The organism is Agrobacterium genomosp. 13 str. CFBP 6927 (assembly GCA_900012615.1).
Lineage (GTDB): Bacteria > Pseudomonadota > Alphaproteobacteria > Rhizobiales > Rhizobiaceae > Agrobacterium.
In genome coordinates, this window is record LT009757.1 from 318,044 (window position 1) to 375,714 (window position 57,671).

Here is a 57,671-nt window from a genome sequence, read left to right on the forward strand (position 1 = left end):
GACGTTTGAGATAGACCGCACCCTCGCCCCCTCATCCCGCTGCCGCGACCTTCTCCCCCTCGGGGAGAAGAAGCTCGCGGCACCCGCTCGTTCCACATGCAGTCGTTACTTAGTCAGGCCAGCGCAGCATGCCGTCGAAGCGGTGGCGGCTGCGGTCTTCGAACGGTGTTGCAATCACCTCGTTGGAGGCGCGCGCCTTGTCCAGCTCCTCGGCCAGACGGGCAGCCACGATGGTTTCCTGGCCGGGATGCAGGTTGCAGGGATCGAGATAGAAATAACGGTGTTCCACCTCGTGATCGCGGGCAATGATCGGTGGGCTGCCTTTGGCGAGCGCCGTCGTCAGGTCCCAGGCGGTGATATGGGCTTCTTCGGCATCGATGATGACGCGCAGCCGGTCGAGCGGGTTGTTGGTCGGGTCGGGCTCGATCAGCGCCGTCACGCCGGGGCGTCCGTCCAGCGTCTTTTTCCAGAGATTAAGATAGCCGGTTTCGCGCTCGCGAATGCCGGCATGATCGCGCTTTTCCCAGGCTTCCAGCGCCGCCATGACGCCATAGATGCTTTCCTTGCCGACCTTCATGCCGCGGCCGATACCCATGTTCTGCAGGAAGGCGTTGCGCACCAGTTCCTTCTTGCCGGCGACGATGCCGGAGGTCGGGCCGCCGAGGAACTTGTGACCGGAATAGAGGACAACGTCCGCGCCCGTCGCCAGAAACAGCTCCAGATCATATTCGGACGCCGCATCGACGATGACGGGCACGCCCCTGGCATGGGCAATCTCGACAAATTCGGAAAGATGCAGCAAACCGTAATTCACCACATGATGCGAGACGACATAGACCGCTGCCGCCGTCTTTTCGGTGATGGCGTTTTCCATGTGGAAACGGTGGGTCGATGTCGCCTGCCCGATCAGCACCACCTTGCCGCCGCCGAGGCGGATCGCCTGATCCACCGGCGCGCCATAGCTCACCACATGCCCCATCTGCACCAGCACTTCGTTCTTTTCAGGCGCGACATCGGGCAGCTTTTCGATGGCCAGCAGATTATTGCCGGTAATGGCCCCCGCCACTGCAAGGCTGATGCCGGAGGAGCAGGACGCCGTGACGAAACCGGCCTCGCCGCCCGTCAGTCTTGCAATGATCGCGCTCGCCTTGCGTTGCAGATCATTGATCTCGACGAATTGCGGCAGGATGGACGCCATGGCCTGAACGGCCTCGGGAACGACAATCGACGCGCCGAGCGAGGTCATGGTGCCCGAGACGTTGATGACCGGGCGAAGGCCGATCCTGCTTCTGATATCCTCGGTCATGTCTTTCTCCTGTCTTTGCGATGCGATGGGCATCGACATATATGCCATAATAATGTAATAGCTTCTCAAAACCCGTGAGGAGCCAAAATTGGACGCCCATAAACTGGACGAAACGTCTTCAACCGCCCTGTCCGAGGCCGTCGAAAACGCAGACGCGAAGGCGGCCAAGCGCTCGCGCGTCAGCGGCATCGACCGCGCCCTTCAGGTGATTGATTACCTTTACGAAACCGGATCGCCGGCCGGCGCTTACGCGATTGCCAAGGCGATCAAGGCGCCGCTTTCCACCGTCTATGTGATCGTCGACGATCTCGTCGAAAAGAACATGCTGGCACGCAATGCCGATGGCAATATCTGGCTCGGCGCGCGGCTTTACCATTATGGCCTCGCCTATGCCCGCTCGCTGGACTTCATGGGTGTCGCCACCCACGAAATGCACGATCTGTGCCGCCATGCGGGCGAGACCGTGCAGCTTTGCGGCCGCGATGGCGACCATATGCTTGTTCTGGCCATGGCCGATGGTCCGAGCCATTTTCAGGTCGCGTCGCGTGTCGGCACCCGTGTTCCCCTGAACTGGACGGCCTCCGGCCGCCTGCTCGTTGGCCATTTGCCGGAGGCTGAACGTGTCGAGCTTTTCCGGCGCTGCGCCCGCACCTCGCCGACCGGCCGCGCGGAAATCAACCCGGAGACCCTGTCGCAATCGGCAGGTGCGGCCTTCCATGACAGGCTGTCGATACAGGTCGCCGAATCCGATTACGCCGTCGCCTGCATCGCCTCGCCGATCTGCGACAACAGGGGCGAATGCGTGGCGACGATTTCCATCGTGCTGCCGGAACAGAAGGTGCTGGCGGACGAGAACCATTATACCGAACAGGTCAGGGTTTCGGCGGAACGGATCGAAAAGCTGATGGGCTGGCGCAACCATTGAACGGCCTCAATCCTTGAGCGCGACGATGGCTTCTATCTCAACGGTGATGTTACCCGGCAGCGAGCCGAAACCGACGGCGGAGCGGGCATGTTGTCCCGCATCGCCGAACACATCGATGAAGAGATCGGAGCAGCCATTGATGACGCTCGGGTGATCGCGGAAATCGCTCACCGCATTGACCATGCCGAGCAGCTTGACCACTTTTTTCACCCGCGACAGATCACCCAGCGCCTCATGCATGACGGCGAGGAGATTGATGCCGGTGAGACGCGCATGGTTATAGGCCTCTTCCAGCCCGATTTCCGCTCCCACCTTGCCGGCATAGAGATGGCCGTTTTCCTCCCGCGGCCCCTGCCCCGAAAGATAAAGCATGTTGCCTTCCACCACATGCGTGACGAAATTGGCAATCGGCGGCGGCGGCGGCGGCAGGGAGATGCCGAGCGCGGCGAGCCGGTCATAGGGCGAATGGCGCCCCTCTGCCTCAAGCGAAGACTGTTTCACGCGAATTCCTCATAATACAGGGACGGGTATCCCTTAATCTCTGCGGAAGACGGAGGGGTTGCCCTCCTCCGCCTTGTCCATTTGGGTTCAGCGCCAGGAATAACCATGGCTGTGGCGTACCAGCTTGCGCGCTCTTGGAATATAACGGCTGGCAGCAATCGCTTCCGCGCCGATGACCGCGTAACGCGGCTCGAACAGACGCGTCAGACGCGCCACATCGCCGTTGGAATCGGTCGCTTCCAGATCGGAATCCACTAGATCGAAAATGGTGAAATCGGCGCGTTGGCCAACATCGAGACGGTTTTCCATATCGAGGCGGATGACGGAGGCCGGATTGCGGGTGACGGCCTCGACGACATTTTCGAAGGGCATATCAACCGACAGCAGCTTCGACATGGTCGTCGCCAGATCCCAGACCGGGAAATTCATCGAGTGGCCATGCAAATCCGTCGAAATCGAGAACGGTAATAAGCCGCGTGCAATCGCCGCTTCCGCCACCTTGAAGGAGAAGGAGGCGCCGCCATGGCCGATATCCAGCCGGATGCCTTCGCCCGCGCAGCGTTCGGCAAGATTGAACAGGTCCTCGTCTTCCATGATGCTGGAACCCGATTTGCCGTTGAAACAATGGGTCACGACATCACCGGGGCCGAGGATTTCCAGCACCTCGTCATAAAGTGCGGGCGGTTCGCCCACATGCACCATCATCGGCACTTTCAGGATCTTGGCGATCTTCTTGCCGAGCTTGACCGGCGTCACACCCCAGGAGCCGGTGATGACATGGCTCGCCCGCACCTTGAGGCCGACGATATGTTCGCTGTTTTCGGCGTAACATTCGATGATACGATCGAGATCGATATCCTTGATGTCGCGCAGTTCCGGCACGCGGTTGCAGGCGACGAGCCCGATCGAGCCGAGATTGAGGAAGGCCTTGATGCGCTCCCTCGAGGGTTCGATGATATATTCGCGGAAACCGTGGAAATTCGCCTCGCCCGCCGAACCGGCATCCACCAGCGTCGTCACGCCGCGTTCCGCCCCGCATTCGGAGGGGCGGATGGAGATATCGGTGCCGCCGTGCCAGATATGCACATGCAGATCCACCCAGCCGGGCGAAATGAAGGCACCCTTGGCATCAATGCGCTGCGCATCCGCAGGCGCCTGAATGGCAGGCCCAACCGCGGCGATCTTGCCATCGCCGCCGATCAGAATATCGGTCGAAGCCTGTGATGCGCCCTTTCCGAAACCGACGGGTTTCACATTGGAAAGAAGAATGGGAGCTTGAAGAGGCGTTTTCGCCTGTTCACCGGACGTCATATTACAAATCCCTTCGCAGTCTTGGATCGAGCATGTCCCGCAACCCGTCGCCGACCATTTGCAGCGACAGCACGGAAAGAATGATGGCAAAGCCGGGGAAATAGGTCATCCAGTCCGCCTGGCCGATATATTGGCGGCCGGCGGAGATCATGGTTCCCCAGGTGGGTATTTCGGGGCTGACACCGAGCCCCAGAAACGACAGGCCGGCCTCGGCCAGCATGGCGCTGGCGAAAAGGAAGGTGCATTGCACGAGGATCGGCGAGACCAGATTGCGCAGCACATGCCGCGTCATGATGTGGAAGGTGGAGATGCCGAGCGCCTTCGCCGCCTCCACATAGGGCAATTCACGGATCACCAGCGTCGAGGCGCGCACGATGCGGGCAAGGCGCGGCGAATAAACGACGGCAAGTGCAATGATGACAGTCGTCAGCGACGGGCCGAGTGCCGCCACCAGCGCAATCGCCAGCAGAATATCCGGAAAGGCCATCATCGCATCGATCAGGCGGGCAATCGGCGTATCCAGCTTCTGGAAGAAACCAGCGAGCAGGCCGAGCGTGATGCCTATCAGCGCCGAAAGCGCGACCACGGCGGCCCCGACCAGAAGCGACAGCCTTCCGGCATAGATGGTGCGCGAGAAGACGTCACGACCGAACTCGTCGGTGCCGAACCAGTAAAGCTCGCTTGGCGGCTTCAGGCGGTTCACAATCGACAGTTTCGATGGCGAATAGGGCGCAATCATCGGCGCGAAAACCGCGAGAAGCACGAAGACCAGCAACACGATGAGACCGGCAGCGACCGTCTTGCGTTTCAGGAGACGCCGAATGAACAGGACGGTCGGGTTGCGTGCCGGCGGGACGGTGGAAACAATATCGGCCATCAGTAACGAACCCTCGGATCGACCAGCAGATAGAGCATGTCGATTGCAAAATTGATGAGCACGTAAAGCCCGGCGATGATGAGAAGCGCGCCCTGAATGACCGGATAATCGCGCCGGAGAACGGCCGAGACGACGAGATTGCCGACACCCGGCAGGCCGAAAACGGTTTCCGTGACGACCGCGCCGGAAATCAGGACGGCGGCGGTGAGTCCGAGCACGGTCAGGATGGGAATAAGAGCGTTTTTCAGCGCATGTTTCATCACCACGCGGCGCTCCTTGACGCCCTTGGCACGGGCGGTGCGGACATAGTCGTCACCTAAAACATCCAGCATCGAGGCGCGGGTGAAGCGCAGGATGAGGGCGGAGGAAACGAGGCCGAGCGCAACTGCCGGCAGGGTCAGGTGATACATGCGCTCAAGAAAGCTAGCACCCGGACCGCCATAACCCGATACCGGGAACATATCGAGCCGGACGGCGAAGACCTGCATGAGAATGAGGCCAAGCCAGAAGCTCGGAATGCTTGCCGCCAGCATCGCCACCGTGGTCGCTGCCTGATCGACAAAAGAGCCACGCCGGTAAGCGGCATAAATGCCGATGGGAAGCGCGATGACGCTGGCGATCAGCAGCGAAAAGATCGTCAGGAAGAAGGTCGGTTCGGCCCGGTCCAGCAGCGCTGCACCGACCGGCATGTTGAGAAAGATCGACTGGCCGAGATCGCCCTTCAGCAATTGCCCGATATAATAGACATATTGCACGCCGAGCGACTGATCGAGGCCGAGCCGGCTGCGCAACTCCGCAATGTCCTGCGCCGAGGCATCCGGCCCGAGCATCACGGCCGCCGGATCCCCGGGTGTTACGCGCAGGATGACGAAGACGATGGTGACGACGAGGAACATCACCACGATCATCCCGGCAAGTCTCTGGAAAATATACCGTATCACGTATGTATGCTCCGAAGCGCGTGATGGGCCGCTATCAGGCGACGGTTGAAACGAGTAGTCGATGGGTGCCGATAATTCCGGCACTCACGGTCGGAAAACACTTGCCTCCGTCATGCCGGACTTGATCCGGCATCCAGCCACCACGCGTCTGCGTGGTGAAAGGTTCTCTGCGACCAGGAACCTGATCGCGCTGGACCCCGGCTCAAGGCCGGGGTGACGGCGTGCGGAGCCGGCCTTACTTCGTGACCGAAGCGTTCCAGAAATACGGCCAGGGAGCCGGATCGACGCCCTCCAGCTTGTTGGACTTGGCCGCCACGGCGTTGAAGTCACCGATCTTGATGAGCGGCAGCTCGGCATAGATCGTCTTCTGCACATTGGCCCAGAGCGTGACACGCTTCTCCGGATCGGCTTCGGAGGTGAAGGCATCAACCGCCGCCTTGCGCGCCGGCGTATCCCACCAGCCCGGTGAACCGGTGGAAAGCGCACCGATCAGCGCCGGCTCCGGCAGGAAGGGGCTGTGGGTGATATAGACATCCCAGAGCTTCGGGTCAGCGCGGCGCTGTGTCAGCGTCGCCCAGTCCACCACCTGCATATCCACCTTGAAACCGGCAAGTTTCAGATATTCCGCAGCAACCTGCGCCATCTTGTAGTGAAACTCATACTGCCGGCTGGTGAGGATGCGCAGCGGCTCGCCATTATAACCGGCAGCCTTCAGCTTTTCGGCGGCGGCTTCCGGGTTGCCGACGTTGTAAGTGCCGTTGACGCCCTCTTCCGAATGCCAGGAGAAATTGGACGGATAATAAGCGCCGTCAAGCGCATAGAAATCCGTGCTGCCAAAGGCAGCCGCCAGCATATCCTCCATGTTCAGCGCTTCGGTCACCGCCTTGCGGACCTCCAGCTTGGAAGAAAGCCCCTCCTTGGTGTTGAACACGAAGACCGGATAACCAAAAGGCTTCAGCATCAGCGGCTGCGAGGCCGACGACGACTTCACCTTGTCGAAGGATTCGACCGGAATGGAATCGACATAATCATACTGGCCGGAAACGGCGGCCTCGACACGGGTATTCGGATCAGGCACCGGAACGAAACGGATTTCATCGAGATATTGATGGCGTGCGCCACCATATCCGTCGCTTTCGCCATCACGGGACTTGTAGCCATCGAAACGGACGAGCTGGATATATTGATCCGCCTTGCGTTCCTTCAGCATATAGGGGCCGGTGCCGATAAATTCGGCCATTGGTTCGGCCTGCTTCTCGGCCGGCAGAATGATGGCTGCCGAATTGTTGAAGGCAAGCAGCGAGGTCAGCGGCGCATAGGGCTGCTTGAGGGTAATCGTGACCGTTCCGGCATCCGGTGCGGAGATCTTGTCGATGAAACCGGCGGCCTGCTTGCCGCGCGAGGCGATCTTCATCCAGCGGCCCAGCGAAGCGACGACATCTTCCGAGGTCATGTCGCTGCCGTCATGGAACTTGATGCCCTGCCGCAGCTTGATCGTATAGGTTTTGCCGTTAGCACTGATCTCGGGCAGGCTTTCCGCCAGAAGCGGCGTAACCTTCCAGCCCTTGTCGAAGGTGTAGAGCGTTTCAAAAATATGCTGCGTGACGATACCGACGAGATCGGCAGTCGACGCCATCGCATCAAGCGTCGGCGGCTCGCCGATCGTGGCGACATTGATGACGCCGCCCTTTTCCTGAGCCATCATCACACCCGGCGCAAGCAGCAAAGCAGCGGTGGCGAGAAATGCAAGTTTACGTCTCATTGTTAAGCTCCCAGCTCTTAGTTCCAACCTTATGTGTTCCACTATTATGTTATATGCATCTTTATAACAGAATATCTCGATAAGACGCCTTGTCAATGACCTTGCCGCGAGATGGCTGGATTCATTGATTTGGCAAAATAGGAGAGAGATTTGGGGGGAGATGAGAACGGAAGACTTGAAGCGCAGGCTTCAGCCACCAGGGCAGACATGGATTCGGCCGGCATCTGAGACTCGCAGATGGAGACCGGGTTTTAAGAAGGTTGGATATTTCGCATTTGCGAACAAAGTGCTATTGAGGTTCTGACCAAGACCAGATTACGACACGCACAACTTCGCATTTCTATTAATCGTTACCTTATTTGCCCCCACCAGCCGTGTTTTTAAAGGCTGCCGACAGACTGATATTCCAGGCCGCCGGGCTTTATTCCAGGGCGGATTATAAATTTTTATTACGTTGAAATTATTGAGGAAATTATGAAGACGGCAATCGTGCATGACTGGCTCACCGACAGAGGTGGGGCCGAAAAAGTGCTTCACAACCTTCTTGAAATTTATCCTCACGCGGATCTCTATTGCCTCGTCGATTTCATGAGCGAGCGCGACCGGGGTTTTCTCGGCGGGCGACCGGTCAACACGTCCTTCATTCAGAAGATGCCCTTCGCGCGAAAAAAATACCGTTCCTATCTGCCGCTCATGCCGCTCGCCATCGAGCAATTCGATCTCAGCAGCTACGATCTGGTGATTTCCTCAAGCTATGCTGTCGCCAAGGGCGTCATCACCGGCCCCGGCCAGTTTCATGTATCCTATATTCACAGTCCGATCCGTTACGCCTGGGATCTCCAGCACCAGTATCTCAAGGAAACCAAGCTCACTCGCGGGTTTGCCTCTTGGATCGCGCGCGCCATTCTCCATTATATCCGCATGTGGGACATCCGCACCTCTCACGGCGTCGACCTGATGACGGTCAATTCCAAATTCATCCGCAGCCGCGTGCGCAAATGTTACGGGCGTGATTCCACCGTGATCTACCCGCCGGTGGACACATCACATCTGTCGCCCTCCGAATGGAAAGGCGACTATTTCGTAACCGCATCACGGCTGGTGCCCTACAAGAAAGTGCACCTGATCGTCGAAGCCTTTGCGAAAATGCCCGACAAACGGCTGGTCGTCATCGGTGATGGACCGGACATGAAACGCATCCGTGAGATCGCCACGCCCAACGTCGAAATCCTCGGCTTTGTCGGAAATGAAGAGCTTCATAAATATATGGCGGAGGCCAAGGCTTTCGTCTTCGCCGCAGAAGACGATTTCGGAATCGTGCCGGTCGAATCCCAGGCGCTCGGCACACCGGTCATCGCCTATGGCAAAGGCGGAGTACTGGAAACCGTCATCCCCCTCGGCGCTTCAAACCAGCCGACCGGCCTCTATTTCGGCGAACAGACCTCGGAAGCCATCTGCGCCGCCGTCCAGGAATTCGTCGATAATTCCGACCGTTTCGACAAGAACGCCTGCATTGACAATGCCGCCCGTTTTTCCCGCGAACGCTTCCTGCGGGAATTCGCCGATACCGTGAATTTCGCGCTGGCGGAGCGGGCCTGAGGAGAATGGTGCGCTATAAAATATTATTTAATAACAATAGACTAGACAATCTCTCGCATCGACCACGAAAGAAACCCTGCAAGCGTGACAAAACTGCACTAGCGCAATGCAGCAATCGAAGAGAATATGGCCGCGACTGAATATTGAAGAGTAGCAATACTGACAGCATTCGGGCACGCGAATATTGCGAATGGCGCGGGTTTCTCCGGCGCAGTTACGCGTTGAATGAACTTGAAGCATCGCCTGAAATTGGGCATATGCCTGATACGAGCGTTAATATTGCGGAATTCGATTCTGTATTGCCGATTAGGGTTTCCTTTGTCGGTGTTTTTATGAAGTGCCCATTTAAAAAAATTATACGATGTCCGGCCCATCTGCTTTTTCGGACGAAATTCATTTTGAGGACCAAATGCGTTTATTGAATGTTTCGATTCTGCTTGCCTCTGCTGCACTGGCGGGCTGCACGGTCACTGCGGCGTCTGGGCCGGATGCGGCGACAATCGAATCCAACGCTTCCGTAAAGTTCGGTACCAAGGACAAGAAGAAGACCGCAGGCGTCGACTACGCGCTCATTGATATAAACAGTTCCGTTCTGAACTATGTTGGCGACACCACCAGCAGCACGCTGCTTGGCAGCTTCGGCGGCGGTAAGGGTGGTGTTCCGGCTTTGCCGATGGGTGTTGGCGACGTGGTGCAGGTCGCGATCTTCGAAAGCCAGGCGGGTGGCCTCTTCATCCCCGCCGACGCAGGCAGCCGTCCCGGCAACTATATCAGCCTGCCGAACCAGACGGTGGACCGGGAAGGCAATATCAGCGTTCCCTATGCCGGCAAGATTCGCGCGACCGGTCGCAATGTCGAGGACGTTCAGAGCGAAATCGAAGAACGGCTGGCCAACCGCGCCATCGAGCCGCAGGTCCTCATCACCAAGATTTCCAGCCGCTCCGCGCAGGCTTCCGTGCTTGGCGACGTCAAGGAGCCAACGAAGGTTCAGCTTTCGGAAGCGGGTGATCGCGTTCTCGACGTCATCTCCTACGCCAAGGGTCTCAGCGCCCCGAACATCGAATCCTACGTCACCCTGATCCGCCGCGGAAAGACCGCGCGTGTCAATTACAACCACCTCGTCAGCACGCCCACCGAAAACATCTATGTGGTTCCGGGCGACACCATCATGGTGGAGCGTGAGCGCCGCACCTATCTGGCCTTCGGCGCTTCCGGCCTCAATGGGCGTTTCGAGTTCGAGGATGCGGATCTCAAGCTGTCGGATGCACTCGGCAAGGCCGGCGGATTGCTGGATTCCCGTGCGGATCCCGCTCAGGTCTATATCTATCGTATCGTCAAGCGCGATCTTCTCGTGAAGCTCGGTATCGACACCTCCAAGTTCCCGGACCAGGAAATTCCGGTCATCTTCCGCGCCAATCTGCGCGATCCCTCAACTTTCTTCGCCAGCACGAAGTTCCCGATGCAGGATCGCGATATCATCTACGTCACGAATTCGCAGGCAACCGAACTTTACAAGTTCCTGGATCTCGTCGGTTCCGTTCCCGCAACAACGGGCAATGTCGCCGAGGACGTGCTCGCGACGCGCAACGCCATACGGGCCTTCTAATCCACGATATCTTACCGCTCACATCAAAGCCGCCCCGGAAACGTGGCGGCTTTTTCTTTGGACGGAACCATAAGCTGCGAGCGAGCCGGGCCCGATTCAGATGCGGCTATAGGTCGGGCATGGGCTTGAGACCTGGTCTGCGGTTCAGATGGACATCACACGGCCTGTTTTCTTCCAGCGCTCTGTCGCGGCCTACCAAAATCGATACCGCTTTCGATATCGAGACCGGGCGCGCAGACCGTTAGCGGCCATACCCTGAACCCGGCGGCCAATATGTATGGAAAGCGCCATCTGCTTTGCATCGCAGGGCGATAGGCCAGCGAACGTTGTCGCCGCCATTACAAAAGTTTAAGGTGATTTCGCAGCGCATTGGGTGTCTTGTGGGGGAGAGCTGCTCCCAAGGCTTGCCGCACATGTTCGGTAAACATGTATCGCTCTCATAAGCGGAATCGTCAGATGAAACGTTTCTGGATCGCCCTCAGCGTCCTTGCCATCGCAGCCGTCGGCGCGTGGTATTTCAAGGACCGCCTGCCGCTCGACCAAATTCCCTATCTCAAACAATTTGCCAGCCTTTCACCGCAGACGCAGACCGAAACGGCTAAAGTGCACGGCGGAACAGCGGCGCAGACCTCACAAAACGGCCAGCCTGCGCCGCAGCAAGGGCAAAGGCAGGGCGGCGGACGGCGCAATGGCGGGCCGCCCACCGTCAGCACCATCGCCGTCAGCAAGGCAACGCTGCCGATGGACGCAACGGCGACGGGTTGGGCGGTTGCGGCCGACATTACCAATATTGCACCGCTTCAGGCGGGCCTCGTCACGGAAATCTCGGCCAAGGACGGCCAGCATATCAAGGCAGGCGATCTTATCCTCAAGATGGATGACCGCATCGCCCGCGCCGCCGTTGATAAGGACAAGGCCAATATCGCCGCCGATCAGGCAACGCTGGAGCAGACAGAAGCCGCTTTCCAGCGCGCTGCCAATCTCGTCAAGCAGAGCGCTGAGTCCCAGCAGGTGCTGGATCAGGCAAGGGCGGCACGGGACAGTGCCAGCGCCAAGGTCGACGCGGACCGCGCAACGCTCGCTTCCGATCAGGTGACGCTCGAACATATGGAAATTCGCGCACCCTTCGATGGGCGGCTGGGCGACATCAGCGTCAGCCCCGGCGCCTATCTCAGCGCCGGCGTCAATATTGTCACGATCACGAAATACGATCCGATCTCGGTCAGTTTCCGACTGTCCCAGCGTTACCTGCCGCAATTGCGCGAAGGCGTGCAGAAGGACACGCTGGTGGATGTCGATCCAGCAGCGACGGGCGGCGAGACCATGCAAGGCATGCTGCGCTTTTATGACAATATCGTGGACCAGACATCCGGCACCGTCCTTGCCAAAGCGGAATTCAAAAATGATCGCGGTCTTTTATGGCCCGGCCAGTCCGTCAATGTCACTGCCCACTTCGTCTCGGACGAGGAGATGATCGTTGTGCCGACGGTTGCCGTCCGGCCAGGGCCGAAGGGCAGCTTCGTCTATACTGTCGATGACAACCACCGGGTTCATATGACACCCGTGGAAATCGCCCGCTCGAACGGCGATCTCACCGCCATTGCAAGCGGTCTCACCGGCGGCGAGCACGTTATCGTCGAAGGCCAGTCCGAACTGACTGACGGTCAGCAGATCGTGGAGCAGTTTTCCGAGAAGGGCGGCGCGGCCGGTAATCTGGCCGCCAATGTCACGCCGGAAAAGGTTGGCACCCCATGATCGCGAATTTCTGCATCAACCGTCCCGTCGCAACCACCCTCCTCGCAATCGGCCTTGTGCTGGCGGGGCTTGCGGGTTTCAGCCTGCTCCCTGTCGCCGCGCTGCCGAAGGTCGATTTTCCCACGATCAGCGTTTCGTCGTCCCTGTCGGGCGCCTCACCGCAAACCATGGCAACCTCGGTCACAACGCCGCTGGTGAAGCAGTTCGAAACCATTCCGGGCGTCAGCGAAATCAGCGCCACCAATACGCTCGGCAACAGCTCGATCGTGCTGCAATTCGATCTCAACCGCGATATTGACGCCGCCGCCGCCGACGTTCAGGCGGCAATTTCGCGCGCGCAGCGGCAATTGCCGAGCAATATGACGACGACGCCGAGCTATCGTAAGACCAACCCCGCCGATGCGCCGGTGTTGCTGCTTGCCGTCAACAGCAAGGAAATGCCGACCAGCAAGGTGGACGAAATCGCCGAGAATATCATCTCGCCGCTTCTTTCCACCATTTCTGGCGTCGCACAGGTCAGCATCTATGGCGCACAGACCTATGCGGTGCGCATCGGCCTCGATCCGGCGCAGCTTCAGGCAAGGGGGCTCGGGGTCGATACCGTCACCACCGCCATCGCGCAGGCGAACAACCAGGTCCCCGTCGGCGCGTTGCAAAATGACAATCAGCGCCTGACGATCGAAGCGGATACCCAGCGCACCGATGCGGCGGCCTTCCGCTCACTGGTCGTGTCCACGAATAACGGCGCGCCCATCCACCTCGGCGATATCGCCAATGTCACCGACAGTATTGACAACACCAATGCCGGCAGCTGGTTCGATGGCCAGCAGGCCATCGTTCTTGCCGTACAACGTCAGCCGGACGCCAACACCGTGGATGTGGTGGATGCCATCAGGGCCAAGCTGCCGGCGCTTCACCAGCAATTGCCGCCCTCGGTCAACATCAACGTCATGAACGACGCATCGACCGCGATCAAGGACGCGATCTCCGACGTACAGTTCACACTGTTCCTCACAATCGGCCTGGTGGTTGCGGTCATCTATCTTTTCACCGGCCACCTGACGGCAACCATTATTCCGGGCCTTGCCGTGCCGCTGTCGCTCATCACGGCTTTCGGCGCGATGTATGTTCTGGGCTATAGCATCGACAATATCTCACTGCTCGGATTGACCCTGTCTGTGGGACTTGTGGTGGACGATGCGATCGTCATGCTGGAAAACATCCTTCGCCTGCACGAAAAAGGCCTGACAATGCGGGAGGCGGCGCTTCAGGGCGCGGCGGAAGTCAGCAATACCATTCTGTCCATGTCCGTTTCGCTGGTGGCTGTTTTCATTCCCATTCTGTTGATGGGCGGGGTGATCGGCCGGCTCTTCAACGAATTCGGCATGGTCGTCACGCTCGCGATCATGGCGTCTGCACTCGTATCGCTGACAGTCACACCGATGCTCGCCTCGCGCCTTTCCGGCCAGTCTTCCAGACCTCCGGCCATCATTCGCTGGTTCGACGCCGGTTTCGAGCGCACGCTTCGTGGTTATGGCAAGGCCGTTGGCTGGTGCCTCTCACACCGCCGCGTCGTTCTCGCCTCGTTTCTGGCGTCCATCGCCGCCTCGCTCTATTTGTTCGAAACGCTGCCCTCCAGCTTCTTCCCGCAGGAAGATATTGGCCGCCTTTCCGTATCCACGCAGGCGCGCGAGGATATTTCATACACGGCCATGCGCGATCTCCAGGCGCAGGTCGCCGACCAGATCCGCAAGAACCCGGCTGTGGTGCATGTCACCTCCATCGTTGGCGGCAATTCCCGCAATCCGCTGAACAACGGCTCGATGTTCGTTGAACTGAAACCCAAGGAAGAACGCGCGCCGCTGAGCCAGGTGCTGAGCGAACTGGGGCAGGCCACATCGAAAGTGGCGGGCATCCGCACCTATATCAATCCGCAGCAGAGCCTGCGTTTCGGCGGGCGCAGCTCCGCCAGCCAGTACCAGCTTGTCGTTCAGGGCCTGAATGCCGACACCACCAATGAATGGTCAAACAAGCTGATGGAGGCGATGCGCCGGGACCGGACATTCACCTCCGTCACCTCCGATGCCCAGAACGGTGCGATCGCCGCGACGATCTCGGTCGATCCGGAGAAGGCCGCAGCATTCGGTATCACCAACGATCAATTGCGCAAGACGCTGGAAATGTCCTTCGGCGGTTATACGGCGGCGCAGATCCAGTCGACAGGCGACAGCTATGACGTGATCGTGGAGTTTGACAGCTCCAAACAGTGGGACGACAATTTCCTGAGCGATATCAATATCCTCTCCGCAAAGTCTGGCGCTCTTGTTCCACTTTCAAACTTCGCCGCCCTCACCCGGACCCAAGCGCCAGTCACCATCAACCAGACGGGCCAGCTCGTCTCCACAACGATCTCCTTCAACCTGCCGGATGGCGTGGCGCTTTCCGATGCGACGGGCCGGATCAACGACATCAAAAGCACGATAGGCCTGCCACAGGACGTGTTCACCAGTTATGGCGGCACGGCGGCGATCTTCCAGCAGAGCCAGGGCAACACCGGCATCCTCATTCTGGCGGCAGTGTTGACCATCTATGTGGTTCTGGGCGTGCTTTATGAAAGCTTCATCCACCCGCTGACCATCCTGTCCGGCCTGCCGGCGGCGGCCTTCGGCGCACTGGTGGCGCTGAAGGTCATGGGCATGGATTTCTCGATCATTGCGCTTATCGGCCTGTTGATGCTGATCGGCATCGTCAAGAAAAACGCCATCATGATGATCGACGTGGCGGTGGAGTTGATCCGCGAACAGGCGGAGCCGCCCGCCCGCGCCATTCACGAAGCCTGCGTACGCCGGTTCAGGCCGATCATGATGACGACATTCTGCGCTCTGCTCGGCGCCCTGCCCATCGCGCTTGGCTCGGGCGCAAGCTCCGAACTGCGCCAGCCGCTCGGCGTTGCAGTCGTCGGCGGGCTCATCGTCTCACAATTGCTGACGCTGTTCATCACGCCTGTCATCTTCGTGGAAATGGACCGGTTCGGCAGCTTCCTCACAGGGCTGTTTTCCCGCAAAAAACCGGCTGGAAAACATGCCGAACCACAAAAGCCGGAAAGCACGAATGAACCCGATTCCGTCGCGGCCTAACGCAGGCTTTCGAGGCGCTTCAGCGCCTCGGAAAAACCGCCCGACTGCAGCTGGAACGAGACAGTTCGGCCTTGCAGGTCGGGCGCCTCTATTGTCAGGCTCTTGCCTTCCTTCAGCGCTGAGACAAGCTCGATGAAGGGCGTAAAAGAAACGATGCAGCCCACCGGCAGGCAGGTGCTGACCTGCACTTCCTGCAGGCGCACATTGCCGGATTTCACCGAAAACAGCTTTGTGACGGCGAGGCCGAAGGGCAGAACCATGGTTCCGGAAAGCTTGTCCGGCGTCCCGGCATCGTCAAACCGAAATTCGACGGAGACGACGAGCTTGCGCGTTTTCTCCTCAAGCTGGACCTGCGCGATGGCGCATGGCGGCTTTACCTCCTTCACCGCGGGCGTCTCTGCGGCGGTATCGTTCCTTGGAACAGGTGCCGCGCAAGCAAGCTGCCAGCTTCCGTGAACCTCCCGCAAAGGCGCCGCCGTCTTCTCCGTCTCCTGCGCGCGCGCTGCGCCCGCCACCGCGGCAGCGACAAGGAGAATGGCAAAAGCCGATTTCCAGAGCCCGTTGTGACTGTTCTTCATCAGAAACGGACCCCTAGTTCAGCAAAAGCGGATTGATCCAGCACACCGCCCCCAAAAACCGCGCCATAACGGAATGTCAAAGTGGCAGAAGGAGCAAGATCGTAGCTCAATCCCAGACCGAGCAACGCCACATCGCGTGCCGTTGCGGCACTTGCGACGGAAAATGCGCCGCCGCCTTCATAAAACAAAGCACTCTCCACTGTTGGATCACCATAGGCGTGACGCCAGCCCATATCGAAGGTCGCACGGCCGGGCATAGACTCAAGGGAAATATCACGGCTGATGCGCGCACCCAGCGTCGAATAGAGCTGATCGTGACTGGCAGAGCCGGAAGAAACGGCTGCAATGCCACCCTTTTCATTGAAGGCGTCCGTGTTTGTCTTCACGTAGCTAACATTGGCATAGGGTTCTATGCGGGTGAGTTCGAAATCGAAAAGCCAGGCGGCTTCGGCAAAGACCTGCGTGGTGGAGGCGTCGTAGCCGGCAGTGAGTTCGTCCTTCAACGTCGAAAGGGAAATTTTCCGGCGGGTTTCTATATCCTGAAAGGCGTGGATTGCACCAAGGCGCAGGGATGCCGGACCGATCGAGCCGCCCGCATAGGCCGCCGCATAATAGCTATCCACATCCGCCTTCGCGGCCAGCGCAGGCTGGCTGACAGCGTCGCGACCGTAACCGGCCGCAAGACCTGTGCGCCATCCATTGCCCCAGTCACCTTCAAGACCGAAAAGAATGCCCCCGCCCCTGGTCTCCGCCGATGAACCATTGCCACCGGTGTGGCCGCGCGAGCCGAAACCGCTGGACCAGAAAGTGAGGGTACCTTCGTCGATGTTGAACGGTTCCTTTCCACCCGAAGCTCCGGCGACGGGCAGGATAGAGCCCGCATCGACACTCCTGAAAGCACTGCGCAGCCTGTCGAGAATAACATCGCGGGTCAGCTGGCTGCGGTTTATCAGCGCCATGGCGAGCGACGGGTGAGTTTCACCGGAAAGCTGCGAGAAGGCGGTTTGGGTTTCGCCGGACTGGAGAAACAGGGCTGCCCGATAAAGCGGCAATGCTTCCCCCAGCGCTTCGACTGCATTGGCGGCCGCACGCGCATTCTCCGTCGAAGTTTCAGCGGCAAAAAGCCCCGCCGCTTGGGATGCCCGCGCGAAGGAGAGATAGGCGGTGTTGCTATCGGTGCTTTTCGTAACGCGGGCGGACAAGTAAGCGAAATTCTCGCTTATGCCGGAAAATGTGCCAGTGACTCCGCCCGTCGCCGTCAGGATCGTATATCGGGTGTCGAGACTATAGGCGCCGCCACTCGCAAGCGGGGTGACGACGAGGGCCACATTGTTGTCGATGGTAATCGTGCCGTTCACCGCAAGCCTGTCGGAATCACCGGAAGCATCGACTTCAACCGCATAGGTCGAGCCGCTGGCAAATACCACGTCGCCGGTGGAGGTGAGCGTGCCGATGGAATTGCCGGGCGAAAGCGTGCCGCCGGAACCGACGGTCAGGCCGCCAATGGTGCCGGAACCGCCAAGCGCCGCGCCGCTGCTGACGGAAACGGCGCTGGCGAACGAGCCGTTGACGCTGAGCTTGCCGGACGAAACCGCGGTAATGCCGGTATAGGTGCTGTTGCCGCTGAGGATCAGATTGCCATCGCCCGCCTTTTCAAAGGTGCCGGTGCCGCTGATGACATTCGAAAGCGTACCCGCCCCCTCGACAGCGAGTATCGCATTGTTGACGATCTCGCCCGAACCGAAGCTTTTGGCGGTTCCTGTCAGTGCACCACCCGAAATCGTCGTGCCACCCGAATAGCTGCTATTGCCGGCAAGGACGAGATTGCCGCTGCCGGTCTTCTCGAAGGTCCCGGTGCCGCTGATGACATTCGAAAGCGTGCCGGCCCCATCCACAACGAGTTCCGCATTATTGACAATCTCACCCGAACCAAAACCCGTGACGGTTCCTTTCAGCGTTCCGCCTGAAATCGTCGTGCCGCCGGAATAATCGTTGTAGCCGCTGAGGATCGTAACACCGTTTTCCGCATCGACATGACCTGCCCCGGAAATATCGGCGGACAAGATATAGGCCGTCTCGGAATGGTTGAAAACGATGCGGCCATTGCCCGCGCCGAAGAGGATTGCTTCCGCCTCCACTGTTCCGGCGGAATAGGCCGTTTGCCCGGCGGCAGCACCGATATTCAACACACCGGTCGAGCCTGCCCTGGAAGCGATGAATATGGTCGTTGCGGCCAGAGAGGCGCCACCCGACACATCAACGACACCGCTGCCGCCATAGCCGATCGTGAGAGCATTGCCGATCTCAACGCGCGACCCCGTGCCGGTCACGTACAATGTGCCGTCTGATCTCGCCTCGGTGCCCAGGTAAAGCTTATAGGCGTCAAGCGAAGCGCCGTTGGAGACCGCCACGCTGCCGGAACCGTCATAACCGATATCCATATAGCCGGAATAGGCAATATTGTTGTCGACTTGCACGCTCACATTCGAGCCAGTCCCGTCGATCGTCATCGCTCCGGAGGAGCCGGCGAGATTACCCAGAGTGACCTGCCCCGCCTGGATGCCACCGCCGGTGATCACCGAAACGTCTCCATAGGTGCCGTTCTGATAGCCGACGACCAGGGCTCTCGCCAGCGTCCAGTTCGACCCGCCGCCTGAGACGATAACGGAAGATGTCGAACCGGTGAGCCTCGCCACATATCCAGAATCGCTGGTGACAGAGCCGTCCGCCTCGATATTAAGCGCTGCGTCGCCGGCACCACCCACATAGAGGTTGCCGGCGTTGCGCAAGGTGCTTCCGGAACCGGAAACAGTGGCGGTGCCGCTGCTGCCAGTGTTTGCCCCAAGAACCGTATTGCTGGAATCGACGACCGCCCCGCCGGTCACGGTCAATGAGCCGGTTCCATCAATGCCCACGCCAAGGCCGCCGCTTCCGACCGTCCAGCCAGAACCGCCGCCATCTACGGTGGCTTCGCCCACAGCACCCGCCACGATGCCGAGACGGGCGGAGACGCTTTCCACTTTGCCGCCCGTAGTGACATTCAGCGTGCCGTTACCGGCGGGGCTGGCAGGATCGGAAGCATCGCCGCCGATCAGCAACGCGCCCGTGGTCCATTTGGTGCCGCCACCTGCTATAGAGACAATACTCGCCGAATGGCGGCCGATAACGACGGTCCCGCTGGCAACAGCCGCCCCCGCGCCGATCGACATGGTTGCGGCCCCCATATCGCCGACGACCAGTGCACCTTCCGTTTCCAGCAGGGAACCGGCACCATTTATGTTTAGCGCACTTGCATCTGCTGATTCGAGATTACCGATCACCGTGTTGCCCCGGATCGTGACCGTGCCGCCGGCGGCGATTGTGAAAATCCCCTGACCACCGTTGCCGACAACCATGTCACCGGAAGCGGTCAGACTACTGTCCTGACCCTCCACAGACACAGTTCCTGTCGTGCCGACCCCGTCGGCTACGACCAAGCTGCCGGTTTCCAGACGGCTTGCGCCCAGCACCTCCAAATCGCCTATGCCGCCTGTCAGAAAAGTGGCTTTGGCACCATAACCCACGAAAACCGTACCGCTGTTCGCAAAGCTGGACGAATTATCCAGGAAGAAGATGCCCTGTCCCGTATCTTTCTCACCAATAAAGACATTTCCGCCGGAAACCGCAGCACTTCCACTGAGACGGAGTTCGCCGATACCACTTTCACCCACCGACACATCGCGGGCGTTCGACCATGTCCCTCCGGAAAAATTTAACCTGCCCGAAACGCCATTCAAGAGCCCAATACTGGTGTAAACAGTCGACAGGCCGCCTTCGACCGTCATCGTGCTGCCGGCGTTGACCCCGACGACAAGCCTATAGGCTTCGGCCTCCCTGCCGTTAGGGATCCTCGGGCCGTCGCCGTCTATCATGGCTGCATCATCAGGTCCCGGTACCCGCTGATATGAGATCCAGCTTAAAGGGAAAAACCATTCATCCGTGGCGGAGCCTCCCCAGACTATGGTCTCGGCCAGCGCGGGAGGAGCGATAACGGCGGAAAACATCAGGGCGAAAAGGCGCGTCGATCCTCTCCGAAAACGACCGAACAAGACGTCTGCGCCCGAGCCGATCTTCTGCGGTTTGCACCGGTCGCGGCGGAAACAATCGGACATCCAATCTCCCTTACCGGCGCCTTGTTCCGCCTTCTCTCGATCCGGCGAATCGTTTTGGCAATCAACTTAATTAGCCCACTTTTAAAGATGATCGTCAGTATAAATAGATAAAACCGTATTTTTTCCGGCGCAAAAAAGATAAAACGGAGTGCGAAAGGCGCACTCCGTAATAAAAATTAGATATTTCTGTAAAATAAAATTCTTAATCAGCAGGCGGCAGCCCGCTGACATTGACCTATTGCCTCGAAAACCGGCCGAAGGCTCCGCCCGAAAAGCACAGGGGATCTCCGTCGCGATGGGCTGCGCGCAGCACTTCGCCAACGATGATGGTGTGGTCACCCGCATCATGGGCGGCAGCCTGCCGGCATTCGAAACGGGCGAGCGTGCCGGGAATGACCGGAACGCCCTCGTCATTCATCTCCCAGTCCAGGTCATCAAAGGCGCGGCCGTTCCGCGTAAACCGGGCACTCAGCACATCCTGATCCGCGCTCAGCACGTGGATGGCGAAATGGGTTGCACCGCTGAAGGCCGGATATCGCGATGAATTTTTGGCGGGCGACCACAATACCAGCGGCGGATCGAGCGACACCGAGGCGAAGCTGTTGACCGTCATGCCGATCGGCCCTTCCGGCGTCGTTGCCGTCACCACCGTGACACCGGTGGTGAAAGCGCCAAGCGCATTGCGAAAGCTGCGGCTGTTTTCGCCGCCGGGAACAAAAACATGCTCATTGGGCATTTTGATCGCCTCTGCGATTGTCATCACGGCACCTCGCTTCCGATTGCAAGTGTGTAAAGTTCAAACCACGTCTGGCGGTCGATCGTGACGCTGAGGGCGTCAGCCGCCGTCTTAATGCGCTGAATATTGTTGGTGCCAAGCACCGGTACGATCTTTGCCGGATGCCGCAGCAGCCAGGCGATTGCCACGGCCGTCGCATCGACGCCCTGTTCCTTGCCGATGCGCTGCAGGGCAGCCATGGTGGCTCCATGAGCGCCGGAGAACAGCGAGCCGCCGCCAAGCGGCGACCATGCCATCGGCGAAACGCGCTTTTCCTGCAGAAAGGCGAGATCACCATTGGTGAAGCTATCCGTGGCGAGAAGGCTCATTTCGATCTGGTTCGTGACGAGCCTGCTATTCATGGCCGATTGCAGCAGGGAGAAATCCCACGGGCGGAAGTTGGACACGCCAACGGCCTTGACCTTGCCTGCCGCGACCAGCGCGTCGAGCGCCCTGCCTGTTTCCTCAGCATCGATCAGCGGATCGGGGCGGTGAATGAGGAGGAGATCAACATGGTCCGTTCCCATATCGCGAAGCGATGCCTCGACGGAAGCGTTGATGTGACCAGCCGTCGTGTCATAGTGCTTGACGCGGGCGGCGGAGTGACGGCCGGCCGGTGCGACGATGCCGCATTTCGTGACGATCTCGATCTTGTCGCGCAGACCAGGTGCTGCCTTCAGGCCCGCCCCCAGAATGGCCTCCGCCGTGTATCCGCCGTAAATGTCGGCCTGATCCATGGTGGTAATGCCCTGTGCGAGGCAGGCTTCGATCTTTGCCTGCACATGGGCGGGCGAGGTGTCCGTGTCATCGCCGATGCGCCACATGCCATAGACGATGCGGCTGAGTTCCAGGTTTTCAGAAAGAGCGATACGTTCCATCAGTGGCGTTCCCCATTGCCGAGCGGCGTGGCAGGTGTTTCAGAAGGCACCCGGCCGTAAGCATGCGGCAGGGAGCAGGTTTTCATCTGCGGCAGAACCTTGGTGCCGAAGTGCTCCGCCTCATCCAGATGCGGATAACCGGAAAGAATGAAGGCACGAATGCCCATCTTCTGGTACTCCTCCAGCGCCGAAAGAACCCTGTCGGTCGAACCGACCAGCGCAGCACCACAGCCCGAGCGTGCCCGGCCGATGCCGGTCCACAGATTGGGTTCGACATAACCGAACTTGTCGGCGAGTTCGCGGGCACGCGCCTGATGCGACACGCCGAGCGAGCCGCTGTCATGCGCGCGGTTGCGGATCAGTTGCCCATATTCGTCATCGAGCTTCGAAACAAGATGCTCGGCATATTCTCGCGCTTCCTTTTCGGTATCGCGCACCACCATATGCACACGCAGGCCGTAATCCAGCGTGCGGCCATGGGCGGCGGCGCGTTCATTGGCGGCACGCATGCGCTCGGCCAATTGATCCCTGGTCTCCGGCCACATCAGATAGACGTCGCATTGCGCGCCACAGAGTTCCAGCGCATCCGGCGAATAACCGCCGAAATAAAGCAGCGGCCCGCCATTCTGCTGGTAAGGCCGCGCCGGCTCGGTCGATACACCCTTGAACTGGTAAATCTCGCCGTCATGGTCGATCGTGTCGCGCGTCCAGGCCTGGCGCAATATCTGCACAACCTCATGGCTCCGCTTGTAACGAAACGCACTATCGGCCACTTCACCGGGAAAATCGGAACTGATGACGTTGAGCGTCAGGCGGCCCTTCAGCATGTGGTCGAGCGTCGCCACCGTGCGCGCCAGCATGATCGGCTGCATCTCGCCGCAGCGGATGGCGGCGAGGAAATTGATGCGGTCACTGATCGGCGCGCAACCGGCGACAAAGCTCAGCGTATCCTGCCCGACCTGATAGGATGAGGGGCAGAGGATGTTGCGGAAACCGAGTTCCTCGGCCTTTTTGACGATGTCGGAGCAATGGTCGAAACTGGAGCGCAGGGCGCCATCCGGCACGCCAAGATAGGCGTAATCATCGGAGCACAAAGCGGAAAACCAGGAGACCTCGGCAGCATCGAGATCAGCGGATGTAACGGGTACGACGGTCATGCAATTCCTCCTCAGGGCCGCTCTCGTTTTTCTTGCATAACATCAAGAAATATGTAAATCAATGATGTATCAATTTTTGTTTCGGGGAGGAAATAGCATCATGAAACACACTGGCGGCAGCCTGCCCATGTATCTGCAGATCGCCGAAATGCTGGTGCGCGAGGTGGCGGCGGGCCGGCTGATCGACGGCGAAAAGCTGGCGCCGGAGCGGGATATGGCCGCCGAGCTCGGCATTGCCGTCGGCACGCTTCGCAAGTCACTTGCGGAATTGCAGGAGCGTGGCCTGCTGGAGCGCGTGCAGGGTTCGGGCAATTACATCCGTGCCGTCAGCGACCCGCAAAGCGTTTACGCCTTTTTCCGCCTTGAAATGATCGAGGGCGGCGGCCTGCCGACGGCGGAGGTTCTGGATGTGGCGCGGCTTACCAAACCTGCCAACCTGCCCGCTTTCGGCACATCGGCTGAAGGACATCGCATTCGCCGCCTGCGACGTATTGCCGGAAAACCGGCGGCCATCGAGGAAATCTGGCTCGACGGCTCCTATGTCGACACGATCGCCATCGAGAACATGTCGGAATCCCTTTATCTTTATTATCGCACCCGTCTCAACCTCTGGATATCGAAGGCGGAAGACCGCATCGATCTGGGTGAAGTGCCCGAATGGACGCCCGAGGTCTTCGGCCAGAAACCCGGCGCGCCGGTGCCGCGGGTGCTCCGCCTCAGCCAGGCGCAGGATGGCGCTGTGGCCGAAGTCTCATGGACCTGGTTCGACCATACGGTCGCCCGATATGTTTCGCGTATACGTTGAGATCGACCAGATTTCGCGTGATCCACATGGATGGACGAATTTGACCGGAGACAAGGAAGCGACGACCTGCGCAACCGGGGATTTCGCGGTTATATTTCTTTGAATCAATGGCTTAGTAGTTTTTGATTTCTGTCAGAAATAAAATTGATACACTATTGATTTCCTTTTTGTGAAAGGTAATATCACGAAACTAGGGAGACAGGCGTGAGCCATCCCACGGTATCGCCGGACAATCGGAATAGATTTTCGAAGATGCGATGCGTGGAACTTGAAGGTTGGTGCCGGCTTTTGCGTCCATCCAAATTCTGGACGTGCCGGTCGTGAGGAGGAAAATATGGCTTCGGTCAGCCTGCGCAAGCTGGACAAGAGTTACGGTGCCCTGCGCATCGTCAAGGGCATAGACCTTGAAATCAACGACGGCGAATTCGTGGTGTTCGTCGGCCCTTCCGGCTGCGGCAAATCCACGACGCTGCGCATGGTCGCCGGGCTTGAAAGCATTACCGGCGGCGAAGTGTGGATCGGTGACCGCGTCGTCAACCGGCTGCCGCCGCGTGAGCGTGACATCGCCATGGTGTTTCAGGACTATGCGCTTTATCCGCACAAAACCGTGCGTGAAAACATGGGTTTCAGCCTGAAGGTGCGTGGCGTGAGCGCCTCGCAGGCCAATGCCAGCATCGATGAGGCGGCAAAGATGCTCGGCATCGAGCATCTGCTCGACCGACGGCCCGGCCAGCTTTCCGGCGGCCAGCGCCAGCGTGTGGCCATGGGCCGCGCCATCGTGCGCCGCCCGCAGGTGTTCCTGTTCGACGAGCCGCTTTCCAACCTCGACGCCAAACTCCGCGGACAGGTGCGCACGGAAATCAAGCGGCTGCACCAGCAGCTCGGCACGACCATCATCTACGTTACCCATGACCAGGTGGAGGCCATGACACTGGCCGACCGCATCGTCATCCTGCGTGGCGGCGATATCGAGCAGGTCGGCACGCCGGACGAGGTCTATAACCGTCCGGAAAGCGTCTTTGTCGGCGGCTTCGTCGGTGCACCCGCCATGAATTTCGCCCGCGCAAAGGTAAACGGCGACCGGCTGACATTTTCCGATGGCAATTCCCTGCCGATGGCGGCCATCCGGCCAGCCCGCGAAACGGGCCTCGAAGGGCGCGACGTCATTGTCGGCATTCGCCCGGAACATTTCGGCCCCGCCGAGGGCTTCGATACGCAGCTTGCGGTCAAGGTGCAGGTGGTGGAACCGCTCGGCTCGGATACGCTCGTCCATTTCAGCCTCGGCGATGCGGCGTTGACTGCGAGAATGCCGCCGCAACTGCGGCCGGCGCCGAACGAGGAGCTGAAGATCGGTCTCGATCCGTCCAAGGTCCATCTTTTCGACGCCGCGACGGAGCGCTCTATCCACTGATTGCCGGGCGAAGAAACGCTGCGGCCAACAGGTTTAATAACGGGAGGAACACATGACATTTAAAACCATCAGGGGCAAAGCCCTCATGGGTGCTGCGCTCTGCGCAACCATGCTCACCTTTTCGGGACAGGCCTTTGCCGATGCCGAACTGAAAATCTTCGTTTCCAGCCAGCATCAGCCGGACGTCTGGCGCAAGGCGCTCGATCAATATGAGGCGAAGACGCCGGGCGTGAAGGTTGTCATCGAGACCGGCGGCAACACCTCGGAAATGCAGGCGCAATATCTCAATACCGTGATGTCGGCGAAGGATTCCAGCCTCGACGTGCTGATGCTCGACGTCATCCGTCCGGCGCAATTCGCCACCGCCGGCTGGACCAGCGATTTCTCCGGCAAGGACATGTCCGCCTATCTGCCGACCTATGCCGAAGCCAACACCGTTGACGGCAAGATCGTGGCATTGCCTGCCTTCGCCGACTCCATGTTCCTTTATTACCGCAAGGACCTGCTGGACAAATACGGCATTCAGCCGCCAACCACCTGGGACGAGCTGAAGGAAGCATCCAAGAAGGTGATGGAGGGTGAAAAGAACCCGGAGCTTCAGGGCCTGTCCTTCCAGGGCAAGGCGATCGAAGGCGCGGTCTGCACCTTCCTCCTGCCCTATTGGAGCGAAGGCAAGTCGCTGGTTGAGAACGGCAAGCTGAATTTCGATAATCAGGCGGCCGTGGATTCGCTGAAGCTCTGGAAGAGCTTTGTCGATGAAGGTATTTCCAAAAAGAACATTTCCGAAGTCGCGACCGACGATACCCGCAAGGAATTCCAGGCCGGCAAGGTTCTCTTCGCCGTCAACTGGTCCTACGCCTGGACGCATTTCCAGGGCAAGGAATCGCAGGTGAACGACAAGGTCGGCGTCGCCCGCCTGCCGGCCGTCAAGGGCGGCGAGCAGACAACCTGCCTCGGCGGCTGGGAATTCGGCGTTTCCGCCTATTCCAAGCAGCAGGATGAAGCCAAGAAGCTGGTGGAATATCTCTCCGGTCAGGATGTCTCGAAGTTCATGGCCATCAACGCCACGCTGCTGCCGACCTATGCCGCGCTTTACAAGGATGCCGACGTGACCAAGGCAATCCCCTGGTTCGCCGATGCCCTGCCCGTGGTTGAAACCGCCAAGGCCCGTCCCGTGACGCCGCGTTACAACGAGGTCAGCGAGACGATCCGCACCACCGTCAACGGCGTACTTGCCGGCGTCATGACGCCGGAGGACGGCGCAAAGCAGATGGAAAGCCGTCTGCGGCGCGTTTTGCGCTAAGTTTCCAGGCCGGAAAGCGACATGGTTTCATGCCCTTTCCGGCTGCTTCGACGGACAGGAATAAACGCGCCCGAACGGCGCGACAGACGGACCGGATAAGAACCGGCCCGATCGGGAGACGATGACGTGAATCCAGTTGCGGGAGTGGCAGACGTGACAATGCCGGAAAGAACCATGGTTCGGGTGGACGAAAAGCAGCTACCGCGCTGGACGCGGTGGCTCGATCTCGGCGACCGGTCGCTTGCCGTGCTTCTGCTGGCGCCTGCCGCCATTCTTCTGTCGCTCATCATCGTCTATCCGGTGGCGCGGCTCGTTTATACCTCGTTTTTTAGCCTGTCGCTGACCTCTGGCCTGCCGGCGGAATTCATCGGGTTTGAAAACTACACGGCGATGTTCGATGACCCGATCTTCTGGGAAACGACCTGGAACACGGTTCTGATAACGCTGATTACCGTGCCTGGCGCGCTGTTCATGGGTCTCGGCCTCGCGCTGCTCGCCAACATGCCCTTTTCCATGCAATGGCCGATGCGCCTGTCGCTGCTCATCCCCTGGGCGCTGCCGCTCTCCTTTGCCGGCCTGATCTTTGCGTGGTTCTTCCATTACGAGTATGGCGTGGTCAACGATGTGCTGAACCGGCTGGGCTTTGAAGGCGTCATCTGGTTCAACTCTCCCAACTGGGCGTTTGCGGCCATCTGCCTGACGATCATCTGGAAGACATCCTCCTTCATGGCGCTGATGATCCTTGCCGGCCTGCAGACCATTCCCCGCTCGCTCTACGAGGCGGCGGATGTGGATGGCGCCGGTAAAATCCGGCAGTTCTTCGAAATCACCCTGCCGCTTCTCAAGCCCTCGATCGTCGTCGCGCTCATCTTCCGCACGATCACGGCACTGCAGACCTTTGATATTCCTTACATGATGACCGGCGGCGGCCCCGGCACATCCACCACGACGCTTGCCATGTATATCCACCAGAACACCGTTTCCTTCCTCGATCTCGGTTACGGTTCGGCGCTCGCTGTCATGATGTTTGCGCTCTCCATGTGCGTTACCGCCGTTTATCTCCGCATCATCAGAACGAAGGACTGATCCCATGAGCACCGTTGCAAATTCCGGTCTGTCCTCGTTCTTTTCCGGCAAACCGCTGCGCTTCATCGCGGCCTCCATCCTTCTGGTCAACGGCCTGTTTCCGGCAATCTGGATCCTCTTTACCTCGCTGAAGACCGAAGCGGAACTGACGGCGAAGCCGATCACCTGGTTTCCGCACGCGCCGACGCTGGCCAATTACATGCAGGCCTTTTCCGACCAGCCGCTGCACCTCTTCCTGTTCAACAGCTTCATGGTGGCGCTGCTTTCCACCGCGCTCACCATCCTGATTTCGGTGCTGGCGGCTTACGCGCTGGCGCGGCTGAACCTGAAGTACCGGGCGCTGATCCTCTCGCTGATCATCGCCGTCTCCACCTTCCCGCTGGTGACGCTTCTGGTGCCGCTGTTCGAAATCATGCGGGCGCTGAACCTGCTCAACAGCTGGACGGCGCTTATCCTGCCTTACACTGTGCTTTCGCTACCGGTCTGCACCTTGATGCTGGTCTCCTTCTTCGAAAGCATCCCGCGCGATCTCGAAAACGCCGCCATGATCGATGGCTGCACCCGCATCGGCGCGCTGTTCAAGGTGGTCGTGCCGCTCTGCGCGCCGGGCGTTTTCACCGCCGGTATTCTCGCCTTCGTGAATGCCTGGGATGAATTCCTGCTGGCGCTTTCCTTCAATTCCAATCCGGCCCTTCGCACCCTGCCCGTCGGCATCCAGTTGTATCAGGGCGAGTTCGCCTTTCCCTGGCCGGTCATTTCGGCGGCACTGGTGGTTGGTATCGTGCCGGTCGCGATCCTGATCGTCATCTTTCAGGAACGGGTTGTCTCCGGCCTCACCGCCGGCGGTCTCAAGGGCTAAACAGGTACAGTCATGCATTTCGAAAAGACCAGAGACGGCTTCACGCTCGCCATCGGCGGCCGCACCATCCTTTCCCATTCCCCAGAAAACCCGGCCTTCTTCGCCGGTTTCGGCAAGGAGCGGATGGACATGTATCGCGGCAATTTCGATATCGAAGACTATGTCATCGAGCGAACTGCCCTGCGCCATGCCGAGTTGAATGGCAGCAGCGTTACGCTGTCTTCCCGACCCGGACAGGCCCCGCGCCTTCGCCTGACGCTTGACGGCAATGCGATCCGGCTCACCGCGCTGGATGAGACCATCAACCGCCTCTGGCTGCGCGTTGTCGCGGAAACGGATGAGCACGTCTGGGGCGGCGGCGAGCAGATGTCCTATTTCGACATGCGCGGCCGGCATTTCCCGCTCTGGACCTCCGAGCCGGGGGTCGGTCGCGACAAGACCACCGAGATCACCTTCAAATCCGATGTCGGCGGCAAGGCAGGCGGTGATTATTACAACACCAACTATCCGCAGCCGACCTATCTATCGTCGCGCAGATATGCGCTGCATGTGGAAACGACCGCCTATTCCGTCTTCGATTTCCGCAACGGCGATTTCCACGAAATCGAGACATGGGCGATCCCCGAAAGGATCGAGTTTTTCACCGGCAACGCTTTTACCGACATCGTTTCCGCCCTCTCCCTGCGCTTCGGGCGTCAGCCGGAACTGCCGGATTGGATCTATAATGGCGCGATCATCGGATTAAAGGACGGCGTCAACTCCTTTGCCCGGCTGGAGAAAATTCGCGCAGCCGGCACGAAGGTTTCCGGCCTGTGGTGCGAAGACTGGGTCGGCCTTCGCCAGACATCCTTCGGCGCACGCCTGTTCTGGGACTGGCAGGCCAATGAAACGCGCTATCCGCATCTGCGCCAAAAGATCGCCGAACTTGCCGATCAGGGCATTCGCTTTCTGGGTTACGTCAACCCCTATCTCTGCGTCGACGGCCCACTCTTTCCGGTTGCCGAAGAAGCCGGCTATTTCGCCACCGGTGCGGACGGCAAGACGGCGCTGGTGGATTTCGGCGAATTCGACTGCGGCGTGGTCGACTTCACCAATCCGGCCGCCGCCGACTGGTTTGCCGAAGAGATCATCGGCAAAAACATGCTGGATTTCGGCCTTTCCGGCTGGATGGCGGATTTCGGCGAATATCTGCCGATCGACATCAACCTCTCCAACGGTGTCGATGCCAAGCTGATGCACAATGCCTGGCCCACACTCTGGGCGGAAGTCAATGCGAAGGGTGTCGAAAGCCGGGGCAAGACGGGCGAAGCACTGTTCTTCATGCGGGCGGGCTTTACCGGTGTACAGGCCCATTGCCCACTGATCTGGGGCGGTGACCAGTCGGTCGATTTTTCCCGCCATGATGGCCTCGTCACCGTCATCTGCGGTGCACTCTCCTCCGGCCTCATGGGCAATGCCTATCACCATTCCGATATTGGCGGTTACACCAGCCTGTTCGGCAATGTGAGAACCGCGGAACTCATCATGCGCTGGGCAGAAATGGCGGCCTTCACCCCCGTCATGCGCACGCATGAGGGCAACCGCCCGCGCGACAATCTCCAGATCGATCAGGATGAGGCGGTTCTTGCCCATTTCGCCCGCATGACGAGGATCTATACAGCACTTGCTCCCTATCTGAAATCGCTCTCCACCGAGGCGGCCAGGACCGGTCTGCCGGTGCAGCGGCCTCTCTTCCTGCATTTCGAGGATGACCGGCAGACCTACGCCATTCAGGACAGCTATCTCTATGGAGCGGACCTGCTCGTCGCACCGATCTGGAAAGCAGAGGAAACGCAACGCACGCTCCACCTTCCAGGCGATGTGGAATGGGTTCACCTGTGGAGCGGCGCCGTTCATTCTGGCGGGCGCGAGATTACCGTGGAAGCACCGCTTGGCCAGCCGGCAGTCTTTTACCGCGCCGATAGCAGCCATCGTCAGCTATTTGAACAGCTTCGCGCCATCTGAGTCGTTGACAACCAGCTATGAATTCATTGAGTCTTGAGCGTTGTTATGTGTGACGCGGCTCAATCTGGATTGCAAAATGATTGATGCGCATAAAGAGGCATGCAGACCCTGATCGGGCAGCGTTAAAATTATCCGGCTGCGCCGCCATTTCTTTCCCCCACTATTAAGCAAATCATCGAATTGATCACAATCCCAGATTGACGGAATCGAAGTGTTCAGCAACTCTACTTTGATTATAGCTCGGCAGGGGGGAATAGATGAGCACGATAGAAGAGAGCTTGCGCGCAATCGCTGAGCGCGTGAAATCACATTCCAGCACCATGGCAACCGAGGAGGCTGTCAAAACGGCGGTCGTCCTCCCATTCCTGCGTTCACTCGGCTACGACGTGTTCGATCCTTCCGAAGTCGTTCCGGAGTTCACTGCCGACGCTGTTGGCAAAAAAGGAGAAAAGGTCGATTACGCGATCAAGATAGAAAACGAAGTTCGTATCCTGATAGAGTGTAAGCCAATTTCAGTGGCTTTGGATAAGAAGCATCTCGATCAGCTTTATCGCTACTTCAGCGTAACGAACGCAAAGTTTGCCATCCTGACCAATGGTCGAACTTTCAACTTCTATACCGATCTCGAGGCACCCAACAAACTGGATGCGCGTCCGTTTTTTGTGTTCGATGTGACGGATTTCAATTCCGGCATCGTAAATGAATTGCGTAAGTTCGAGAAATCGTCATTCGACGTGGAGGCAATTCTCGCCACAGCTGAGCGCCTTAAATACACGTCCGGCATAAAGCAGGTCATTTCGAAGCTTATCGAAGAACCGACGGAGGAATTTGTACGCATTGCCTCTACGGGCGTCTACGATGGCCGTATGACCGCGCAGGTTCGTGAAATGCTGACGGGCGTCGTTCGAACTGCTTTTCGTGAAGTTATAATGGACACAGTCAAAAGCCGTCTTTCAAGCGCCTTAGCAGACACCGAAGAGGTGATTGAAAAGATTGACGCTCCCGTGGAAGACGAGCCCGAAATCGTCACGACAGAGGAAGAGCGGGAGGGCTACATGATCGTCAAGGCGATTGTGAGGGATACAATCAGCCCCGCGCGGGTGGTTATGCGAGACCAGAAATCATATTGCGGTGTCCTTATAGATAACAACAATCGCAAACCGCTGACGCGCCTACATTTTAACCGGTCCATCAAATACATCGGTCTCTTCGATGGTGAGACCGAGGAGAGGCTGATCATCGACAGTCTGGATCAGATTTACGAGCACTCCGACAGGTTAAGAGCCACTGCGAAACGCTATGTCGATTGAGCCCACTCCGCTTCTAACCAGGCGAAACGCCATTTGAACGTTTTGGTAACACAGGAAATTGGTGATCTAGATTTGAATATTCGAATCTAGATCATTTCCGCGCGGCGATTTTGGTGTGTTTTAGTCTTCTCCAGATTCCCTCTGTTTAAAGTCTCTTTGAATTAACGTTGTGATGCGCGGAACCCCAAATGAAATCAGCAACTTTGGAGAAGGATTAAATGCGCGCAGTTATTAGCAGCCACATTGAAAATCCTAGTATATTCGGCTGAATTGGTGGCGTTTGTGCAGAATCGATTGACATCCTCCGAAAATACGCCTTAAAAATCAGCCTCTTCCGAGGGGAGCACCGAACGGTGCTGAGATGGCGATGAGCCGGACCCTTGAACCTGATCCGGGTCATGCCGGCGTAGGAACGGAACTGTCGCGCCGAGAGGCGCTGCCCTTTCTCTTCTCCGCTTTGCCTGATCTCCGAGATTGTCACATCTGGAGACGAATGATGATGCTGAAACCTTCCGCCCTTCGCACACGGTGCGTCTGCGTCTGAGGTCCGGCTCATGCGTGCTACCCATGCGCTGAACGGTGTCGGTCTTCTGCTGGTTTTCTGGCAGGCGGGTACGTGGCTGTTTTCACCGCCCCGCTATATCCTGCCATCGCCCGCCGATGTTGCCGGCGCTTTCTGGCGCCAGCCCGGCTTCCTGTTCGGACAGGCACTGGTAACGCTCGGCGAAATGGCGCTCGGGCTTACGGCGGGCATCGCCGCCGGCATTCTCGTTGCCTTCACGATTGCCGCCATCCCGCGCCTCGGCCGCCTTGTCTGGCCGATGGTTCTGGTGTTGCAGGCCTTCCCGGTCTTCGTGCTCGCCCCCATCCTCGTCCTCTGGTTCGGTTTCGGCATGGCTTCGAAAGTGGTCATGACGGCAATCATCATCTTCTTCCCCGTTGCCTCCGCTTTCACTGACGGCCTCAACCGCACCGATCGCGCCATCCTCGACGCCGCCTCGCTGACTGAGGCGAGCCACTGGCAGATCCTCACCCGGTTGCGCGTGCCGCTGGCGCTGCCATCGCTCATTTCCGGCCTGAGGGTGGCGGCGCCGCTCGCCCCGCTTGGCGCCGTCATCGGCGAATGGGTGGGCGCATCGGCCGGTCTCGGGTTTGTGATGATCCAGTCCAATGCCCGCATGCAGACCGACACCATGTTCGCCGCCATGGCCATTCTCGCCATCTTGGCGGTGCTGCTGCGGCTCATCGTCGACCGGGCGACCGCCAATCTGGCCCCCTGGGCCAAGGAAACAGAACACACCATTCCTTTCAGATCTTTACGGAGACTTTCGGCACCATGAAACGAACTTTTCTTTCCCTCGTCGTCGCGGCAGCAAGCGTGCTTTCACCCATGCAATCGCATGCGGCAGACAAGCTGACCGTGTTGCTCGAATGGTTCGTGAACCCCGATCATGCGCCGATGGTGATCGCCAAGGAACGCGGCCTGTTTGCCGATGCGGGGCTCGAGGTGGAACTGGTTCCGCCCGCAGACCCCTCCGCCGTGCCGCGCCTCGTCTCGGCCAAACAGGCCGATATCGGTGTGCATTACCAACCGAACCTCTATCTCGATCACGATGCCGGCCTGCCGCTCGTGCGTTTCGGCACGCTGGTCGAGACGCCCCTCAACACCGTCACCGTTCTGGCCGATGGGCCGATCAAGAGCCTGAAGGACCTGAAGGGCAAGAAGGTCGGCTTTTCCGTTTCCGGCTTCGAGGATGCGATGCTGAAACGCATGCTGGAAAAGGACGGGCTGACGAAGGACGATGTCGAACTCATCAACGTCAACTTCTCGCTCTCGCCGTCGCTGATCGCCGGCAAGGTAGATGCCACGCTTGGCGGCTTCCGCAATTTCGAGCTGACGCAGATGAAGCTCGAGGGACATGAGGGCCGCTCCTTCTTTCCGGAGGAACACGGCGTGCCGGCTTATGACGAGCTGATCTTCGTCACCCATCGCGATCTCGCAAAAGACAGCCGCCTGCCGCGTTTCCTCTCCGCCGTGGAGCAGGCTGCGATCTTCATCACCAACCATCCGCAGGAATCCTGGCAGCTTTTCATCAAGGCCTATCCGAATCTTGACGACGCGCTGAACAAGCAGGCCTTCTTCGACACGCTGCCGCGTTTCGCCAAACGCCCGGCCGCACTCGACCGCGCGCGCTATGCCCGTTTCGGCGCTTTCATGCAGGAGATGCAGCTCATCAAGCAGGCGCCGGCGGCGGACGACATCGCCGTGGAGCTGCAGCAGCCATGACGACGATTTTCCCGACAGCGGCAAAGGCCGCCGAGATTCTGGAGCGGGTGCGGCACACGCGCCCGCGCGTGCATTGCCTGATGAACACCGTGGTGCAGAAATTCACCGCAGACGGCATCACCGTCGTTGGCGGTATCCCTTCCATGACCACCTCGCTCGAGGAAATCGAGAGCTTCGTCACCAAGGCGGATGCGCTCACCGTCAATCTCGGCACACTGGATGCCGAGCGGCGCAAGGTCATCCGGCTGGCGATCGAAATTGCCAATGCATCCGGCAAGCCATGGATCGTCGACCCCGTGCATTGCGATTATTCGCCGTCGCGCCTGGAATTCGCGCGCGAACTTATCGCACTTTCCCCGACGATCGTGCGTGGCAATCACGCCGAAATGAGCCTGATCGGCGATGTGCCTGGCGTGGTGAGGATCGAGACCGGGCCGGTCGATCATCTGCGCGATGCCACCCGCAGCGTCAGAATCGTCAACGGTCATCCGTGGATGGCGAAGGTGACCGGAACGGGGTGCCTTTCGGGCGGCGTCATCGCCGCCTTCATGGCGGTGGAAAAGGACGCACTGACGGCGGCGGCCTCTGCCCTTGCCGTCACCGGCGTTTCCGCCGAACTTGCGGCCAAGCACGCCAGAGGCCCCGGCACCTTCGAACCGGCATTTCTGGATGCGCTTTCCGAAATTTCCGGTGAGGACATCACACATCACGCGAGGATAGAGCATGAACAAGGTTGATTACCGCCTCAACGCGCTGGTCGATGCGAGCCTTGGCGATGTCGCGCCGCTGCCGGAGCTTGCTCTCGCCGCCGCGCTGAACGGCGCGACCATTTTGCAGTATCGCGACAAGCACGGCTCGACGCGCGAGATGATCGAAAACGCCCGCGCCATTCACGAGGCCATCGCCGGCACCGGCGTGCCGCTGGTCATCAACGACCGGGTGGATGTGGCGCTTGCCTCGGGCGCGGACGGGGTGCATCTCGGTGCCGACGACATGGACGCCAAAACCGCAAGGCGCATTCTCGGCGAGAAGGCGATCATCGGCCTCACCGTCAAGAACCGCCCCGATGCAGAACGGGCGGCCTCCATGCCCGTCGACTATGCCTGCATCGGCGGCGTGTTCGAAACCGTTTCCAAGGTCAATCCGGACAAGCCGGTGGGTATCGACGGTTTTACCACGCTGCGCGCCCTGCTGAAGGAGTGGAAGCCGGATATGCCGGTCGGCGCTATCGCCGGCATCGATCTTGCCCGCGTACCTTCAGTCATTGCCGCCGGCGCGAATGGTGTGGCGGTCATTTCCGCCATTTTCCGCGCGGGGGATATTGCCAGCGCGACCAAGGACTTCCGCTCCAAGATTGACGCGGCGCTGAAAGCGAGACAGCCATGACATCAATTGCATTGACCATTGCCGGTTCCGACAGCGGCGGCGGCGCGGGCATCCAGGCGGACATCAAGACCTTCTCCGCGCTTGGCGCCTATGCCGCCAGCGTCATCACCGCCATCACCGCGCAGAACACCAAAGGCGTGACGGCGGTGGAGGATATTTCAGTCGCCACCATTATCGCGCAGATGGATGCGGTTTTTTCCGATCTTACCGTCAATGCGGTGAAGATCGGCATGGTCTCGCGGATCGAAACCATCGCCGCCATCGCGGAACGGCTTCGGCGGCAATCGCAGCCGGTGGTGCTGGACCCGGTCATGGTCGCGACCTCCGGTGACAGGCTGCTGCATGAAGACGCCATCGAGACATTGCGGCGCGATTTGCTGCCGCTCGCCACCATCGTTACGCCGAACCTGCCGGAAGCGGCGCTACTGACCGGGACTTCGATGGCGAAAACGGAGACGGAGATCGCCCGCCAGGCTGAGGCGATCCTGAAGGCGGGCGCAAAAGCCGTGCTCATCAAGGGCGGCCATGGCGATGGGCCTGAGAGCACGGATTATCTGTTTGCGGACGGCGCCATGCAGGCGCTTTCCGCGGCACGTGTGGAGACGAAGAACGACCACGGCACCGGCTGCACGCTGGCGGCGGCGATTACGGCTCACCTTGCAAAGGGTCGTGAGTTGCGGGAGGCGGTTGGGCTTGCAAAGGAGTATCTGAATGGGGCGCTCGATGCCGGGCGAGGCCTTGCCGTCGGGCATGGGCGGGGCCCGGTGCATCATTTTTATCGGTGGTGGGGGTGACATCAATGCGTTGAGTGTGGGGTTTACCCCCCTCTGTCCTGCCGGACATCTCCCCCTCAAGGGGGGAGATCGACAAGTGGCTTGCTCACCGCATTGAGTAAGCCACTGTATCGATAGCAAGGCAGTTGCGAGGGAACGAGCGGTCGCCCCATCCGATCTCCCCCTTGTGGGGGAGATGTCCGGCAGGACAGAGGGGGTAGCGGCGAACTCCGATGCTACCGCGCCTTCGGCGTCGCCAACACATTCCGGATCGCAAAACTCGAATGAATGCGCGAAACCCCCGGCAGCTTCGACAGTATCTCCTTATGAATCCGCTCGAAATCCCCAGCACTTTCCGCCTCGCAGCGCAGGAAATAATCCGAACCACCCGTCATCAGATAACATTCGCGGATTTCCGGATAGCGTCGCACCGCATTTTCGAAACGGTTGAGAAAATCTTCCGTCTGGCGGTCAAGCGTGATCTGGACGATAACCGAAATCACCTCGCCGCCGGCAAGGCCGCTGGTCAGTGCCGTGTAACCGCGAATGATCCCTTCCCGTTCGAGAATATCGACCCGGCGAAGGCAGGCGGATGCGGAAAGCCCGACTTCTGCTGCCAGTTTCGCATTGCTGATGCGGGCATTGAGCCGAAGCAGGCGAATGATATGGCGGTCGGTCGCATCAAGTGACGACATAGAAGATTCCAATTGGCAAAAGAAAATTGCGTGACTGCCAATTCTATCGCATTTTCTTCGAACAATCGCCAAGAAATTCGACAATCGTTGCAATACCCTCATGGGATAAAAATGAGGGTGAACGACCATGGACATGCAGATCAGCCGCCAGCAGGCCGCCGGTGGTGCAAGCGGCCATTTGACCATAGATCTCGGCGCATTGCGCGACAATTATCTGACCCTTGCCGCCATGGCGCCCGCATCGCAGACGGCAGCGGTCGTCAAGGCCGATGCATACGGTCTCGGCGCCGATATCGTCTCACAGGTCCTGTTCGAGGCGGGTTGCCGCAATTTCTTCGTTGCCCATATCGATGAAGCCTTGGCGTTGCGACTGCGGCTTTCGGCAGAAGCGCGGATTTTCGTCCTTAACGGTCTTCAGCCCGGCAATGAGACCTCCTGCGCCGCCATGGCCATCACCCCGGTTCTGAATTCGCTGGAGCAGATCGCCCAATGGTCGGGCCACGCCAAAAAGCTTGGCAAGACGCTGACCGCCGCCGTGCAGATCGATACCGGCATGTGCCGTCTCGGCCTTTCCCCTGAAGAGCTTGAAATCCTCGCCTCCCAGCCACAATTGCTCGATGGTATCGACATCGCCTTCGTCATGAGCCACCTCGCCTGCGCCGACGAACCGGACCATGTCTCCAATGCCGCGCAGCTTGCGGTAATGCGCAAAGCCGCCATTGCCTTTCCTGAAGCGCCCGTCTGCTTTTCGAATTCCGGCGGCATCTTTCTGGGCAATGATTATCACAACCACCTGCTGCGCCCTGGCATCGCGCTTTATGGCGGCGCGCCCTCCGTTACACGCCCCAACCCGATGAAGCCGGTCGTTCGCCTCGATCTCGCCGTCATCCAGACCCGCACCGTTCCCGCCGGTTCGCTGGTCGGTTACGGCGGTTCCTTCGAAGCGGCCGGGCCCACGCGTCTGGCAACCATCGCCGCCGGTTACGCTGACGGCCTGCCGCGCTCGCTCAGCAATCGCGGCGCGGCATGGTATAACGGCGTCCGCCTGCCGATTGCGGGCCGCGTTTCGATGGACAGCATCATTCTCGATATATCCGCCCTGCCCGAGGGAACATTGACCCAGGGCAGCCTTGTGCAGATGATCGGTCCGGACCAGACGCTGGAAGACATTGCCGACGATGCCGGCACGATCGCCTACGAAATCCTGACAGGCCTCGGACGCCGCTATCGCCGTAGTTATATTCAGCCGGGAGAAACCCCGGCAGCCGCTTCAACATCAGTCAATCACAAGTGAGACGATCATGAACGTCACTATCCTCGGAGCCGGCGTTGTCGGCGTGACATCCGCCTGGTATCTGGCCAAAGCCGGACACAAGGTGACGGTGATCGACCGCCAGCCGGCGGCAGCCCTCGAAACCAGCTTCGCCAATGCCGGCGAAGTATCCCCCGGCTATTCGTCGCCATGGGCTGCCCCCGGCATTCCGGTCAAGGCGATGAAATGGCTGTTCATGAAACACGCGCCGCTGATCATACGCCCCACTGCCGATCCCGCCGCATGGCGCTGGATGAGCCAGATGCTGCGCAACTGCACCTCGGCGCGTTACGCCGTCAACAAGAGCCGCATGGTGCGCGTTGCCGAATATAGCCGCGATTGCCTGATGGCGCTTCGTGAAGAAACCGGCATCGAATATGACCAGCGCATGCAGGGCACGCTGGAGGTGTTCCGCACCCAGAAGCAGTTCGATGCCATCGGCAAGGATGTCGACGTGCTGACGGCGGGCGGCGTGCCCTTTGAAATTCTCGACCGCGACGGCTGTGCCGCCATCGAACCCGGTCTTTCTCCTTCGAAGGAAAAGATCGTCGGCGGCCTGCGCCTGCCCGGCGACGAGACCGGCGACTGCTTCATGTTCACGACAGAGCTTGCCCGCATGGCCGAAGAGGCGGGCGTTACCTTCCTTTACGATACCGGCATCATGCGCCCCATCGTCGAGGCAGGACGCGTCAAGGCTGTGGAGACCACCCGTGGGCTGGTGGAGGCCGATATTTTCGTGGCGGCGCTGGGCAGCTATTCGCCGCAATTCGTGCGCCAGCTTGGCCTTACCCTGCCGGTTTACCCGGTCAAGGGTTACTCCATCACGGTTCCGATCGTGAAAGAGGAGCGCGCACCCGTTTCCACGGTCATGGACGAAACGTTCAAGGTGGCGATTACCCGCCTCGGCTCACGCATTCGCGCCGGCGGCATGGCGGAAATCGCCGGTTTTAGCAAGGATTTGCCGGCCGCTCGCCAGGAAACGCTGGCCCACTCGGTGGAAGACCTGTTCGGCGGCGCGGGCGACCAGACCCAGGCGAAATTCTGGTGCGGCCTGCGCCCGATGACGCCGGATGGCACGCCTGTCATCGGCGCCACCCGCTACAGCAATCTTTATCTCAATACCGGCCACGGCACGCTTGGCTGGACCATGTCCTGCGGCTCCGCCCGGGTGCTTGCCGATCTCATCAGCGGCAGCAAGCCGGAGATCGACACGCACGATCTGGCGATCAGCCGTTACGCCGCCTGAGATCCGACAGGTCGCCTATCCCCGTCTGGACGGCGGGGATGGCAGCCGCTCAAAGCGCGAGCGCATCCTTCAGCGCCAGACCTTCCTTCATGCGAAGATCGAGATCGGCCTCGATGTGATCGAGGTGCTGCAGCATCAATGCACGGGCCTTTGCCGCATCCTTCGCCTCCAGAGCATCCAGCAGATCGGCATGGTCATTGTGGCCGCAGCTTGAAACACCCGAGCGGCCATAGAGCGCGATCACCAGGGACGAGCGGGCAACCAGCTCATCCATGAATTTCTCGAGGATAGCATTGCCGGCAAGCGCGGCCAGCATCAGGTGGAAATCGCCGGATGCCTTGATTTCCGCGCGTCTGGCAGTCGGGCCGCGCTCATGCTGGTGGCGGCTTTCCTGAACCAGATGCTCTCTTAGCTGCTTTGCCGCCGCAGGCGTGATCTTTTCGATTGCGGCATCAAGAACGCCCGGCTCGATCAGCCGGCGCGAAGCAAAAACCTGCCGCGCTTCGTCCGGTGTGGGATTGGAGACGAAAGCGCCGCGGTTGCGCTCGGCCTTGACCAGCCCTTCGTAAGCCAGCATCTGCAATGCCGCCCGCACCACGGTGCGGCTGACATCGAACAGCGTTCCCACTTCCGATTCCGACAGCTTCGTTCCCGGTGCAAGCCGTCTGTCGACTATAGCGTCGCGCAGCGTATCTCGAATGGCCTGAGCACGGTCTTCGTGGGATGAATCGGAATTGACGGTTATATGGGCAAGGCTCATGGACGTGTCCTGTTTGAACTTGAGTTCTAGCGCGAAGCGCGGCCTGCGCAAACAGGAATTGCGAGCTGCCCCCAGCCCGCCACAATTCATTCAGCGCCCGTTCAGCAGACGGGCTATATTTCTTTAACCATCGAATTTGCAACTGGCAGCGCCCTGCCACCTGGATGGAAGAACACACCATGTCGTCCTTTGCAGCTAAAACCGTTCTGGCTGTCGCCGTCGCCGCCGCCACCATTGTGCCCTTCAACAGCGCCTCCGCCGGCGACTGGGACCGTCGCGATGCCGCCATTCTGGGTGGCGTGCTCGGTCTTGCCGCCGGTGTCGCCGTCGGTTCCGCCATGTCCCGCCCGGCGCCGGCCTACGATGAGCGCGTCTATGTCGATGAGCCGAGCTATGTCGATGAAGAGCCGGATTACCGTTATTACCGCGCAGCACCGCAGCCGGTTTACCGCCCCGCTCCCGTCTATCGCGCCCAACCGGTTTACGACAGCCGCCCGGTCTACAACCAGCGCCGCACCTATCGCACCATCGAGCCCTGGACCAACGCCTGGTACGATTATTGCTCGCAGCGTTACCGCAGCTTCAACACCCGCACCGGCACCTATACGGATTATGACGGCCAGCGCCATTTCTGCGTAGCGGGTTGATCCGCCAGCCATTGAGCAAACTTGTAGCTGTTATTGTCAGGCCGCAGACGGAAAAGTCTGCGGCTTTTCAGTGAGAGCCGCCCCGAACTCTGCGTCATCCTCGGCCCTGTGCCGAGGATCCACTCACGTCTCATAAAATCAGAAGGTTGCAGATGCTCGGGACAGGCCCGAGCATAACGATCAAGAGGCTAGGCCGTCGCCGCAGGTCTCGCCCTGCACCATTTCACGCCACACCGTTCTTTACATAATCCGCCCGATTGATGCCATGGCGCTGCAGCTTGTCGTAAAAAGTCTTGCGGGCAATGCCGAGCGTCGCGATCGTTTCCGACACGTCGCCATTCGATTGTTCCAGCGTTTCGCGGATGATGCGCGCCTCGATCTCGTCCATGCGCTCCGGCAGGGTTCCGGAGGCGGGGATTGTGGATTGTAACACAGGCGCGGTCGCCGGTTCGGTCTCCAGCCCCAAAACCACCCTCTCGGCGAAATGCCCGAGTTCGCGCACATTGCCCGGCCAGTCGTGGTCGTTAAGGCGGCGGGAAATGCCGGCGCTGATCTGCGGCACGGGCATGTTGAAACGGTTGGCCGCCTTGGTGACGAAATGGGAAAACAAGAGCGGAATATCCGCCTTGCGTTCGCGCAGCGGCGGAATGGACAGCGTCACCACATTCAGCCGGTAATAGAGGTCCTCGCGAAACGTGCCGCGTTCGGCAGGATCGCCAAGATCGATCTTGGCCGCCGCGACCACGCGAATATCGACCGGCCGCTCCTCATTCGACCCGAGCGGCGAGACCTCGCGCATTTCCAGAACGCGTAGCATCTTTACCTGTACGGCAAGCGGCATGCTCTCGATTTCGTCCAGAAACAGTGTGCCGCCGCTGGAATGTTCGATGCGGCCCACGCGCTTTTTCTGTGCGCCGGTGAAAGCCCCCGGCTCATGGCCGAAAAGTTCGCTTTCGATCACCGTTTCCGGCAGCGCCCCGCAATTCAGCGCCACGAAATTGCCCTTTGAGCGTTTTTTGCTCCAGCGATGAAGGGCCGTCGCCACCACTTCCTTGCCGCTGCCCGTCTCGCCCGCCACCAGCACATCCACATCCGTATCGGCAATGTGCCGCAGCGTAGTGCGCAGGCGCTCCATGGCGGGCGTCTGGCCGATCAGTGGTAAATCATCCTCCGCCTGCCCCGCCGCCCGACGAAGCGCCCGATTTTCCAGCACGAGGCGGCGCTTTTCCAACGCCCGGCGGGCGCTTTCCACCATGCGTTCAGCGGGAAATGGCTTGGCGATGAAATCATAAGCGCCATTGTGAAGCGCATCGACCGCCATCGGCACATCGCCATGGCCGGTGATGAGAATGACAGGAAGATCGGCATCGATCTTGCGGACATGGTCGAAAAATTCGAGCCCGGTCATACCGGGCATGCGCACATCGGTGATGACGACGCCATCGAAATCCTCGTTCAGGGCCGCCAGCGCCTGCTCGGCACGGGAAAAGGAGGTGACCGGCAGTCCGTCGAGTTCCAGCGTCTGCACCATCGCCTTGCGCAGCTGGGAGTCGTCGTCCACCAGGAATATGGTTCCATCCACCATCATGTCATGCTCGCTTCAGATATACGGAAAAACACGTGCCCGCCGGGCCGCTCGCCACCTCGATACGCCCGCCGTAGTCCGAAGCAATATCATTTGATATGACGAGGCCGAGGCCAAGGCCGCTTTCCTTGGAGGTATTGAAAGGCGAAAAAAGCTGGGCACGGATGGCCTCGGGAATGCCCGTACCATTGTCGCTGACCGAAAGCACGACCATGTCGCCTTCATCGCGCACGCGCACCTCGACACGGGCGGCGTCAATTGCTTCAGTGGCTTCCAGCGCATTTTGCAGAAGATTGATGAGGATCTGCTCCAGCCGGATACGGCTGCCGAGCACTTTCAGCTCCTGATCCGGTAGCACTATATCCAGCGCATCCATCTGGCCGGAAAAACGGCTGCGCAGCAGCATGACCGCACCTTCGATGACCAGTCTGACACTGACAGGCTCAGCAGCGGTGCGGCCCTTGCGGGCCAATATCTTCAGGTCGCCGGTAATCGTGCCGATACGCTCGGTCAGCGCCGCGATGTTTTCGAGGTTTTCGGTGGCCTCCGACATGCGGTCACGTTTGAGCAGGGTGCGGGCATTGTCGGCAAAGGCGCGGATTGTCGCCACCGGCTGGTTGATCTCATGCGCCACGCCCGCCGCCACCTGCCCCAGGATGGAAAGGCGGTTGGCCTGCACCAACTCGTGCTGCACGTTGCGCAACTCACCCGTGGTCTTTTCGTGCAGGGCGATTTCGGCCTGCAGATGGTCGCGGGTTTTGGTCAGGTCGCGGGTCCGCTCCTGCACCTTCATTTCCAGCTCGGTGCGGGCGCGCTGCTCCTCTTCCTTTTCCTTAAGCGCCTTGTGCCTGCGCCACAGCCACAGGGCCGAAAGCGCCATCAGCGGCATCAGCGTCGCCAGTGCCACCACCCGGCCCTCGCGGATGGCGGCATTCAGCGCCGGTGCGACGGGTTGCAGATAATGCAGCGTCCATGAGGTCGTCGGTACCGGCGTTTCCAGCCGCAGATAATCACCACGCTCGCGGCCGGGTTCGTCAACATGGATGAGTGGCGTTTCATCCTGCAGCGACCGGGCCGCCCGGAATGGCAATAATGAAAGCGTCTCATTGCCGAATTGCAGGCTTTCGGAAATGGTTTTCCGCCGCGCCTCGTCAATGGGTGCGACGGTTTTGAAGCGCCATTCCGGTACGCTGGTCATCAGCACAACGCCGTTTCTATCCACCACATAGACCGGCTTGCCGCCAATATTCCAATCCGACTCCAGACGGTTGAACTCGACCTTGGCGATGACGACGCCGAGCGGCCGCCCGTCGGCGGCATCGATGCGGCGGGAGATGTAAAGACCCGGCCGGCGGCTGACATTGCCGAGCGCATAATGTTCGGACATGCCGGTATTCATCGCCGCCTGAAAGTATTCGCGGAACGCATAATTGGAGCCCACGAAACTATCCGCCTGCCGCCAGTTGCTGGAAGCGATGGTCAATCCGGTCGGCCCGGTCACATAGATGACCGAGGATTGCGTGCCCTCGATCAGCCCTTCCAGCTTGCGGTTCAACCGGTCAAGGGCGGCAGGGCCACTGCCATCCAGCGCCGCCGCAAGATCAGGATCACCCGACAGCACCAGCGGAATGGCGCGCGGCCTCTCCAGCGCGACATTCAGAAGCGCAATTTTCAGCTCTGCATCCGTGGAAGCCTCAGACGCGGCGGTGCGCATCGCCTGGTTACGCGCGAACTCATCGGCCACCAGCAGGATACCCAGACTGACAAGCAGCCACAGGCCGGCGAGCGCCAGCCATTGCGCCCGCCGCTTCGCCTGGGAATGAGGTGCCTGATCCTGATAACTCATGCGCCAATTGTGCGGATTTACACACAGACCGCAAGAGATTTTGTCCGGAATTCCGCACAAATGGCCGTGAGCCAGCAAAGCGTCAATAAAAACTACTTTTTAAATCAGTCAGTTACACCAAATAAGCAAGTCTGGCATGCGTATTGCACATGACTCCGCAATCGGCGCGAAGCCGTCAACGTCACGGCGATCCCGGGAGGCCAATAAAGGCAGGGTGAGGCCGAGGAGGAAAAAACATGATCGATACGACAGCCGTGGCCGCGGGCCACGCCAAACTGCCATTTTACAAGCACCTGTATTTCCAGGTTCTGGTGGCCATTATCGCCGGTATCGCGCTTGGCCATTTCTATCCGGCCTTCGGCGAAGAGCTGAAGCCACTGGGCGACGGCTTCATCCGTCTTGTCAAGATGATCATCGCACCCGTCATCTTCCTCACCGTCGCAACCGGCATTGCCGGCATGAACGACATGAAGAAGGTCGGACGCGTGGCCGGCAAGGCCATGATCTACTTCCTGGTCTTCTCCACGCTCGCGCTCATTGTCGGCCTCATCGTCGCCAACACCGTGCAGCCGGGCGCCGGCATGAACATCGATCCTTCCACGCTGGACGCCAAGGCCGTCGCCACCTACGCCGACAAGGCCCATGAGCAGACCATCACCGGCTTCCTGATGAACATCATCCCGACCACCATCGTCGGTGCTTTCGCCAGCGGTGACATTCTGCAGGTGCTGTTCTTCTCGGTTCTGTTCGGTATCGCGCTCGGCATCGTTGGTGAAAAGGGCAAGCCCGTCACCGATTTCATGCATGCCCTGATGTATCCGATCTTCAAGCTGGTCGCGATCCTGATGAAGGCGGCTCCGATCGGCGCTTTCGGCGCCATGGCGTTTACCATCGGCAAATACGGCATCTCGTCCGTCACCAACCTCGCCATGCTGATCGGCACATTCTACGTCACGTCCTTCCTGTTTGTGTTCGTGGTTCTCGGCGCCGTCTGCCGTTATAACGGCTTCTCCATCGTCGCGCTTATCCGCTACATCAAGGAAGAACTGCTTCTGGTTCTCGGCACCTCCTCTTCCGAAGCCGCCCTGCCGGGCTTGATGAGCAAGATGGAAAAGGCCGGCTGCAAGCGCTCCGTCGTCGGCCTCGTCATCCCCACCGGTTATTCCTTCAACCTTGACGGAACCAACATCTACATGACGCTGGCGGCTCTGTTCATCGCGCAGGCGACCGGCATCCACCTGTCCTTCGGTGAACAAATCCTGCTGCTGCTGGTGGCCATGCTCTCCTCCAAGGGTGCTGCAGGCATCACCGGCGCGGGCTTCATCACGCTGGCTGCCACGCTCTCTGTCGTGCCTTCGGTTCCGGTCGCCGGCATGGCGCTGATCCTCGGCATCGACCGTTTCATGTCGGAATGCCGCGCCCTCACCAACTTCGTCGGCAATGCGGTCGCTACCATCGTCGTTGCCCGTTGGGAAGGTGAACTGGATCAGGACCAGCTTGCCCGCGTCCTGAGCGGCAAGGAAGAATTCACCGGTATCGCCGATGTGGATCAGCTTCCGGCTTCGGTTCAGCCCGCCGAATAATACGACCTCCCAAGGTCCGGCCTGTCCCGGTTTTCCGGGCAGGCTCTCGCATGAAGGCCGGCGCATCGGGATCGATGCTCCGGCCTTTCATCGTTCAAGCCTTCCCGCGCACTGAAAACGGTTTTTATAAGCTTTCCGATGCTGTAGAGCCGAATAGGAAAGAACGAATGCGAAGAACGGAGTAGGCCCATATGAAGAACCTGTTTCTGGCCTGGCAATTCTGGGCGCTGTTATCGGCGGCTTTCGCGGCATTGACCGCCATCTTTGCGAAAGTCGGCATCGAAAATGTCAATTCCGATTTCGCCACCTTCATCCGCACCATCGTCATCCTCGCCGCCGCCGGCCTGATGGTTTATGTGACCGGCAACTGGCAGCAGCCCTCCACCATTTCGGCACGGACGTGGATTTTTCTCGTGCTTTCGGGTCTGGCGACCGGCGCCTCGTGGATATGTTATTTCCGAGCGTTGAAAATCGGCGACGCCGCCCGCGTCGCCCCCATCGACAAGCTCAGCGTCGTCTTCGTCGCCGTCTTCGCGGTTCTGTTTCTGGGAGAACGGCTGTCGCTGCCCAACTGGCTGGGCGTGGTGCTGATCGCCTGCGGCGCGGTGCTTGTGGCATATCGCGGATAAGGCGGAAAACAGCGCTGCCCGGCCGGATGAACGGCCGGGACATTCGCAAAGTCATCAGGCGCGTGCCGACGCAGCCTTGTCCAGACCACGCTTCACACCGGCAAACAGGTCATCAAGCTGCTCGGCGGTGATGATCAGCGGCGGGCAGAAGCAGATGGATTCGCCGATCGGGCGGGTGATCACACCCTCTTCCTCGATGGCAGCGGCGATGGCGAGCGTCGCATCGCCCGGCTTCGTGCCTTCCCATGGCTTTATCTCAAGAGCGCCGAGAAGGCCGACACCGCGTGAGGAGTGCACCAGCGGGTGATCGGCAAGCGCCTTCAGATGATCGAGGAACCTGCCCTCCAGCCGGGCGACATTGCCGACCAGATCGCGCTCCTGAATGATCTTCAGGTTCTCCAGGCCCACTGCCGTCGCAACCGGGTGGCCGGAGGCGGTGTAACCATGGCCGAAGGAGCCGATGCGGTCGGACTCATCGGCGATCGGCTGGTAAAAATTATCATTCATGATGATCGCCGAAAGCGGCATGTAGGATGAGGATATCTGCTTGGAAACGACAAGCACATCCGGCTTTATTCCATAGGTCTCACAGGCGAACATCTTGCCCGTGCGGCCAAACCCGCAGATCACCTCGTCCACGACAAGCAGAATGTCGTATTTCTTCAAGATCGCCTGCACGCCTTCCCAATAACCTTCGGGTGGCAGAAGAACACCGCCGGCACCCATCACCGGCTCACCCCAGAAGGCGGCGACGGTTTCGGGGCCTTCGCTGAGGATCAGGTCCTCCAGTTCTTTCAGGATGCGTGCGGTGAACTCCGCCTCGCTTTCGCCGTCCCTGCCAAAATGCACATAGGAAGGGCAGGCGGTATGCAGCATGCGGTCCAGCGGCAGGTCGAAGCTCTCGTGGTTGCGCGGCAGGCCGGTGATCGAGGCGGAAGCAATCGTCACGCCATGATAGCCCTTGATGCGGCCAATGATTTTCTTCTTCTCCTTTTTGCCAAGCGCATTGGAGCGATACCACACCATCTTGGCGACAAGATCGTTGGCCTCGGACCCCGAAGAGGTGAAATGCACCTTCGACATCGGCACCGGCGAAAGCTCGATCAGCAACTCGGCAAGATCGACGGACGGGCCATGCGTCTTGTAGGAGAAGGTGTGATAATAGGGCAGCTTCTGCATCTGCTTTGTCGCCGCATCCACCAGCCGCTGTTCGCCGAAACCGAGCGCCACCGACCACAGCCCCGCCATCGCCTCGATATAGCGCTTACCGCTGCTATCGGTCACATAGATGCCGTCGCCGCTTTCGATCACCAGACCGCCGGTCTTCTCGAATTTGCGCAGGTTGACGTTCGGATGCATCTGGTAGGCGATATCGCGTGCCTCGACGGAATTCGGCAGAATGGTCATGGGTAAGGGCTCCGTTTCGGTTGGATGGGCTGAAGCGTCAGACGTGCTGGCCGCCATTGATGTGAATTTCTGCGCCGTTGATATAGCTCGACTGCTCCGAGCAGAGAAAATGGATGGTCTGCGCCACCTCGGCCGTAGTGCCGAGCCGTCCGAGCGGCACCTGCGCCTCCACCAGTTCGGCGGTTCCCGGAGAAAGGATGGCGGTGTTGATTTCGCCGGGTGCGATGGCGTTGGCGCGCACGCCACGCGGGCCGAATTCATGCGCCAGCTCCCGCGTCAAGGCCGCCAGCGCCGCCTTCGATGTCGCATAGGCCACGCCGGCAAAGGGGTGCACCCGCGAGCCAACGATGGATGTGACGTTGACGATACAGCCCTTCGCCGCCTCCAGTTCCGGCAGAAGCGCGCGGGCAAGCAGCGCCGTCGAAACGAGATTGACGTTGAGCACCCGTGTCCAGATGTCGGCCGTGGTATCGGCAACGCCAAGGCGGCTTCCGCCTTCGCCCTTCGGCGAGATGCCCGCATTATTGACGAGAGCGGCAAGCTTTCCCTCCGGCAGGCGCGAGCGCACTTCATCTGCCAGTTGGTCGATGCGGGAGAGGTCCTCGAGATCAGCCTGGATATGGCTCTCCCGCGCCGAAGGCCAGCGGCACTCCTCCGAAAAGGGTTGCCGCGATACGGTGAGGATTCTCCAGCCTTTTTCCTGAAACAATTTGACGGTGGCATGCCCTATTCCGCGGCTGGCGCCGGTCAGAAGCATATAAGGAACAGCCATATGAGAACTCCTGTGCCATGCGGACCGTTGAGCCGGGCGTGCATTCAGCCCGCATGTTAGAGAGTTACAATCGACGAACAAGGGCTTTTTTTGTCGCGGCAGAACGTTGGAAGACGAGCGACGGGCTAATCCCATTTGATGCGGGCCTTTCACCCGAAGGGAATATTTGAAGCCAGCCATTTGCCCATAAAATGAAACCTCCCGAATGTGTGATCAGTATTGGGAGGGGGCAAGAATGCGTATCGACATCATCGACACGGACGCCGGCTTCGAGGCGATCCGGCCAAACTGGGAAGCGGTGTTCATGGCCGATCCCCATTCCCGACATTTCCTGTCCTGGGGCTGGCTGCGGGATTACATGCCGCGCCGTAAACGATGGTTCATCCTGGCGCTCAGGGAACGCCCGGAAGGATCGCCCTATGTCGCATTTTTTCCGCTGCGCATCGTCACCGAACCGGACAAGAAAACCGGTCGCTTCCACGACAGCATCGTCATGGCCGGCAATGCGGCGGCGGATTACACCGGCTTCATCACCCTGCCGGAATATGAAAATCAAGCGATTGCCGGTTTCTGTTCCTATATTCGGCAACAGAACTGGACCGAACTCAAACTGGACTATCTCTCCGGCCCACCGGAGCGGCGCGACGCGATGATCCGCGCGCTTCAGGGGCCGCTCGTCATGTTCCGCGACAACATGCCGACCAACCCCTACAACATCAACAATTGCATCTGCCCGGTCGTGGCCCTTCCAGACACGTTTGACGGCTATCTCGACAGCCACATGAGCAGCCAGACCCGTCAGAAGCTCCGTCGTTTCATGAGGAAGGTGGAGGGCGGCGACGAATATCGCATCACTTTCGCAACGCGGGATACGATCAAGCGGGACATGGACATCCTCTTTGATTTCTGGCGTATCCGCTGGGCGCCGCACAAGGGCAAGGAGCGCACGGAACTACTGATCGGTGCAACGCGGCAGATGCTGATGGATGTCTACATTCGCGGCGATCTGGAGGTACCGGTCCTCTGGTTCGGCGACCAGCCGCTCGGGGCGCTGGCCAACATCATCGACCGACAGAAAATGTCGGTTCTGTTCTATATCACCGGCCGTGACGAGAACTGGAAGACCCCTTCACCCGGCCTCGTGCTGCACGGACATTGCATCCGCAGGGCGATTGAGCAGGGTTTCAAGACCTATGATTTCCTGCGCGGCAACGAGCCATATAAATATTTCTTCGGACCGGAGGAGCACAGGCTAAGCTGCACGCTGTTCCGCACCCGCTCCGGCGACAATCTCGGCGGCACGCTCCACCCGCGCAGCATACGCTTCGTCTATCAGGAGGGCCTCAAGCTTTACAAGATGGGCAAGAAGGCGGCCGCCAATATCGCCTTTTCCCAGGTACTGGCGGCAGCGCCCGATCATATCGGCGCGCAATTCGGACTGGCCAACCTGACATTTGACCGCGGCGACTTCCGGGAAGCGGAAATAGCGTTCCTCGGGCTTCTCGGCAGCGGTCAGGACCCTGTTCTTTTGTGGATGCGCATCGGCGAAACGCGGCTGGCGCAACAGCAATATAATGAGGCTTCCGAGGCCTTCCGTCAGGTGACCAATCGCGCTCCCTTCCACCGCGAGGCGCTCTATAAATGCGCCGTCGCCCTCATCGCGGCCGAAAGGACGGTGGAAGGCGCGGAAATCCTCGACAGGCTGCAGCATTACCATTCGGATGACGCGACACATCTTGAATATGCGCAAAAGGCGCGCGCAACTCTTGCCCGGCTGGATCTGCCGAAAGCGAAGGCTACAATCCCTGCCGATGTCATCACGCTTGCCGCCAAGCCGAAAACGACGGGCAAGCGCTGGCACCCGCCAAAGGTTTTGCATTGAACGGAATGATCTGTAAGTTGCGGCAGGCAAAACCGGCCGGACGACTTGCAAGGATTTTATATGTTTCTGACCAACAGGGATATGCTCGACCTCATCGAGTTGCGTCATGATCTGCACCGTCATCCGGAAATTTCCGGCGAGGAGAAGGAAACGGCGCGGCGCATTCGCGATTTCCTTGCGCAGGCAAAACCGGACCGGATTCTTGCCGATCTCGGCGGCCACGGCGTGGCAGCGATCTTCGACAGCGGCAAAAGCGGCCCGGCGATCCTGATCCGCTCGGAACTTGACGCGCTGCCCATTCACGAAAAAAGCGAGGCCGAATACCGCTCAGGCACCGATGGCAAGGGCCATCTTTGCGGCCATGACGGCCATTCAACCATTCTGACGGCGCTGGCACTCGGTCTTTCCAGAAAACGTCCTGAGACCGGCAGCGTCATCCTGCTTTACCAGCCGGCGGAGGAAACCGGCGCGGGTGCGGCGGCCGTCATCGCCGATCCGCGCTTTGGCGAGATAAAGCCGGATTATTCTTTCTCGCTGCACAATCTCCCTGGCCTGCCATTCGGGCATGTCAGCGTGGTGGAAGGGCCGGTCAACTGCGCCTCGCGCGGCATCAAGATCCGTCTTTCCGGCAAGACCGCGCATGCCTCCTCCCCGGAGCACGGCGTATCGCCGATGCGGGCAATATCAGAACTGATGCCGGCTTTGACCGATCTCGGTTGCGGTTTTCCGCCACAGCCAGATTTTTCGATGGTGACGATCACTCATGCCGCCATGGGCGAAGCCGCCTTCGGCATTTCCCCGGCTGATGCGGAAATCTGGGCGACACTCAGGACGCTGACCGACGACCGAATGGAAAAGCTTTGCGCGGACGCGGAATTGCTGGCGAAGAAGATCGCGGATGATCAGAAGCTGACCCTCGACATCAGCTATGACGATATTTTCCTGCATTGCGAGAATGCACCGGAAGCCGTCGCCCATATCCTGCAGGCGCTGCTGGAAGAGAAAGTTTCAAGCAGCTCGGAAGGTCTGCCCATGCGGGCTTCGGAGGATTTCGGCCGCTTCCGCGCCGTCTCGTCATCGGCAATGTTCTTTCTGGGTGCTGGCAGGGACTACCCCAATCTGCACAATCCCGACTATGACTTTCCGGATGGGCTGATCGATATCGGCGCACGCATCTTCATGCGCATCATCCGCAACCTGACCGACGCGGGATAAGCAGCGGCCACTCTTTGGCCGCCGCCGTCAGCCGCCGCCCTGCGGCCCATTGCTGGGTCTGGCGGCGCGGACCGCAGCCAGTCCCCTGATGCCTTCCTTATCGCCGATGGACGTCAGGCTTTCGAAAATCTGCGCAGCGTCGGCATAGCGGCGCATGGCAAGGTAGGAATATCCGCGTAGCACCATCAAATCGGTCCGTTCATCGGCAAGCCGCGCCCGTTGATCGAGCAGGAGAAGCGTTTCCGCATAACGTTTCGACTGGAAAGCTGAAACCGCCCTGTCGGCCAGGATCGAGACCTGCAATTCCGTCGCCCGTGGGCGCTCCATCTGGGATTTCGTTGCCGAAACGGCAGCATGGTCAGTCAGTCCCATGCGCAGATAAGCAAGGCTCTGACCATAGGCCGCATCGCTTTTCACCGTGGACTGACCGCTGGCAATGGCGGATTCGAAGGCCTTCAGGGCCTCTGCCGGCCGGTTCGTTTCCATCAGGCACCAGCCGAGATCAAGCGCCTGCTGCGCCGGCAGACGCTGCGGATCGGGATAAACAGCGCAGGAGCGTGGGCGCGAGGCGGCACTGCTTGTCCTTTGCGTCTGCGACGGCAGCCGCGCCTGCTTGCGCGAAGGCTCCGGGGCTGGCTGCTGGACTACAGGCGGCTGGCTGTAAGCCACCACCGTCTCTGCTGCCTGAGGCGTATAGGGCGCGGACGTTGTTGCCTGAGACGCGGCGGCAGGCGGCGCGGCAACTGGTGCGATCGGCTGCGTGGACTGGTCCACCATGCGTGCTGTTCCGACATCGGCAATGCGTTGTGACCGGCTTGCCCATTGCTGCTGGATGCCGCGCAGCCCGGCGAGATTGCGCAGATCGTGATAGCTGACCGCCATGCCATAGGCCGAAGGCTCATCATCCGCTTTCCAGCCAAGCGCCGTGCCGAACCATTGCAAAGCTAGCTGCGTTTGCCGGAAGGCGAGCGAATACCAGCCGAATTGCTGCGCGGTCGCGGCATCCTTGCGCGCCATCGTTTCCGCTGCGATGCGCTGCAACACATCCGCTGGCAACACAACCGGCGGCTCAAGCGCCAGAAGATTGGCGGTCGCGGCAAGATAGGTCGCAAGTGCATCATCGGATGCATTACGCCATTTATACATGACGTCTTCGGCCTCACGCGGCTCGTTACGGTCAATCAGCGCAAGCGCCAGCCCTTGTGAGGCCGAGGCGCTGTCTTCCTCTTCGCGTGCCTTGCGGAACCACTTTTCCGCCTCCGTCATGTTCTTCTGGCGGATATTGTACCAGCCGAGCAGCAGGGCATCGCTTGCAAGCTTGTCTGTCTCCGCAAGCCTTTCAAGCCGCATCAGGTAAGCGGAGGGAACGGAAATGCCCTCTTTCTCCCCCGCCTTTGCCACAAACTGGCGGGCGAGATCGTTCTTGACCGGCTCGAATTCCAGCTGACCGTCCACGCCGGGTTTTTCCTTGGCCAGCAATTCGTCCATCATCTGCGACGGCAGAAGCGCTGATGCCTTCTGCACCGTGGCGAGCCGGTCGCTTGGCGCCGTGCAATTGCTGAGAATGTAGAGATAGACGTCCCTCGCCCGTCCCATCCGGTCGGTATTGGCAAAGGCATCGGCAACTCGCCACAGCACATCCACCTCGCTGCAGGTCAGCAGGCCGGGATTGTTGGCGGCCGCATCCACAACCGTCGCATATTGCTTGAGATCGGAAGCGTTGACGAGGCGCTGGCGGGCTTCGGCAAGCGAAAGCATGCCCGTCAGATTGTCGGGCGGTTGCCAGCCGGGCTCCGTCTGCTGCCGGTCGGCAATCGCTTTCCGTACTTCGGCATAACGGCCGTCGGTATAAAGCTGCCACATGGCATCAAGCTGCGGATCGCCGTTCTCGGGAATGGCGAGCGGATCGGCAGGCGGCGTCCAGTTAGGATAAAGCGTGCGAAGGCGGGCAATTTCAGCCTGAAGGCGCTGGGTATCGCCCTTAGCCGCGAAATAGCGCAGCGCACTGAGATCGACATCGGGCATATCCGGTGCTGCCGGCTGGGTCGCTCGCGGTGCCGGCGCCTGCGCCGTTTGTGGCTGCGATGTCTGTCCGCGGGTCTCAGTCTGCACCATCGGCTGCGGGTCAGTCGCGGGCACCGTGACCGGTGGCGTCGCAGGCTGCGTTACCTGCGCCATTTCGCGGTTCTGGAGGAAAGCATTGATCTGCGCAGGATTGGCCGTCGCCGGCGATATGCGCGGCACCGCACGATTGTCACCGACCGCCGAAGTATGCACATCCGACACCCGCCCGAGAATGCTGTCACGCCAGTGGAAGGCGGCCAGCGCAATCAGAAGCAGGATGAGAGCCGAGGTCGACAGAGGCTTGTTCATCGGCATTCCCCGTTATTCCTTGCCAGAAACGACAATGCCAGAAGATGCAATGTAGAAGGATAATAAAGCGTTGGCTGGAAGCTCTTCAGTTCAGCGGGAACGCTCGCGCCGCCCGCCGCACAGGCCGCCAGCGCCGGAATGATGCGATAACCGGGATCTGACAGCACGTCCTTGACCGTGCCGTTCTTGAGATCGAAGGTCCCGGCTGCACCGCTTTCCAGTGTCATACCGTCTTTCAACCGGGCAAGCAGTTCCGGCGAGCCCATTTTTGCCCTCGAAAGATAAAGCGGTATCCGCACCGCATTATAGCCGAATTCTGCCGGAAAACCCGAGGCCGGCTGCGGTTTGGTCTTCACCGACACCCAGTCAGCCGGCAGTTTTTTATCGCTGAAGGCGAATGCGCCAATCTGCGCCGCCCCATCGTCGGCAAGAGCCTTCCAGAGCGGCGATGGCGCGACGAGATTAAGGACCGGAAAGGCCTCGAAGATCAGATAGGAAGGATTGACCACCGGCCCGTCATCCCGATCATTTTCACCAAAACCGCTGGCGGCCGGCAAAAGCAACGTCCTACCGCTGCGCTGCACGACGGTCTTCTTCAGGATGGCGGATGCAATGGCTGCCGAGGCCTCGGCATAGTCCTGCCGGTTCCATTGTCCGGCGGCCAGCGCCAGCGCATAAGCGATCAGAATGTCGCCATCCGTGGCGTTGTTGATATCAGTCACATGCGGTCTGGTACGGGGATCCCATTTCCACGCCGAAAGCCCGTCATCGCGCACGAGCAGTTCCGTGCGCGTGAAACTCCAGATTAGTTCGAAATCGGCAAGATTATCGGAAAGCACAGCAAGCCACATGCCATAGCCCTGCCCTTCGCTGTGGCTAATATTACCGTTGCCTGTGTCGATGATACGCCCGCCGGGATCAAGGAACACGCCTTTATAGGCCGCCCATGCCTCCGGCGAGACCGATGCGGCGCGGCTGGCGGAGACGTTTGCGGTGAGCGCCATCAGCGAAAGACAAAAAATGCCGACAAATCTTAAAACCCCTGATGTCATCGATGTCGCCCCATCAAACGCAGCATCACGAAGGTGGCGAGGCCCAGAAGCGACACGAAACCGATAAACGCCAGCGAATAGGAAAGCACATTGGAGGACAGCCAGTTTGCGGCAATCAGCCTCCAGTTCGAGAGAGAGAAATCCCGTGTCGTATAAAAATACGGCCTCTCAACCTCCACCGTCTCGATCTTTTCGGCCGTGGCATCGTAAGCGGCGACCCGTCCGGTAACGTCTCGCCAATGGTTTTCCCGCACCATCGCCGTCATGCCGTCCCGAAGCTCCGCCGACGTTGGCGCCGTGGCAAGTGTCCAGACCCCTTCACCGGAAGGGCTGAGGCCCTGTGCCATCATGAAGGAGACATTTCCGGGCGGTGCATAAGGCTGCTCTGGTGCAGGCAGGAAGCGCAGCGTATCCGAACTCAAGTCGAAATTCCGCTTCATCCACTCCTCCAGGGAGGAGACCTGCCCCTCCCAGACGCCGCCATCCACCCGCTCTCGCCAGTCGTTGAAGAGGGTATCGCTATTTTGGGCGGGCGGCTGAACGCCGGTCCCGATCTTCCAGGATATCTGGCTGGAAGGAACGAGATTGAACTGGCTGATCAGCGCCTGCGGAATTTGAGAAATCGTTCCGACGAACAGGGCGTCGCGATCGCCGATCACCAGCGGCGAGGCGACGGTTTCGACATTGATCGGATGCCCGGACACACTTGCAAGCCGGCTGATGAGCGTCGCGGCCGCCGACATCGTATCGGTATCGAAACGATCGAGCGACAGGGCGACAGAGCCTCCGGCCGCCCTGTAGGGCTGCCCGGCACCCGCCATCGCCGCCAGATCCGGCTTGCGGCCGATCCGCGCAAAATCCGGCACCTGGATTTCCGAGGTATCGAACAGCGCAAAGCGCGGGGTCGCGCTGGCCGGTGCGCCGGGCGCACAGGCCTGATCCTGCGCCGTCATCAAAACGGCCTCGATGGTCACCTTGTTCGGACCCGGCTTGAAATGCCGCATCGTCACCTTGATGGGCAAATGCCGGAAAATACCGCCGCCATTGTTGGAAATCGGCACCGTCGAGGCGATCTCGTCATTGACGTAGATGTCGATATGGCTGCCGGGCAGTACCTGCGACGAATAAGCGGCATCGAGCAGCAGGGACGCCTCGCCATAGGCAGAGGCATAAAAATCGGCAGGCATGCCGATGTAGAACTCGTTGCGGAAACGTCGTCCGCCGAATTCAGCGCTCTCTATACCCAGCTCGGAAAGAGCGATGCGGCGGTCCGACATGATGAGCGGTACATCCGGCGCGTGCCAGCTGCGGGTCGAAAAGGTCGTTCTCTGCGCACCGGGCGTGCGCGATATCGAGGAGAAAAGCGTTTCTATCGCCGCCTGCACCGCCTGCGTGGTCGGGCCGCTGACGAAGAGCGGAGAGAGGCCGCCCGGCGCGGCACTGCCGAAACCGGCAAAGGCGCCCGCCGATGCCTCGGGCGGCAGCGCGCTGGAAAGGCCCTGAATTTCACGCGCGGTGCCGACGAGGACCACCAGCGTTCCAGCCCTTGGTTCGGTGGACGGCGCAGAAACGAAACGGATCGTCTGGTTCGGCATCTGGGTTCTGAGCGCCAGAGCCTGCGAGAGCCGCAGGAGCGAATCCGCAAATGCCGGATTGCCGAGCCCCGGCGCGACGATCTCGATCGACGTTGCCGCCTTGCCATCCGGCCCGGTTGCCTGAATATCGTCTATATTGGCGAAGTTGCCGGCAACATTGGCATTGAAGGCAATATAGGTGCTCGCCGGATCGACATCGGTCCACAGATCGTAGGTGGACTGGATTGTGCAATCGGTCCGGTGACGCTGCTGCACGCCAAGCGTCACGACATTCGCCCCAACCTGCAAGACGCCGGGCGGAATTTTGAGCGAAACATTGCCTTCGCTGTCGGGCGCTTCAATGCGCGCGGCATCGAGCGGAACATTGTTCAGGCTGACCTGAAAATTCGAGCTTTCAGGTGCGACCACGATGGCGTTCTGATAACCGATATTCAGGGCAACGGCGGCATTCACCTGCTCTGGAGTGAGGTAGATACTCCATTGCCGCCTGTCTATCTCACCGGAAAGGCTGAGCTTTTCGTAGGGCAATATATAACGGCGGCGGCTGTCGGCGGCCAATGACGGCGCCTGGGCCGGTGCAGGCCTTGCA

Annotated in this window: 44 protein-coding genes and 1 riboswitch (1 of these 45 cut by a window edge); of the genes, 24 read left to right on the forward strand and 20 right to left on the reverse strand. The window is 59.8% G+C overall.

From position 1 onward, the window contains the following. Nucleotides 1-109: 109 nt before the first annotated feature. The gene (locus tag AGR13A_RS15775; protein ID WP_080840221.1) at nt 110-1,306 is read right to left on the reverse strand and encodes an aminotransferase class V-fold PLP-dependent enzyme; all 1,197 of its coding nucleotides are present in this window, start codon (nt 1,304-1,306) and stop codon (nt 110-112) included. Nucleotides 1,307-1,394: 88 nt separating this feature from the next. Here AGR13A_RS15775 and AGR13A_RS15780 point away from each other — a divergent pair, with 88 nt between their 5' ends. Next, entirely contained in the window at nt 1,395-2,231 is an 837-nt protein-coding gene (locus tag AGR13A_RS15780; protein ID WP_080837374.1) for an IclR family transcriptional regulator, read from the forward strand. Nucleotides 2,232-2,237: 6 nt separating this feature from the next. On the opposite strand, the gene AGR13A_RS15785 is transcribed toward AGR13A_RS15780, so the two are convergent. The 5 genes from AGR13A_RS15785 to AGR13A_RS15805 all read right to left on the reverse strand — a co-directional run bounded on the left by AGR13A_RS15785 (nt 2,238) and on the right by AGR13A_RS15805 (nt 7,623). Further along, a complete protein-coding gene (locus AGR13A_RS15785; RefSeq protein WP_003519868.1) occupies nt 2,238-2,732 on the reverse strand; it encodes a RidA family protein in 495 nt (164 codons plus the stop codon). An 87-nt stretch (nt 2,733-2,819) separates the two neighbouring features. Next, entirely contained in the window at nt 2,820-4,043 is a 1,224-nt protein-coding gene (locus AGR13A_RS15790) for an amidohydrolase/deacetylase family metallohydrolase (protein ID WP_080837376.1), read from the reverse strand. Nucleotide 4,044: 1 nt separating this feature from the next. Further along, nucleotides 4,045-4,920, reverse strand: coding sequence for an ABC transporter permease (locus AGR13A_RS15795; protein ID WP_080837379.1), 876 nt, complete (start codon nt 4,918-4,920; stop codon nt 4,045-4,047). Then, nucleotides 4,920-5,861, reverse strand: coding sequence for an ABC transporter permease (locus AGR13A_RS15800; RefSeq protein WP_167377562.1), 942 nt, complete (start codon nt 5,859-5,861; stop codon nt 4,920-4,922). Before AGR13A_RS15800 ends, AGR13A_RS15795 begins: the two co-directional genes overlap by 1 nt. Nucleotides 5,862-6,096: 235 nt before the next feature. Then, nucleotides 6,097-7,623, reverse strand: a complete 1,527-nt coding sequence (locus AGR13A_RS15805; RefSeq protein ID WP_080837385.1) for an ABC transporter substrate-binding protein — start codon at nt 7,621-7,623, stop codon at nt 6,097-6,099. 474 nt (nt 7,624-8,097) lie between these two features. Here AGR13A_RS15805 and AGR13A_RS15810 point away from each other — a divergent pair, with 474 nt between their 5' ends. The 4 genes from AGR13A_RS15810 (at nt 8,098) to AGR13A_RS15825 (ending at nt 15,720) form a co-directional block, all read left to right on the forward strand. Then, nucleotides 8,098-9,222, forward strand: coding sequence for a glycosyltransferase family 4 protein (locus AGR13A_RS15810; protein WP_080837388.1), 1,125 nt, complete (start codon nt 8,098-8,100; stop codon nt 9,220-9,222). A 409-nt stretch (nt 9,223-9,631) separates the two neighbouring features. Beyond that, nucleotides 9,632-10,828, forward strand: coding sequence for a polysaccharide biosynthesis/export family protein (locus AGR13A_RS15815; protein WP_080840222.1), 1,197 nt, complete (start codon nt 9,632-9,634; stop codon nt 10,826-10,828). Nucleotides 10,829-11,284: 456 nt separating this feature from the next. Then, a complete protein-coding gene (locus AGR13A_RS15820) occupies nt 11,285-12,583 on the forward strand; it encodes an efflux RND transporter periplasmic adaptor subunit (RefSeq protein WP_080837391.1) in 1,299 nt (432 codons plus the stop codon). After that, entirely contained in the window at nt 12,580-15,720 is a 3,141-nt protein-coding gene (locus tag AGR13A_RS15825; RefSeq protein WP_035220828.1) for an efflux RND transporter permease subunit, read from the forward strand. The genes AGR13A_RS15820 and AGR13A_RS15825 overlap by 4 nt, the downstream gene beginning before the upstream one ends. Here the strand turns inward: AGR13A_RS15825 and AGR13A_RS15830 are convergent. The 5 genes from AGR13A_RS15830 to AGR13A_RS15850 form a co-directional block, all read right to left on the reverse strand. Next, the gene (locus AGR13A_RS15830; RefSeq protein ID WP_035220831.1) at nt 15,717-16,298 is read right to left on the reverse strand and encodes an invasion associated locus B family protein; all 582 of its coding nucleotides are present in this window, start codon (nt 16,296-16,298) and stop codon (nt 15,717-15,719) included. The genes AGR13A_RS15825 and AGR13A_RS15830 overlap by 4 nt on opposite strands. Then, nucleotides 16,298-20,209: an autotransporter outer membrane beta-barrel domain-containing protein gene (locus AGR13A_RS15835; protein WP_374701852.1), complete on the reverse strand. Its 3,912-nt coding sequence runs from the start codon at nt 20,207-20,209 to the stop codon at nt 16,298-16,300. The genes AGR13A_RS15830 and AGR13A_RS15835 overlap by 1 nt, the downstream gene beginning before the upstream one ends. A gap of 475 nt (nt 20,210-20,684) precedes the next feature. Continuing rightward, nucleotides 20,685-21,209 (reverse strand): flavin reductase family protein, encoded by a 525-nt coding sequence (locus AGR13A_RS15840; RefSeq protein ID WP_035220833.1) that lies wholly within the window; start codon nt 21,207-21,209, stop codon nt 20,685-20,687. Further along, nucleotides 21,209-22,102 carry an aldo/keto reductase gene (locus tag AGR13A_RS15845; protein WP_080837392.1) on the reverse strand — a complete coding sequence of 298 codons (894 nt, stop codon included), beginning with the start codon at nt 22,100-22,102 and terminating at the stop codon, nt 21,209-21,211. The genes AGR13A_RS15840 and AGR13A_RS15845 overlap by 1 nt, the downstream gene beginning before the upstream one ends. Continuing rightward, nucleotides 22,102-23,259, reverse strand: a complete 1,158-nt coding sequence (locus AGR13A_RS15850; RefSeq protein ID WP_080837395.1) for an LLM class flavin-dependent oxidoreductase — start codon at nt 23,257-23,259, stop codon at nt 22,102-22,104. The genes AGR13A_RS15845 and AGR13A_RS15850 overlap by 1 nt, the downstream gene beginning before the upstream one ends. A gap of 100 nt (nt 23,260-23,359) precedes the next feature. Between AGR13A_RS15850 and AGR13A_RS15855 the strand changes: the two genes are divergently transcribed. The 12 genes from AGR13A_RS15855 to thiD all read left to right on the forward strand — a co-directional run bounded on the left by AGR13A_RS15855 (nt 23,360) and on the right by thiD (nt 36,504). Beyond that, a complete protein-coding gene (locus AGR13A_RS15855) occupies nt 23,360-24,064 on the forward strand; it encodes a GntR family transcriptional regulator (RefSeq protein WP_080837398.1) in 705 nt (234 codons plus the stop codon). A gap of 334 nt (nt 24,065-24,398) precedes the next feature. Then, on the forward strand, nt 24,399-25,475 hold the full coding sequence (locus AGR13A_RS15860; RefSeq protein ID WP_080837399.1) for an ABC transporter ATP-binding protein: 1,077 nt from the start codon (nt 24,399-24,401) through the stop codon (nt 25,473-25,475). Nucleotides 25,476-25,527: 52 nt separating this feature from the next. Then, complete coding sequence (locus AGR13A_RS15865) at nt 25,528-26,778, forward strand: ABC transporter substrate-binding protein (protein ID WP_080837402.1); 1,251 nt, start codon at nt 25,528-25,530, stop codon at nt 26,776-26,778. Nucleotides 26,779-26,952: 174 nt separating this feature from the next. Further along, on the forward strand, nt 26,953-27,864 hold the full coding sequence (locus AGR13A_RS15870; protein WP_167377564.1) for a carbohydrate ABC transporter permease: 912 nt from the start codon (nt 26,953-26,955) through the stop codon (nt 27,862-27,864). 4 nt (nt 27,865-27,868) lie between these two features. Continuing rightward, entirely contained in the window at nt 27,869-28,723 is an 855-nt protein-coding gene (locus AGR13A_RS15875; RefSeq protein WP_035220846.1) for a carbohydrate ABC transporter permease, read from the forward strand. A 12-nt stretch (nt 28,724-28,735) separates the two neighbouring features. After that, nucleotides 28,736-30,727 carry an alpha-glucosidase gene (locus AGR13A_RS15880; protein ID WP_080837404.1) on the forward strand — a complete coding sequence of 664 codons (1,992 nt, stop codon included), beginning with the start codon at nt 28,736-28,738 and terminating at the stop codon, nt 30,725-30,727. A gap of 257 nt (nt 30,728-30,984) precedes the next feature. Next, nucleotides 30,985-32,037, forward strand: coding sequence for a type I restriction endonuclease (locus AGR13A_RS15885; protein WP_080837408.1), 1,053 nt, complete (start codon nt 30,985-30,987; stop codon nt 32,035-32,037). A 327-nt stretch (nt 32,038-32,364) separates the two neighbouring features. After that, nucleotides 32,365-32,467, forward strand: a riboswitch (TPP riboswitch). Nucleotides 32,468-32,591: 124 nt separating this feature from the next. Continuing rightward, on the forward strand, nt 32,592-33,377 hold the full coding sequence (locus AGR13A_RS15890; protein ID WP_080837411.1) for an ABC transporter permease: 786 nt from the start codon (nt 32,592-32,594) through the stop codon (nt 33,375-33,377). Then, nucleotides 33,374-34,324 carry an ABC transporter substrate-binding protein gene (locus AGR13A_RS15895; RefSeq protein WP_167377565.1) on the forward strand — a complete coding sequence of 317 codons (951 nt, stop codon included), beginning with the start codon at nt 33,374-33,376 and terminating at the stop codon, nt 34,322-34,324. The genes AGR13A_RS15890 and AGR13A_RS15895 overlap by 4 nt, the downstream gene beginning before the upstream one ends. Then, entirely contained in the window at nt 34,321-35,061 is a 741-nt protein-coding gene (locus AGR13A_RS15900; RefSeq protein ID WP_080837414.1) for a hydroxyethylthiazole kinase, read from the forward strand. Before AGR13A_RS15895 ends, AGR13A_RS15900 begins: the two co-directional genes overlap by 4 nt. After that, nucleotides 35,048-35,710, forward strand: a complete 663-nt coding sequence (gene thiE / locus AGR13A_RS15905) for a thiamine phosphate synthase (RefSeq protein WP_080837417.1) — start codon at nt 35,048-35,050, stop codon at nt 35,708-35,710. The genes AGR13A_RS15900 and thiE overlap by 14 nt, the downstream gene beginning before the upstream one ends. Beyond that, a complete protein-coding gene (thiD, locus tag AGR13A_RS15910; protein ID WP_080837422.1) occupies nt 35,707-36,504 on the forward strand; it encodes a bifunctional hydroxymethylpyrimidine kinase/phosphomethylpyrimidine kinase in 798 nt (265 codons plus the stop codon). The genes thiE and thiD overlap by 4 nt, the downstream gene beginning before the upstream one ends. 215 nt (nt 36,505-36,719) lie before the next feature. Here the strand turns inward: thiD and AGR13A_RS15915 are convergent, their stop codons facing one another. Continuing rightward, nucleotides 36,720-37,178, reverse strand: coding sequence for an Lrp/AsnC family transcriptional regulator (locus AGR13A_RS15915; RefSeq protein WP_003500727.1), 459 nt, complete (start codon nt 37,176-37,178; stop codon nt 36,720-36,722). 127 nt (nt 37,179-37,305) lie between these two features. Between AGR13A_RS15915 and alr the strand changes: the two genes are divergently transcribed. Continuing rightward, complete coding sequence (gene alr, locus AGR13A_RS15920; RefSeq protein WP_080837425.1) at nt 37,306-38,472, forward strand: alanine racemase; 1,167 nt, start codon at nt 37,306-37,308, stop codon at nt 38,470-38,472. 7 nt (nt 38,473-38,479) lie between these two features. Next, nucleotides 38,480-39,736 (forward strand): D-amino acid dehydrogenase, encoded by a 1,257-nt coding sequence (locus tag AGR13A_RS15925; protein ID WP_080837429.1) that lies wholly within the window; start codon nt 38,480-38,482, stop codon nt 39,734-39,736. Between the two features lie 49 nt (nt 39,737-39,785). Here the strand turns inward: AGR13A_RS15925 and AGR13A_RS15930 are convergent, their stop codons facing one another. Then, entirely contained in the window at nt 39,786-40,496 is a 711-nt protein-coding gene (locus AGR13A_RS15930; RefSeq protein ID WP_035220875.1) for a GntR family transcriptional regulator, read from the reverse strand. 179 nt (nt 40,497-40,675) lie between these two features. Between AGR13A_RS15930 and AGR13A_RS15935 the strand changes: the two genes are divergently transcribed. Continuing rightward, nucleotides 40,676-41,143 (forward strand): BA14K family protein, encoded by a 468-nt coding sequence (locus AGR13A_RS15935; RefSeq protein ID WP_080837432.1) that lies wholly within the window; start codon nt 40,676-40,678, stop codon nt 41,141-41,143. 223 nt (nt 41,144-41,366) lie between these two features. On the opposite strand, the gene AGR13A_RS15940 is transcribed toward AGR13A_RS15935, so the two are convergent. Continuing rightward, nucleotides 41,367-42,731, reverse strand: coding sequence for a sigma-54-dependent transcriptional regulator (locus tag AGR13A_RS15940; RefSeq protein ID WP_080837436.1), 1,365 nt, complete (start codon nt 42,729-42,731; stop codon nt 41,367-41,369). Between the two features lies 1 nt (nt 42,732). After that, nucleotides 42,733-44,574, reverse strand: a complete 1,842-nt coding sequence (locus AGR13A_RS15945; RefSeq protein ID WP_139786079.1) for a sensor histidine kinase — start codon at nt 44,572-44,574, stop codon at nt 42,733-42,735. 236 nt (nt 44,575-44,810) lie between these two features. Between AGR13A_RS15945 and AGR13A_RS15950 the strand changes: the two genes are divergently transcribed. Next, the gene (locus AGR13A_RS15950; RefSeq protein ID WP_035220882.1) at nt 44,811-46,157 is read left to right on the forward strand and encodes a dicarboxylate/amino acid:cation symporter; all 1,347 of its coding nucleotides are present in this window, start codon (nt 44,811-44,813) and stop codon (nt 46,155-46,157) included. Between the two features lie 191 nt (nt 46,158-46,348). Further along, complete coding sequence (locus tag AGR13A_RS15955; RefSeq protein WP_035220884.1) at nt 46,349-46,786, forward strand: EamA family transporter; 438 nt, start codon at nt 46,349-46,351, stop codon at nt 46,784-46,786. A 54-nt stretch (nt 46,787-46,840) separates the two neighbouring features. Here the strand turns inward: AGR13A_RS15955 and AGR13A_RS15960 are convergent, their stop codons facing one another. Both AGR13A_RS15960 and AGR13A_RS15965 read right to left on the reverse strand, forming a co-directional pair. Then, nucleotides 46,841-48,193: an aspartate aminotransferase family protein gene (locus tag AGR13A_RS15960; RefSeq protein ID WP_080837439.1), complete on the reverse strand. Its 1,353-nt coding sequence runs from the start codon at nt 48,191-48,193 to the stop codon at nt 46,841-46,843. A 37-nt stretch (nt 48,194-48,230) separates the two neighbouring features. Continuing rightward, nucleotides 48,231-48,965: an SDR family NAD(P)-dependent oxidoreductase gene (locus tag AGR13A_RS15965; RefSeq protein WP_035220888.1), complete on the reverse strand. Its 735-nt coding sequence runs from the start codon at nt 48,963-48,965 to the stop codon at nt 48,231-48,233. 235 nt (nt 48,966-49,200) lie between these two features. Here AGR13A_RS15965 and AGR13A_RS15970 point away from each other — a divergent pair, with 235 nt between their 5' ends. After that, entirely contained in the window at nt 49,201-50,847 is a 1,647-nt protein-coding gene (locus AGR13A_RS15970; RefSeq protein WP_003500705.1) for a GNAT family N-acetyltransferase, read from the forward strand. Between the two features lie 60 nt (nt 50,848-50,907). Beyond that, nucleotides 50,908-52,062 carry an amidohydrolase gene (locus tag AGR13A_RS15975; RefSeq protein WP_080837442.1) on the forward strand — a complete coding sequence of 385 codons (1,155 nt, stop codon included), beginning with the start codon at nt 50,908-50,910 and terminating at the stop codon, nt 52,060-52,062. 27 nt (nt 52,063-52,089) lie between these two features. Here the strand turns inward: AGR13A_RS15975 and AGR13A_RS15980 are convergent, their stop codons facing one another. The 3 genes in view from AGR13A_RS15980 to AGR13A_RS15990 are tightly spaced (each overlapping or abutting the next) and all read right to left on the reverse strand, a layout consistent with a single transcriptional unit that may run on beyond the window. Then, on the reverse strand, nt 52,090-54,441 hold the full coding sequence (locus tag AGR13A_RS15980) for a cellulose synthase (protein WP_167377566.1): 2,352 nt from the start codon (nt 54,439-54,441) through the stop codon (nt 52,090-52,092). Further along, complete coding sequence (locus tag AGR13A_RS15985; RefSeq protein WP_080837445.1) at nt 54,432-55,487, reverse strand: glycosyl hydrolase family 8; 1,056 nt, start codon at nt 55,485-55,487, stop codon at nt 54,432-54,434. The genes AGR13A_RS15980 and AGR13A_RS15985 overlap by 10 nt, the downstream gene beginning before the upstream one ends. Continuing rightward, a protein-coding gene (locus AGR13A_RS15990) for a cellulose biosynthesis cyclic di-GMP-binding regulatory protein BcsB (RefSeq protein ID WP_080837447.1) crosses the window boundary here: on the reverse strand, nt 55,484-57,671 show its 3' portion. The gene runs 296 nt beyond the window's last position; 2,188 of the gene's 2,484 nt are visible here — the last part of the coding sequence; the start codon falls outside the window, past its right edge; its stop codon occupies nt 55,484-55,486. Before AGR13A_RS15990 ends, AGR13A_RS15985 begins: the two co-directional genes overlap by 4 nt.

What these genes read in the sequence shown, in the direction of transcription:
- thiD (WP_080837422.1), top strand. Translation starts at nt 35,707, where the DNA reads ATGACATCAATTGCATTGACCATTGCCGGTTCCGACAGCGGCGGCGGC.
- AGR13A_RS15825 (WP_035220828.1), top strand. Translation starts at nt 12,580, where the DNA reads ATGATCGCGAATTTCTGCATCAACCGTCCCGTCGCAACCACCCTCCTC.
- AGR13A_RS15845 (WP_080837392.1), bottom strand. Translation starts at nt 22,102, where the DNA reads ATGGAACGTATCGCTCTTTCTGAAAACCTGGAACTCAGCCGCATCGTC.
- AGR13A_RS15940 (WP_080837436.1), bottom strand. Translation starts at nt 42,731, where the DNA reads ATGATGGTGGATGGAACCATATTCCTGGTGGACGACGACTCCCAGCTG.
- alr (WP_080837425.1), top strand. Translation starts at nt 37,306, where the DNA reads ATGGACATGCAGATCAGCCGCCAGCAGGCCGCCGGTGGTGCAAGCGGC.
- AGR13A_RS15935 (WP_080837432.1), top strand. Translation starts at nt 40,676, where the DNA reads ATGTCGTCCTTTGCAGCTAAAACCGTTCTGGCTGTCGCCGTCGCCGCC.
- AGR13A_RS15810 (WP_080837388.1), top strand. Translation starts at nt 8,098, where the DNA reads ATGAAGACGGCAATCGTGCATGACTGGCTCACCGACAGAGGTGGGGCC.
- AGR13A_RS15975 (WP_080837442.1), top strand. Translation starts at nt 50,908, where the DNA reads ATGTTTCTGACCAACAGGGATATGCTCGACCTCATCGAGTTGCGTCAT.
- AGR13A_RS15950 (WP_035220882.1), top strand. Translation starts at nt 44,811, where the DNA reads ATGATCGATACGACAGCCGTGGCCGCGGGCCACGCCAAACTGCCATTT.
- AGR13A_RS15775 (WP_080840221.1), bottom strand. Translation starts at nt 1,306, where the DNA reads ATGACCGAGGATATCAGAAGCAGGATCGGCCTTCGCCCGGTCATCAAC.
- AGR13A_RS15840 (WP_035220833.1), bottom strand. Translation starts at nt 21,209, where the DNA reads ATGACAATCGCAGAGGCGATCAAAATGCCCAATGAGCATGTTTTTGTT.
- AGR13A_RS15870 (WP_167377564.1), top strand. Translation starts at nt 26,953, where the DNA reads ATGGTTCGGGTGGACGAAAAGCAGCTACCGCGCTGGACGCGGTGGCTC.
- AGR13A_RS15965 (WP_035220888.1), bottom strand. Translation starts at nt 48,965, where the DNA reads ATGGCTGTTCCTTATATGCTTCTGACCGGCGCCAGCCGCGGAATAGGG.
- AGR13A_RS15830 (WP_035220831.1), bottom strand. Translation starts at nt 16,298, where the DNA reads ATGAAGAACAGTCACAACGGGCTCTGGAAATCGGCTTTTGCCATTCTC.
- AGR13A_RS15795 (WP_080837379.1), bottom strand. Translation starts at nt 4,920, where the DNA reads ATGGCCGATATTGTTTCCACCGTCCCGCCGGCACGCAACCCGACCGTC.
- AGR13A_RS15860 (WP_080837399.1), top strand. Translation starts at nt 24,399, where the DNA reads ATGGCTTCGGTCAGCCTGCGCAAGCTGGACAAGAGTTACGGTGCCCTG.
- AGR13A_RS15980 (WP_167377566.1), bottom strand. Translation starts at nt 54,441, where the DNA reads ATGCCGATGAACAAGCCTCTGTCGACCTCGGCTCTCATCCTGCTTCTG.
- AGR13A_RS15855 (WP_080837398.1), top strand. Translation starts at nt 23,360, where the DNA reads ATGAAACACACTGGCGGCAGCCTGCCCATGTATCTGCAGATCGCCGAA.
- AGR13A_RS15970 (WP_003500705.1), top strand. Translation starts at nt 49,201, where the DNA reads ATGCGTATCGACATCATCGACACGGACGCCGGCTTCGAGGCGATCCGG.
- AGR13A_RS15815 (WP_080840222.1), top strand. Translation starts at nt 9,632, where the DNA reads ATGCGTTTATTGAATGTTTCGATTCTGCTTGCCTCTGCTGCACTGGCG.
- AGR13A_RS15880 (WP_080837404.1), top strand. Translation starts at nt 28,736, where the DNA reads ATGCATTTCGAAAAGACCAGAGACGGCTTCACGCTCGCCATCGGCGGC.
- thiE (WP_080837417.1), top strand. Translation starts at nt 35,048, where the DNA reads ATGAACAAGGTTGATTACCGCCTCAACGCGCTGGTCGATGCGAGCCTT.
- AGR13A_RS15985 (WP_080837445.1), bottom strand. Translation starts at nt 55,487, where the DNA reads ATGACATCAGGGGTTTTAAGATTTGTCGGCATTTTTTGTCTTTCGCTG.
- AGR13A_RS15955 (WP_035220884.1), top strand. Translation starts at nt 46,349, where the DNA reads ATGAAGAACCTGTTTCTGGCCTGGCAATTCTGGGCGCTGTTATCGGCG.
- AGR13A_RS15885 (WP_080837408.1), top strand. Translation starts at nt 30,985, where the DNA reads ATGAGCACGATAGAAGAGAGCTTGCGCGCAATCGCTGAGCGCGTGAAA.
- AGR13A_RS15895 (WP_167377565.1), top strand. Translation starts at nt 33,374, where the DNA reads ATGAAACGAACTTTTCTTTCCCTCGTCGTCGCGGCAGCAAGCGTGCTT.
- AGR13A_RS15890 (WP_080837411.1), top strand. Translation starts at nt 32,592, where the DNA reads ATGCGTGCTACCCATGCGCTGAACGGTGTCGGTCTTCTGCTGGTTTTC.
- AGR13A_RS15820 (WP_080837391.1), top strand. Translation starts at nt 11,285, where the DNA reads ATGAAACGTTTCTGGATCGCCCTCAGCGTCCTTGCCATCGCAGCCGTC.
- AGR13A_RS15925 (WP_080837429.1), top strand. Translation starts at nt 38,480, where the DNA reads ATGAACGTCACTATCCTCGGAGCCGGCGTTGTCGGCGTGACATCCGCC.
- AGR13A_RS15865 (WP_080837402.1), top strand. Translation starts at nt 25,528, where the DNA reads ATGACATTTAAAACCATCAGGGGCAAAGCCCTCATGGGTGCTGCGCTC.
- AGR13A_RS15875 (WP_035220846.1), top strand. Translation starts at nt 27,869, where the DNA reads ATGAGCACCGTTGCAAATTCCGGTCTGTCCTCGTTCTTTTCCGGCAAA.
- AGR13A_RS15900 (WP_080837414.1), top strand. Translation starts at nt 34,321, where the DNA reads ATGACGACGATTTTCCCGACAGCGGCAAAGGCCGCCGAGATTCTGGAG.
- AGR13A_RS15930 (WP_035220875.1), bottom strand. Translation starts at nt 40,496, where the DNA reads ATGAGCCTTGCCCATATAACCGTCAATTCCGATTCATCCCACGAAGAC.
- AGR13A_RS15945 (WP_139786079.1), bottom strand. Translation starts at nt 44,574, where the DNA reads ATGAGTTATCAGGATCAGGCACCTCATTCCCAGGCGAAGCGGCGGGCG.
- AGR13A_RS15790 (WP_080837376.1), bottom strand. Translation starts at nt 4,043, where the DNA reads ATGACGTCCGGTGAACAGGCGAAAACGCCTCTTCAAGCTCCCATTCTT.
- AGR13A_RS15960 (WP_080837439.1), bottom strand. Translation starts at nt 48,193, where the DNA reads ATGACCATTCTGCCGAATTCCGTCGAGGCACGCGATATCGCCTACCAG.
- AGR13A_RS15915 (WP_003500727.1), bottom strand. Translation starts at nt 37,178, where the DNA reads ATGTCGTCACTTGATGCGACCGACCGCCATATCATTCGCCTGCTTCGG.
- AGR13A_RS15835 (WP_374701852.1), bottom strand. Translation starts at nt 20,209, where the DNA reads ATGATAGACGGCGACGGCCCGAGGATCCCTAACGGCAGGGAGGCCGAA.
- AGR13A_RS15805 (WP_080837385.1), bottom strand. Translation starts at nt 7,623, where the DNA reads ATGAGACGTAAACTTGCATTTCTCGCCACCGCTGCTTTGCTGCTTGCG.
- AGR13A_RS15850 (WP_080837395.1), bottom strand. Translation starts at nt 23,259, where the DNA reads ATGACCGTCGTACCCGTTACATCCGCTGATCTCGATGCTGCCGAGGTC.